This is a genomic window from Pseudomonas cerasi, from assembly GCF_900074915.1.
Taxonomy (GTDB): Bacteria; Pseudomonadota; Gammaproteobacteria; order Pseudomonadales; family Pseudomonadaceae; genus Aquipseudomonas; species Aquipseudomonas cerasi.
Window position 1 is genome coordinate 4,105,026 of sequence record NZ_LT222319.1, and the last position, 57,671, is coordinate 4,162,696.

Here is a 57,671-nt window from a genome sequence, read left to right on the forward strand (position 1 = left end):
ATCGAGGATCTGTTCTTCATCAGTGCACCAAAGCAAGGCGCTGCGCCGGCCTGTGCACCCATCGCGCTGGCGGAACTGGCCGAGGTCGAGTTGCTGTTGCCCAGCCCACGGCATTACCTGCGCAAGCTGATCGACGCAGCGTTCAATGAAGTGGGCATACAGCCGCGGGTGATCGGCGAGATTGAGTCGGTCACTGCCATGCGCGAAGCCATCAGCACCGGGGTCGGCGCGACGATCCTGCCGCGGGCACTGGCGTTGAATTTCGCGGGCACCGTCAAACCCAACCTGCAGCAAGTGATCAACCCGGAGATCCGCGCGACGCTGTCTTTGTGTATGTCTGATCACCTGCCTGTGACCGAACCAGCCAGTGCGGTGCAGCGGATTCTTGAACAACTGGTGGTCGAGCAGTTCGGCGAACCTAACACGCCCGCTGACCTGGACGCCAACGAGCAATGGCAGTGCGCACATTTGCTCGCGAGCACTGCCATTGAAGAGGCAGCCTGGCCGTGTAGCGAGGGGGCTTGCGCCCGATTCGATGGGTCAGTGTCATCGATGTAGCTGATAGACCTTTTCGGGGGCAAGCCCCGTCGCTACCGGGTGGACGACAACGCGACCATCCGGCTCACCCCTTGGGCCACAAACGGATCGGCGTGGTAGTACAGCAACTGCGCGCCAGCGCTGACCAGATGCGCCACGTCTTCCTGCACCACCAGCGTCCCGGCACGCTTGCCGGCCGCGCGGATGCGCGCCAGGGTTTGGTCGACCAGGTCCAGCACCGGTTGCGCCCGGCGTTTGCCCGCCGCTACCGCCGGCGAATAGCCCATGGACTGCGACAGATCACCCGGGCCGATGAAGAACACATCGATCCCTTCCACGGCAAGTATCTCGTCGAGATTGGCGATGGCCTCCAACGACTCGATCATCACGATCACCAGCTTGTCATCGTAGTTGTCCGGGCAGGCATAGCGCACCGTGGCGACCACCTCACGGGCGATCGCCGCGGAGTGCACCAGCGGCACCATCACCCCGTCGGCGCCGCAGTTGAGGCAGCGGGTGATCACCGAGCGCTCCTGATTCTGCGGCCGGACGATGGTGTAGCCGCCGCCCAGGCGTGCGCCCTTGGCCATCAACTGCAACTGCTGGAAGTCGGCGGCGCCGTGCTCGCAATCGATGAAGATCGAATCGGCGCCACTGGCGGTAAGCTTCTCGGCCAGGGTCGAACTGACGTGATTGGGGTTGACCATCAAGACGCTGCGGCCCTCGGCCAGGCGTTGTTTCAGCGTACTCATGGGCGGCGCTCCCCGGTTGATTGCAGCGGCGCACCGGCAGTGCCCGCCGGCGCTCCTTGCCAACGACTGATCTCGATATCCGGGCCCTGATCGCGCTGCAGTGTGGGGCTGATGATCAACTCTTCGACCGTGGTGCGCGCCGGCAGGCAGCAGCACAGCACGATAGCCTGGGCGACGTCTTCGGCGGCGACCATGCGCTCGCGTTCCTGGGCGCTGGGTGGCCGTACGCGGGTATCCATGATCGGTGTGCTGACTTCACCCGGCAGGATAGTGGTGGCGCGGATGTTGTCGTTGCGAAAGGTCGCGTGCAAATAGCCCATCAGGTTGCGCACCCCTGCCTTGGCCGCGCCATAAGGCGCGCCGCCCAGCAGGTTGGGCCGTACCGCCGCCAGCGACGACACGGTGATCAGGGTCCCGCCGCCGGCCGCGAGCATGCCCGGCAGCACGGCTTGGACCAGGGTATAGACCGCCGTCAGGTTGACCGCGAAGGTGCTGTCCCACGCCTGCGGATCGATCCAGCGAATGTTGCGCACGGCGCTGGTGCTGCCGGCGTTGTTGATGAGGATGTCGACACGGCCCAGAGTGGTCTCGACCCAGCTGACCAGGGTCAGCAGCGAGTCTCGGTCTTCAAGATCGGCGGTGTGGCCCCAGGCCTGACCGCCTTGGGCACGGATCTGCTCGACCACTTCATCGAGCACCGGCTGGCGGCGCCCGGTGATCACCACCCGCGCGCCTGCCGCGGCCAGGGCCAGGGCCGTGGCCTTGCCGATACCGCTGCCGCCACCGGTGACCAGCGCCAACTGGCCTTCAAGCATTGCGTTCATGTTCGCCTCCCAGGCTCAACCGCCATAACCATAAAGTTCGCGCGCCGCCTGCTCACTCACCAGGCCCTCGCACAGATCCCGCTCGACCAGCTCCGATGCACGCTCCAGCGGATTGCCCCAGCCACCGCCGCCTGGCAGTTCCACCAACAGGCGCTGGCCCGGTTGCAGCACCAGCTTGCCTTTCGGGAACACCGCCACACCGTCGACCTCGACCCGCCCCGAACTGCCCACGCCACCGCCGAGGATACCGAAGCACGGATGCTCGACCCGCTCGGTGCTCAGGTACACGTTCATCGGCACGCTGGACAGATTGCGCAGCACCCCGCGCTGGCCCAGGCCACCACGAAATTTGCCGGCGCCGCCCGAGTCGGTGATCAGCTGTTTGCATTCGGTGAGGATCGGCACGGCGATCTCGTACATCTCCACCGGCGTGACCTTGCAGTTGGACGGAAAGCTCAGGGTGTCGAGGCCATCCAGGCTCGAACGGCCACCCTGCCCGCCGTGGAAGTTCTGGATGCTGCCGTAGGCGCTGCCATCTTCGCGCTGGCCCTGGCAGTTGATACCCCAGATCGGCGCGCCGCCGCTGTCGGCAATGGCGCGATCCGGCACCACGTTCTGCAGCGCGCGGAAGATCAAACTAGGGATGGTGTGACCGATCAGGTGGCGAGCGCTGCCGGCCGAGCACGGCCGCGGATTGAGCACGCTGCCCAGCGGCGCCGAGTCGGTGATCGGCAGCATGCAGCCTTCGTTGTTCGGCGTTTGCGGGTCGAGCAGGCACTTGAGCGCATACATGCTGTGGGCGATGCGGTAGTTGGCCATGACGTTGATACCGCGGGCGACTTGATCCGAGGTGCCGGTGTAGTCGACATGGATGCTGTCGTCGCGCACCTCTACCGCCACCTTCAGCTCGATCGGCGTTTCGAAGCCATCGAGGGTCAATTCGGCGCTGTAGCGGCCGTTGGGCCAGGCAGCGATGGCCTTGCGCATGTGGGCTTCGGAGCGGCTGTGGATGGCGCGGCCGAGGCCGTCGAGGTCATCAAGGTCATGTTCGTCCATGAAACGCCCCAGCTCGCGGGACATGACTTCGTTGGCCGCATACATGCTCTGCACGTCGCCGCGCACTTCGCGCGGCAGGCGCACGCTGGCTTCGAGCACGGCGAACACGTCCTCGTTGGGCACCCCTGCCTTGAACATCTTGTGCAACGGCAGGCGGATGCCCTCTTCGAACATGTCGGTGGAGTCCGGCGATTGCGGGCGGCCACCGATGTCCGGCAAGTGCGCGATGCTGCCGGCATAGGCGACGATGCGGCCCTTGCGGAACACCGGGGTGACCATCACCAGGTCAGGCAGGTGACCCGTACCGATCATGGGGTCGTTGGTGGCGATGACGTCGCCTTCCTGCAAGGTGTGTGCGGGGAAGGCCGGCAAGAAGTGCTGCTGCACGGCCATGGGCAACGAGGTGATGAACACCGGGATCGACCAGGTGCATTGCGCCAGCGCCTTGCCCTGGGCGTCCATCAGCACGGTCACGTAGTCGTGGTTTTCCCGCACGATGGGGGAAAAGGCGGTGCGACCCAGGGCGCTGTCGGCCTGGTCGGCGATGAACACCAGGCGGTCCCACATGACCTGCAGCGTGATAGGGTCTTCGAGATCGATCGATTGACGGTTCATGGTCGGTTCCTCAGGCAAGTTGCATGATCAGGTTGAACTGGGCATCGAGCGCGGCGCTGGCGCCGGGGCCCATGACCACGGTGGATTCACGCTGTTCGATGATGGCCGGGCCTTCGACCCGCTCGCCCGGCTGCAGGGCGTAATGGTCGTAGACCGGGGTGTCGACGTAACCGGCGAAGTCCGGGAAGTACACCGGGCGATGGCCCTTGAGCGCGGTGGCCTTGACCTCGCTGGCGCTGCGCATGCCGGCCAGCTTGACGGTGCTGCGCGGGCCGCTGGCACGGATGCGCCAGGTGATGATTTCGGCCGGCGAACCACTCACGGTGCGCCCGTAGAGCTGGCTGTAGATGCCGTAAAAGCGCTCCAGGAGTTGGGGAATGAAGGCTTCGTCGGCTGGGTCCAGCTCCGGCAGGGCCACGGAAATTTCATGCCCCTGGCCGACATGGCGCATGTCCACGGTGTAGCGATAGCTGATCGCTTCGCGCTTCACGCCGCTGGCCAGCACCACTTCACGGCCGCGCTCGGCCAGGCTTTCGAGCAGGTCGCGGACCATGGCCACGTCCCAGCTGTCGAGTGCCAGCGGCATGCTGGCGCTCAAGTCCGCCGCCACCGGCGCTCCCAACAGGCCCACCGCAGACGTCACACCGGCGCCCATCGGGCAGATCAGCTTGGCGATGCCGAGCTTGCGGGCCACGCCATAGGCATGCACCGGGCCGGCGCCGCCGAAGGCGATCAGCGGCAACGAGCGTGGATCGACGCCGCTGTCGGTGGCCTGCATCGCTGCGGCCTTGCTCATGCTCTCGTTGACCATGTCGTGGATGCCCCAGGCGCAGCGCTCCAGGCTGATGCCCAGGCGTTCGGCCAGGCCGGCCATGGCCACACGCGCGGCTTCACGGTCGAGGGCGAAGTCACCGCCGAGAAAGGATTTTTCGTCCAGGTAACCCAGCAGCAGGTCGGCGTCAGTCACGGTCGGTTCGGTACCGCCACGGCCATAACAGGCAGGACCAGGCGCGGCACCGGCGCTGCGAGGCCCGACGGCCAGCAGACCCAGCGGGCTGCGGCTGGCGATGCTGCCGCCGCCGGCACCGATCTCGATCATGTGGATGGACTGGATCTTCAGTGGGAAGCCACTGCCTTTACGGAAGCGCTCGAAGCGCGCCACTTCGAGCTCGTTGGCAATCAGCGGCTCGCCGCCCGGCAATAGGCACAGCTTGGCGGTGGTGCCGCCCATGTCGAACGACAGCACGCTAGTCTCGCCCACTGCCCGGGCGTAATCCGAGGCTGCCACCGCACCGGCGGCCGGGCCCGATTCGATCAACCGTACCGGCACCTGTGCCGCCGTGACGCTCGATACCACGCCGCCGCTGGAGGTCATCCACAGCAACTGGCCCTCGACACCCAGCTTGGCCAGTTCGCGCTCCAGATGCTCGACATGGCGCTGCATCAAGGGCCGGGTATAAGCGTTGGCGACGGTAGTGGAAGCACGATCGTACTCGCGCACTTCCGGGCACACGGCGCTGGACAGCGACACCGACAGGCCCGGCACGGCCTTGTTGAGCAGCGCGCCGATGCGTTGTTCATGCTGCGGGTATTTGTAGGCGTGCAGCAGGCACACCGCGACGGATTCGATGCCGTCCAGGCGCAGTTGCTCGGCCAGCTTGAGCACCTGGGCTTCGTCCAGTTCGAGAATCACCGTGCCGTCGGCCGCGATACGCTCGCGCACCCCTTTGCAATCCTGGCGCGGTACCAGCGGCTCGGGGTACTGGATATTCAGGTCGTAGAGGTCATAACGGCCTTCGGTACGAATACGCAGCAGGTCCTCGAAGCCGTCGGTGGCCAGCAACGCGGTATCGACGCCTTTGCGTTCGAGCACGGCGTTGGTCACCACGGTGGTGGCGCCGAGGATCTGCAAGCCTTCATCGGCGCCGCGGCGCACCTTGGCCAGCAACTCGTTGATGCCTTGCAGCACGGCGCGGGCAGGATCATCCGGGGTGCTGAGCACTTTGTGCAGGTGGATGCTGCCGTCTGCGGTGGTCATGGCGAAATCGGTGAAGGTTCCGCCGGTGTCGAATGCCAACTTCATGCTGGAGTTTCCTCATGGTTCGCGCCCATCGGGGCGTGTGTGTAGTTGCGTGGACGGCTGTTCACAGCGAAGCGGCCGTCAGGCGGGTGTCGGGGTGGGTGACCGGCAGGCCGGTCATGAACAATTCGCCCAACTGGGCATGGCTGAGGTCCCGGACGGGGCTGTCCCAGATCACTTTGCCCAGGCGCAGTACCACCGCGCGCTCGGCGAACTCCATGGCCTTGCGGGTGTTCTGCTCGATCAGCAGGATGGTGCGGCCGCCTTCGTGCAGGCGTTTGAGCTCTTCGAACACCAGGGTGATGGCCTGGGGCGACAGGCCTACCGAGGGCTCGTCGACCAGCAGAATCCTGGGCCGGCGCAGCACCGCCATGGCCATCTCCAGCAGTTGCTGTTCGCCGCCGGATAGGTTGCCGGCGTGTTGATGGCGGCGTTGGTAGAGCACCGGGAACAGATCGAACACGTATTGGCGATCCGTTTTGCTGTCGGCGTCGCGAAACACCGCGCCGGCCAGGTCGAGGTTCTCGTCGACGGTCATCAACGGGAAGTTGCAGCGCCCCTGGGGCACATAGGCGATGCCCTGGGCGAGAAAGCCCTTGGGTTTTTGCCCGGTCATTTCCCGCTCGCGCCAGCGAATCGAACCGCCACGGTAGGTGGTCATGCCGAACAGGCTCTTGAGCAGCGTGGACTTGCCTGCACCGTTGGGGCCCAGCAGGGTCACGAACTCGCCCTGGCGCACCGTCAGGTCGACGCCGTGGAGAATTTCCAGCAGCCCGTAGCCGGCGTGCAGGTCGTTGATGTGCAACACATCAGCGCTGGATAGGGTCATGGGTATTGCCTCCGGTAAACCTGAATTCGCATCTCGACCCGCTGCATCTCAAACTCCTGCATCTCAATCTCCCGCATCTCAACCTCCTAGATAGGCGTCGACCACCGCACTGTTGCGCACGATGGCGGCCGGCGTGTCCTCGGCCAGCTTGGTGCCCTGGTGCAGGACGATCACCCGATGAGAGAGGTCCATCAGCACGTCGGTGTTGTGCTCGATCACTACGAAGGTCACCCCCAGACGGCGGTTGGCGTCGCGAATGCTGTCGATGACTTTCTCGATGAGGATCGGGTTGATCCCCGCCAGCGGTTCATCGAGCAGCACCAGCTGTGGCTCGGGCATCAGCATCGAGGCGAACTGCAGCAGTTTTTGCTGGCCCCCGGAGAGGCTGCCGGCCGGCAGGTGGCGCACTCGGGTCAGGCCGGAAATCTCGATCAGTTCGTTGGCGCGTTCGCGCAGATGACGCATGCGTCGCGCCGCGCCGGGGCCGATGCCGAAGGTGCTGAGCAGGCTCGGGAAGCAGTTCATCTGCCCGGCCAGGATCAGGTTGTCCTCGGCGGTCTGGGTACCCAGCACGACGGTCTTCTGGAAACTGCGCACCAACTTGCCCTGGCGCACGATGCGGTGCATGGGCCAGCGGCTGATGTCGGTGCCGTTGAGCAGCACCTCGCCGCTGTCGATGCGTTGCAGGCCGGTGCAGCAGTCGAACAAGGTCGACTTGCCCGAACCGTTGGGGCCGATCAGGCCTACCACTTCGCCGGCTTGCACGTCGAAGTCGACGCCACTGAGGGCCGGCAGACTGCCGTAGCTCTTGCGCACATCGCGCACACGCAGAATGGGCCGGGTATCAACGTTCATGAGTCAGTGCCTCCTTGCCGGCGCCCTTGAGGGCCGCGAGTTTCTCCATGCCCTGCTCCACCAGCCGTGCCAGGCCCTGCGGGAAGCAGAACACCAAGGCCAGGAGAATGGCGCCGTAGATAATCATGCGCAGCTCGGGGGTGATGCGCAGCGCCTCGGACAAGGCGACGAATACGAAGCTGCCCAGCAGCACCCCGCTGACCCGTCCGACACCGCCGCCCAGCACGATGATGAGGATGGTGTTGGAGTAGTACATCTGGAACATCAGCGGGCTGACCACGGTCATGTACTGCGCATACAGGGCGCCGCCCATGCCGGCGAACATCGCGCTCAACATGAACACGATCAGCTTGTAGCGCCAGGTCGGCACACCGAAGGCTTCAGCCAGGGTTTCGTTGTCGCGGATGGCGATCATGCAGCGCCCGGCGGGCGATCTGATCAGTGCGACGAAGCCCAGGGTGGCGAGGATCACCACGGCCAGCACCAGGTAGTAGTAACCGGGGATGCTGGAGATATGGGTGGCTGCTGCGCCCCAGCCGAACGAAGGCCGCGGCACCCCGGAGAGGCCCATGTCGCCCTTGGTCAGGCTGATCCAGTTCTTCGCCACCGTCTGGGCGATGACCACCAGGCCCAAGGTGCACATCACGAACGACACGGTGCGCAAGCGCAGTGCCGGGATGCCCAGGGGCAATGCGATCAGCGCCGTCAGTGCGCCAGCGGCGACGATGTTGAACCAGAACGGCGAGCCCAGGTGTATCGCCAGCAAGCCGGCGACATAGGCGCCGATGCCGAAGAACGCGCCCTGAGCCAGGGACAGCATGCCGGTGTAGCCCAGAATCAGATTGAGGCCGTGGGCCGGCAACAGGAAGATCATGGCGATGATCAGTGCGTGCAGGTAGTAGTTCTGCAAGTACAGGGGCGCCATCACCAGCGCGGCCAGGATCAGCACCAGGCCGCTGCGGCGTAGTGCCGGCAAGTGGCGGCCCTGGGGCTGAGGCGTATCGAGCGTAATAGCCATGCGTACTATCCCTTGAAGGTTGAAATCGCGCAGGCAGAACCTGCGGGCCGAGCAACAGCCGGTTCGTCGGGGGCAGTCATTACGAAAGGTGCGATGCGGCGGCTTTACGTGGATGCCGAGGTCATCGAAGGCAGCGGGTCAATAACGCGCGTGGGCGCTGAACAGTCCGGAGGGGCGATACATCAGAATCATGATCAGTGCGGCGAAGCCCACCGCGTCGCGGTACTGCAGGCCCCAGTAGGCCGCCACGAAGCTCTCGACGATGCCCAGCAGCCAGCCGGCGAACAGCGTGCCGCGCACATTGCCCATGCCGCCCATGACGATCACCGCGAAGGTCTTGAGAGTCACCGCTTCACCCATGCCGCCATACAGGCTGACGTTGATGGGGCCGGTCAGCACACCCGACAGCGCGGCCAGCACGGTGCCGAGGATGAAGGTGTTGCGCACCACCTTCTCGACGTCGATACCAATGACTTGGCAGCACTCGATGTTCTGCGACACGGCACGCATGGATTTGCCCATGTGAGTACGGCGCACCATCCATTCCAGCAAGCCGAACACCACCAGGGTCACGCCGATCAGCGCCATGCGTTGCGTGGCCAGGCTCATGCCGGCGAATTCGATCGGGTCGAGCCAGCCGCCCGGAAACACCTTGTAGCCGCCGCCGAAGGCGAAGATCACGCTGTTCTGCAGAATCAACGACAGCCCTAACGTGGCCAGCACCCCTGATTGAAACGGTGCGCCGATCAGCCGTTGCATGATGAAACGCCCCAGGAACGCAGCGATCGCCGCAGCCACCAGCACACCGAGAATGATCGAGGTGGCGTAGCCGGTACCCAGTTGGCTGATGGCGTACCAGGCAGCGAAAGTGCCGATCATGTAGTACTCGCCGTGGGCGAAGTTGATCGCGCGCAGCACCCCGAAGATCATGGTCATGCCTGCTGCAATCAGGGCATAGATGGAGCCGGTGATCAGGCCGTTGAGCACTTGTTCGATGAAATATTGCACCGCATATCCTCCCTGTAGAACGGCCTAGTGCGCCGCGTATTCGATCTTGGGTGCCATGGTGGCCTTGATCACCGGCCTGTCGTTTTCGATCTCCACTAGGGCCATGGGCAACACCGCCTGATGATGGTCATCGAAGACCACTTCGCCCATGGCGCTGGGGTCGCGAATCAGCGCCAGCGCATCGCGGACCTTGGCCGGATCGTCGCTGTGCGCTTCACGAATCGCCTCGGCCAGCAGGCGCAGGGTTTCCCAGTGAAAAAACGCATGCACGTTGGGCATCTCGCCGCCGTAGGCCTGCTGGTAATCCTTGACGAACTGCAGGCTGAGCGGAGCGATGACGCCGACCTTCAAGGGCGCCTCTGCGGCACTGAGGGCGGTGCTCAACACGGTCATTGCCACGCCGATGATCAAAACTGATCGGCTTCGTCGCTGAGCGAACTGCCTTGCAGATTGCTGCGCCATGGTGCCTCCGGGTCTGATGAGTGGGGGTGTTTTCGACAGTACCCGCAACCCTTGCGCCCGACCAAGACGGAATGACGCTTGCGGTATAAAGATTCGTGATGGGGCCTTTGCCGCCCTGTACGCCAGCGGCCGGGGCATAAGACAAATCTGGGGGGGCAGATGCAGCCCGTCTTGGTCAGCGTCGGCGCCAAGTTCTAACGTCTCCTGCCCAAGGCCGCCGCACATTAGATGCGCACTCGCAGAACAACAGGCCACGCGACGAACAAGGACTGCCAAGCACACTTAAATGGCTTGAGGGCATCAACGATGACGTTCGAAAAACGCTGGGCAGCGGTGGCTGCATGCAGTTTAGGGGCCATGGTTCACCACAGCGCCCAGGCAGAGGGCTTCATGGAAGACAGCACGGCGAACCTGCTGATGCGCAACTTTTATGTCAACTCAGACAACCGCAGCGGCACCGCCAAACCGTCCCGCCAGGAAGAATGGGGACAAGGTTTCATACTCGATGTCCGATCCGGTTTTACCTCGGGCACGATCGGTTTCGGCATCGATGCGCTGGGGATGCTCGGCATTCGCCTGGACTCGGGCAAGGGCACCCATTACAACGCCACCGGCAGCGCTTACAACGGCGTGGTGTTCCCCACCGACGATGGCCGCGCAGTCAACCAGTTCGCCAGCCTCGGCCTGACCGCCAAGGCGAGGGTGGCCCAATCAGTGATCCGCTACGGGACCCTGGCCCCGCAGTTGCCGATCCTGATTTCTTCCGATCGCCTGGTGTTGCAGACCTTCACCGGTGGGCAGATCGAGTCCAAGGACATAGACAATCTGACGCTGACCCTGGGCCAGCTCGAACACGCCAAGGGCCGGGGCTCGAGCAACGAGCAGTCGTTGTCGATGTCTGGCGCCAATGCCCGCTACACCGGTAACACCACCAACAAGTTCTACTACGGTGGCGGCATCTACAAGCCGACACCGGACTGGACCCTGCAGTACTACTACGGCAACCTGCAGGACTTCTATCGTCAGCATTTTGCTGCTGTGAAACACAGCTTCGACCTTGGTCCCGGCCGCCTGACCGCTGACCTGCGCTACTTTCGCAGCTTCGCCGATGGCAAGGACAACAACGATCCGGGTTACTACACCCTTGGCTATTACGGTATCGGCATCAACAAGGGCAGCGTCGACAACACCCTGGCCAGCGGCCTGCTCACCTACGCCATCGGCCCGCACAGCCTGAGCGCCGGTTACCAGGAGTCCAGCGGCAAGAGCGACACGGTGTGGGTCAACAACGGTGATGGTTCGAGCACCTATTTCATGACCGAATCGCAGATCGCCAAATTCCAGCACTCCGGCGAGCGCACCTATCAGCTGCGCTACGGCTACGACTTCACCGTATGGGGCATACCGGGGCTGTCGTTCTATGGCATGTACCAGAACGGCAGCCACATCCGCTCCGACGGCGGCCAGCGCAACGAGTGGGAGCGCGATCTGCAGCTCAACTATGCGGTGCAGTCGGGCACGTTCAAGGGGCTGAATTTCTCGTACCGGTTCGGGGTGTTACGCTCGACCTATACCGGGACGCGGGACATGGATGAGAACCGGATCATTATCAATTATCCGTTGTCGATTCTTTGATCCGGGTGCCGGCGCGATTGCCTTAATCGCGCCAGACGCTCGCCACTGCAAACCTCGAAGCGGCCGCGGAAACTTTTCTTGCAGATATGTGAACCTGCCGCTGGCCAATTCCTGATAAGGCCAATTGAGCAAATCCTCCAGTTTGATGTCTACGCCCAGTCCTGGCACGTCCGGCACCGAAGACTAACCGTTCTCGACCCCCAGCGGTTGCACCGCAAAAGCATCGCTCAACGCTGAAGTTGACGAAATACCCAGTCATCACAAAATTCGACACCGCCAGCGACACGTGGGCCGTTGCCGCCAGGCCGACCACGGTGGTGTTGTGGTTGTGCGGGCTGAAACCCACCGCGTACGGGTCGGCCATGGCCGCCAGTTTCATCGAGGCAAAGATGCCGCCGCAGCCACAGACGCCCGGGTTGATGATGGCGGCGGCGCCCGCTTCCAACAGGCAATCACGAGTTGAAGATCAAGGTCGAAGAAACCGATTAGATCAACGATTACCTGAGCAACCTGATTACCTCGACCGATATCGCCACGGTGTTCGTCGATCGCACGTGGCGCATCAAATGGTTCACCCCGCGCGCCACCGAGATCTTCAGCATGCTGGCCGTAGATACCGGCCGCCCATTGATGGATATCACTCACCGCCTGCTCTATGAGGGAATGATCAAGGACGCCCTAACGGTGTTCGAAACCTAGAAGGTCATCGAGCGAGAAATCGCAAGCAGCGACGACCGCTGGTACATCGCCAGGTCATCGCCCTATCGCTCCCATACCGACCAGATCGACCAGATCGACCAGATCGACCAGATCGACCAGATCGACGGCATTGTGCTGACCTTCATCGACATCAGCAAACGCCGTGAGGCCGAAGAAGAAATGCGAACGGGAGAGGAGCGCATGCGCCTGGTGACCGAAAGCACCCACGACTACGCGATTATCGTGCTCAACGATGAAGGCCACCTCACCGACTGGAATCGCGGTGCCGAAAACGCTTTCGGGTACAGCAAGGATGAGGCTGAAGGACGTCATTTTCGATTTATATTCTTGCTCGAAGATCAAGCGAACGGCACGCCCGGGAAGGAACTCGATGCCGCCCACCGCCGAGGCCGCAGTGACGATGAGCGTTGGCACATGCGCAACGACGGCAGCCGGTTTTATTGCAGCGGTGAGGTGACTGCGCTGGCCGGAAATGGCTTTCGTGGTTTCGTCAAGATCGCCCGCGACATGACCGAGCACGTGAAGCCGCAGGACGAGCAGTTGAAGAACCTGACCGCTACGCAAAACTCCAGCCTGGTCAAGGATCCGTTATTCGTAGTGATGTCCCATGAGCTTAAGCACCCGCTCAACCTGGTCCAGCTCAATGCCCAGCTCGCGCGCCGCCTGCCGATCGCCTACTGTTGATGAAGGCCGTCACCGCCATCGGTGACGCCGTCGCTAGCCAGACACGCATCATCGATGATTTGATAGTCGTCGCCCCCGTCAAGACCGGCAAGCTGCGCCGCTGGTGATGATTGAGCAAAGCGTTCCACTCCACGAACAGCGCCTCAGCGCGCTCCATGAGCTGCCAGCAACTTGGACGTGGCACCGATCGCCGAGAGCTGCGGCTACTGTCCCAAGTGCTGGGCCTCTCGACCTTGGTGCTCGCCCAGAATCAGGGCAAAAAAACGGGTTGCACTGAAGCGGTCGAGTTCTATCAGCCACCGGCACATCAACCCGTGGTGCATGACCTGGGCTCGGATATCTCTGCAAATGCTCTCGGCCCCAGAGGGTATATAAGTGGCACTGTGCGCAATACCCAAGGTCAGCCCGTGCCCTACGCCACGCTGGAAGTCGGCTTCGCTGGCAACGACGGTATTGCCGCAGACCGGCACGCCCTGCTGCAGAGCGACGAGCGCGGCCACTACCATTTTTCTATGCGGCTGCCGGATGGCCCTCGCCTGCCATCCGACGGGCCACTGGGCTCGCCGCCCTGGATCGGCAAAGGCAGTGCCCTGCCCATCTACGGTTCAGCATCAGCGCCGTTGGGTACCAACGCCTGACCACCCAGATTTTTCGCGAAGGCGATCCCGATATCATGCCGATCCGCTATTCGGCGTACGCCGCTCGCTGATTACCCGATGGCCACGCCACCCCGTTAGAACGACACCAGCAGGTACACACAGCAGCGAACACTTCCATACCTTGACCTTCGACTTCGTCCTGACCAAAGCCCTTGGCGTCAGATCTCACAGCAGGGCATTACCTATCATTCAGGAGATCACCCCATGTCCGCGTCCCCATTTGTCTATAACGGTCAGCCGTCGCGCGTCATCTTCGGTCAAGATTCGCTGCAGCAGCTGGAAGCGAAGACCGAGCGGCTCGGTGCAAAGCGCGCATTGGTGCTCTGCACTCCCAAGCAACAAGCTCAGGCAGAATACATCGTCCAATTGCTGGGAGATCGGGCGGCCGACATTTTCGACAAAGCTATCATGCATGTACAGATCGAAACCGCCCGCGAGGCGCGTGAAGTAGCGCGTAAACTGGGCGCGGACTGCGCCGTAGCAATCGGCGGCGGCTCGACCACCGTCCTGGGCAAGGCCATCGCGATAGATTCCGGGTTGCCGATTTTGGCCATCCCGACGACCTACGCAGGTTCTGAGATGACGCCCGTATTCGGACTGACCGAAAACGGCCTGAAACGCACCTGCAAAGATCCAAGGGTGCTGCCCAAGACCGTGATCTAGGATCCGCAACTGACTCTCAGCTGCGGCTTGATATATCGATCACCAGCGGCTGAATGCCATCGCCCACGCCGCTGAAGGCTTGTAAGCGCAGGATGGTAATCCGGGGATGTCGTTGATGGCCGAAGAAGGCATTCGTGTGCTCGCCGCCGACTTGAAAAAATTCCATGCTCAACCGAAGGATATCGGTGCCCGCAGTGATTGCCTGTATGGCGCCTGGTTGTGTGGTACGGTGCTGGGCAACGTCGGCATGGCGTTGCATTACAAGCTTTGCCACAGGTTGGGCGGCAGTTTTAACCTGTCCCACGCTGCTAGGCACACTATCGTGCTGCCCCATGCTATTGCCTACAATCAATCGGCGGCCCCGGCCCTGTCGCGAATCTGCCGCGCGGTGGGCGTCGAAGGCACCAGCCCTGGATCGTGCGACGGACATCGCCCTCGCCACCCCCTACTGGAACCCGCGCCCGCTCGAAGCCGGGGCCAGCCGTCAATTGCTGCAGGAAGCCTACGACGGCATCCGTCCGCAAGGGGCGAATCCCCTGGGGCGAGCGAATGAAGCTCGCTGTCGGAGATCGCCAGCATCACCGCGGCATGTTGAGAGGTGTCACGACCTGCACAGGCGACGAGGGGATAGGCGCAGCCTTCCAAAGCCGGTGAAACTCGAGGATATGCATGAATACGTGGCGCGCATCGACCAACAGATCGTGCTCGATGATCGCCATGATCTTTTCATCGGACAGCAACTGACGGTTCTCTTCGTCAAGATCGTGACCGATGAACACCTCAAGTGCTCGGCCTTGCGCGGCGAACGCATCGACAATAGCCCGGTTGCCACCGCCCACGCTGTACACGGCTCGCAATTGCGGGTACCGATGCAATGCTTCGATGACCCGTTTGAACGTGCGCTCGTAGACGCCATACCCTCCGTTGATCTCCTGCACGCGTAGATGGCCGGCGTGGCCGCGCAGCCAATTGCGAAACCCCATTTCCCGCTCTTCCTCGCCGCGAAACAGCTCGCTGCCCATCACCACGGCGACGTCCTGCGGGCTCGCATCCAACCAGTTCGAGAGCAGATAAGCGGCGGTCTGTCCGGCGGCACGGTTATCCATGCCGACATAGCCAACCCGTTCGCTGTGCGGCAGGTCAGTGACCAGGGTCACCACCGGAATACCCGCAGCGCTCAGCTCATTCACCGCCAGGTTGACCAACGGCTCGTCGGCCGCCTTGAGCACAACGCCGTGACTGCCCTTGGCACGGCAGCGCAGCAGTTGGTCATGCATGGCTTGTGGTTCGATCTCTTCAAAAAAAAGAACCGCGGCGCGATACGGAACGGCGCAACGCTCCCAAGCTGCGAAGTGATGGCAGCTTGCACGGCGGCGCTGAAGCGCAGCGGCGTGTGCATGATCACATCGATATGGAAGGTACGCCCAGCCACGAGCCCGGTCTTTAGCTGGGCTTCGAGCTCGATGAGCGCCTGCTCGATGCGCCTGTGGGTTTGATAATGCACGCTGCCACGCTCATGCAATACGCGGTCGACCGTAGCTCGACTGACCCCCGCCTGGGCGCAGATCTGCTTGATGGAAAAACGTTTGGCGCATTCTAGCACGGTATGAGGCCTGAGGCATTTATGAGGTTTTTTCGGCCATTACCGAGGTAAACGCAATGCTAGTCTGAGTTCCAGCAGGCGTCGAGCACTAGCATTGACAACAACAAAAACTTCGGAGATACACATGTCCCACACTGACCTCACTCAATCGTTCGCGGGCCAATACTTTGTCGTGACCGGCAGCACTCAGGGCCTTGGCGCAGCCGTTGCGCACACGCTAGCGCGTCGTGGCGCTGCAGGCATGATCATCTGCGGTCGACGCCCGGAACAGGGCCAGGAGCAAGTACGGCAACTGGCCGAGCTCGACTGCCAGGCGTTTTTCGTCCAGGCCGACCTTGAGCAAGTCGATGACTGCCGCAAAATCGTCGAAGCCGCCCGCACCCACTTCGGAACACTGCACGGGCTGGTCAACTGCGCAGGAATGTCCGACCGCGGGACCATCCTAGACACCAGCCCCGACCTGTTCGATCGGCTTTTCGCCGTCAACGTCCGCGCCCCGTTCTTCCTGATGCAGGAGGCGATCAAGCTGATGGTCAAGAAAGGTGTGGCCGGCGGTATCGTCAACATTCAAAGCATCGTCGCCCACGGCGGTCCGACCTATCTCACGGCCTACTCGGCCTCCAAGGGGGCCCTGGCGATCTTGACCAAGAATGCTGGTTACAGCGCCCTGCACAATCGCATCCGTGTCAATGGCCTGAACATCGGCTGGATGGACACACCGCATGAGGATGAAATCCAGCGCCGCTACCATGGTGCCCAGGACGGCTGGATGGCCAAGGTCGAGAGCGCCCAGCCATTCGGCCGCCTGCTAAAGCCGGAGGAAGTCGCGCAGAGCGTGGCGTTTTTGCTTTCACGCGAGTCGGGAATGATGACCGGCACAGTGCTCGATCTAGAGCAAGGCGTAATCGGCTGTGGCGAGGAAACCGCCCCGCGCCCGCACAACCCATTGAGTTTGTAGGAGGCGCCGCCATGAACCCACTGCTCCCCGCGTTTGTAAACGCAGACGCCGTGCGCCTGGAGGATTTCGCCAGACTGTGCGATCAGCAAACCCGCGCCGAGGACTATCCACTGTGCGCCGAAGTGCGTAGCAATGTGCCGATCTACAACGCGCAGACATTGCGCGACACCGAACGGCGAATGGTGATGAATGAGTTGCACCGCTTGTTTCGCGACGGACCGGGAGTGGTGGTGGTACGCCAGGCCTATACCGACCTGGCCGTGGTCGACCGGCACAGCGAGGTGTTCGAGGCGATATTCGCCGAAGAAGCCGCCGCAGGTGCTGGCGCCGACCATTTTGCCAAGGCCGGGACTAACGGACGCATCTGGAATTCCTTGCAGAAGGCCGCCCTGCTCGCACCGGCCTCCTTCGCCGAGTACTACGCCAACCCTTTGCTCGGGCTGATCGCCGAGGCTTGGCTGGGCCCGGACTTCCAGGTCACTGCGCAGGTAAACGTGGTACCCCCCGGTGGCCAGGCGCAGCAGCCGCATCGGGATTACCACCTTGGCTTCCAGACAGCCGAAGTGGTGGCGCGCTATCCGCTCCCGCTGCACGCGCTGTCGCAATACCTGACGCTGCAAGGCGCCGTGGCCCACACCGACATGCCACTGGAATCGGGTCCGACTATGCTGCTGCCGTTCTCGCAGCAATAAGACCTGGGCTATCTCGCATGGCGCAACTCCGAGTTCATCGACTATTTCGCGCAACACTCGGTGCAACTGGCGCTGAACAAGGGTGACTTGCTGTTCTTCAACCCGGCGCTGTTCCATGCCGCCGGCACCAATCGCACCGCTGACCTGCACCGTATGGCCAACCTGTTGCAGATATCGTCGGCGTTCGGCAAGCCGATGGAAACGGTTGATCGCGAACGCATGATGCTTGCGCTCTATCCAGTGTTACAGCAACAGCTGGAGGACGACCTGCTAGATGCGCAAGAACTGGCTGCCGTGATCGCTTGTACTGCGGATGGCTATTCATTCCCCACTAATCTGGACACCGATCCCCCTCTCAAGGGCCTGGCACCACAGACCGGGCAGCAGTTGATGGTCAGGGCGCTTGCTGAACGCTGGAATCGCGCCGCCTTCGCAGATGGCGTCGAGAAAATGCGCGACAAACGTCGCGGCTGAAGCTGCTTGAACCGTAGTCGAAAACAAAAACAAGACAGGAATCAACACCATGAAAAAACAACTGCTGTCTGTAGCGTTCTCTGCTCTATTCGCCCCGCTGGCCATGGCCGAAGTGCACATCGGGGTGAGCATCGCCCAGGTCGATAATGTGTTTCTAGCGCAAATTCGCGATTACATGGCCGCACATGCCATGGAACTACCGGGGGTTACTTTGCAGTTCGAGGATGCACAACGTGGCGTCATCCGCCAGCTCAACCAGGTGCAAAGCTTTACCGCTCAAGGCATGGACGCGATCGTCGTCAACCCGGTGGACACTTCCGCCACTGCAAAAATGACCGACGATGCTCAGCATGCCAAGGTACCCCTGGTCTACGTGAACCGGCGGCCCACTCAAGCGCAATTGCCGCAGGGCGTGGGCTACGTAGGTTCGGACGAAATCAAATCCGGCGAAATACAGATGCGCTATCTGGCGTAGAAAATGGACGGTAAAGGCAACCTGGCGATCATGCTCGGCTTGCTCTCCAACGATGCCACCCATAGCCGAACCCAAGGGGTCAAGAACGTGCTCAAGGAGATTCCCGACATTCATATCGTCGAGGAGCAAACTACTGACTAGCAGCGCAGCAAGGCCATGGTTCTGATGAACATCTGGATTGTGTCCGGCAAGAAGATCGACGCGGTGGCCGCCAATGCCGACGAAATGGCGATAGGTGCCGCGATGGCGACTACCCAGGCTGGCCTGCAACCAGGCAAGGACATCCTGGTGGGTGGCAGCGACGGCGGCCCGGCTGGGCTTGAAGCGGTCAAGCGCGATCACTTGGCCGTGACGGTCTATCAAGACAGCAGGGCCAGGCGCAAGGCTCGATCGATCTTGCAGAGCTTGCTGGCGACGGCGAAACTTAATGGGCTTGCCTCATCAGCATGGCTGCGCGATACGTTGGAAAAGCTCCCAACATGGCCCAACAGCAGAATTGATGAGTTGTTGCCGTTGCGATGAGCGGCTGTTTGCAAGGAGGCTGGGCCGGACGCTTACAGTGCTCCAGACACCCTTACTCCAAATGCGCTTCAAGCTCTCCAGCCACGAGCCTTTACGGACATCGTTCGCCCAGAGTCGCTCCGGTTCAGTTATCGACCTTGCGCGGTGCAGACCAGGTCTCCAACAGGGCTGTCATTTCCTGCCCGGTCACCGGCGGACTAAGGAGATAACCTTGAACGAATGGACAGGCCATCTCCCGCAAGTGCTGGAGCTGTGCCACGGTTTCAACGCCTTCTGCCGTGATACCTATCTTCAGCGCTCTGCCCAGTGAAAGGATACTTTTCACAATGGCATCCGAGCGCTCGAACGACATCATTCGGGAAACAAACGAGCGGTCGATCTTGATGGCGTCTATGGGATAGCGATCAATGTATCCCAGCGAGCTGTAGCCGGTTCCAAAGTCGTCCAACGCGACGCGAATACCGAGGGTACGAAGCGACTCCAGGACTTTGGCGATTTCATCGGGTTCGTCGATAAACACGGACTCCGTGATCTCAATCTGAAGCTCCCGCGCGTCCACGCCAGTGCGTTGAAGGATGTCCGCTACCCAGGCCACATAGCCTGGGCGATTCAATTCGGTGCCGGATACGTTCACATTCAAATGCAGCGCCAGCGCGCCGAATTGCGCCTTCCAACGCTGTAGCTCCGAGCAGGCCTGATACATCACCCAGGCCCCTAACTCCTGGATCACCCCGATTTCCTCCGCGACGCCTATGAACGTATCCGGCGGAATATGGCCAAGCTGCGGATGCAACCACCTCACCAGCGCTTCTACCCCGCGAATCTCTCCCGAAGTCACGTCGTAGATAGGTTGATAGGCCACCCAGAATTGCTCATGCGCAATGGCCTGCCTGAGCGCGTTCTGGAGTAACAGCGTATCGACTGCGGCCTTGCGCATGGAGGCGTCGAAGATCGCCCAGCGTCCCCGCCCCTCTTTCTTGGCTGCGTACATCGCCACGTCCGCGTCCCTCAAAAGATCTTCCGGCGAGGAATGGCTGCTATTGGCGGAGACAATACCCAAGCTGCAGGACGTAAAAATGTTTTGCCCGTGGATCACCACCGGTGAGGCCATTTTTGTCACTATCCGCTGCGCCAGTTCGACGGCGACGCCCGATTGATTGTGACCCATCAACAAAATAGCAAACTCATCCCCGCCCACTCGGGCAAATACATGCACGTCCTCAATCAAAGCTTCGAGTCTGCGCGCCACCTCCGACAGGAGAATATCCCCCGCGCGATGCCCCAAGCTATCGTTGACGAACTTGAAGCGATCCAGATCCAGAAATAATACGGTGGCCGGCGGGGCCTGACCGTGATCGGCCTCATTGAACATGCCCAATAGCCGGTTCATGAGGTAGGCGCGGTTGTGCAGAGACGTCAATCCATCATGAAACGCCGCATAGGATAACTCTCGCTCGATACGCTCCCTTTCCAGCAGGCGCGTCTCCAACGCGACCTTCGCCTCTCGGTCGGCTTGGGTCTGCAGGAGGAGAAGTTCGGCGTCCTTGCGTTCACTGATGTCCCTTTGTACCGAGACCCAATGGGTGAACCAACCACGCTCATTGGCCACTGGCACGATGCTCAGTTGCACCCAGAACCGTGTGCCGTCACTGCGGGCGTTCACCAGTTCGACCTCGACAGGCTCCCACTTCTCCAGCGCGGCGCGGATCAGGTCGAGGGTGTCACGATTGGTTTCCTCACAATGGAGGATCCTGGGGGTCATGCCCAGGACTTGGTCAAGACTGAATCCGGTGGTCGCAAGAAACGCCGGATTGCAGTAGACAATTTTGGGCCCCGGGGCGTCGATGGGCTCTGCTTGAGTGATAAGAATCGCGTCCTTGGCATTGACCACCACGGACTTGAGCAGTCTTAGACGTTCTATCGAGGGCTTGTCGCTGCCACTGGCGCCGCCGATGATGGTCTGCAAAATTTGACTGGCCAAGGCGGCATGGGTTTGCAAGGCGTACGTCTGCGCAGCACTCAAACGTTGCTGCGCAACAGCACCCCAGACGAACAAAACGCCAATCAACTCACGCGTCGGGCTGCGCAGGGCCACCGCGACGATGAAATCCTTGTGCGCGTTGTACAAATGGTGCAGCGGTGCCGGCAGACTTGTACCCATCACCTCGTCAACTATGACCAGATCGCGATCGGATAATGAAAATTTCAGCCAGGTTTCAGTCGATGACTCAAAAGGCAGCGCAGGACCGACGGCCGATTGGGCGACGACCTTCCAGCTTCCAGACGGTCCCGCTGCGATAAATCCGCCAGAACAATCGGCAGAATGGGCAGCCGCCTGAGCAACCTTTTCCAAGGCCTTGCGCTGGGAATCGTTTGGATCACTGACCATTATTATTGCCCACCTGATGAAAGCCTGGCCCGGCAAAGGCCGGGGCATACCCTTGAAGATATCACTTTGATATCACCTTCGACCGCCCAATGCCGGGATAGCTCCGGTCGTTGATCGGATAGACCAACGGTACCCCATTAGGGGTAGGCAGCGCCAAAAAACGCGACCTTATCGGCGAGACGCTCTGCCAACTGCGCCAGTTCCGTACTTGCGCTTGCCACTTGCCGGGAGTGCACACTGCCCCGAAAGTTGATGGCATAGCGCTGCACCTTTGCCGCATTTTGGCTGACGTCGCTCAAGGTAGAATCGATAAATGCGACGCGCTGGCTACCGATGGCGGTGATAACGACCAGCAACGCCAGGATGGCCGTGAAGCTCAAACCAATGCGGGTGGCTAACGAAAGCGGGGTTTTCATAGGAGGCTCGAGTAATCCCATAGAGGATTAAGTGGTAGGACTGATGCCATTGAGCCATCAGTCTGGATAGGCGGAGGGTACGCCAGTGAGGCGGTATCCCAAATTGGAAAAGCCCTAACCGCAAGATAGCGAATTGCTATCATGCAAGAGCTGTAACTTTCGACCACCGGTAGGCGCAGGCGTTGCGGTCATAGGCGGCGCCGGGCGGCGAGTGACCGCGCCTGCGCTACTGCGCCTGAACGCTTTCCATACCCTTGGCCCGCAAGAGCTCCACAGCCTTCTGCCCACTCAGCGCCCTGATCACCTCACGTGAATCCTCGACATCGACGCTCTGGCTACCCACTGCCGAGGTATAGAGGGTGTAGCGCTGAATCTCAGCCGGCAGCGGGCCCACGTACTGAATCCCTGACACCGCCAGCAGCTCGCTGATCTGGTGGATTGCGACGCTCGCCCGTCCGTCGATTAGGGTAGTGCCGACCAATCCGCCATTGACCAATACGGATTTTTTGGCGACCGCCTCAGCGCCCCCTAACCGGTCAAACAGCTGGCTCAGGTATACGCCTGACGAGCCGCCGGACCTGGGGTCGATGTAGGCGATCATCGCTTGTGAACCCAGCATGGACTTAAACTGCTCCACGGTGGCTATCCCAGGCTTGGGCGCGTTCAATGGCACCGCCACACCGATGCCGACCTTCGCCACGTTTTTAGCCCAATCCTGCGCCATGGCCCCCGACGCCTGATACTGGCGGACCAGGGAATCGGTGAGGATCGCAACATCGAAATGCTCGCCGGCATCGATTCTCTTAGCCAATTCTCCGGCCGTTCCGTTGGAGATAGTCAGGGTGATATGCCGGGACGCTTCAAGCTCAGGCGCCAGCGCCATCAGTACAGGTTTGAAGGCCCCCGTCGTCAGCACTTTGAGTTCGCCAGCCAGGGCGTCGGCACTGACCAGCAACGAGAGGACGGCACAAAAAATCGTCGGCTTCATGATCCGTTTCGCTTAAGGGGAAGGTAGACACAAATTAGCCCAGCAGTTCCTGGATCAGAAAGCGGTAGCCGCAACAGCCCGAGTATCTCTTTGAACTAACTCACCCTCGCCAGGATCGGTTTCTATGCTCAGTCAGCACTAACCAGCCTGTCCGGCGGGGCCGCGGAACGATAGAGGAATCATCATGACGGGCCATAAACTCCCCGATTACCGCTACCTACCCGGCCCGCTGCACGCGACGCTGCTGGCGGGGACAGTCCCGCTGTTTCTCTGCGCCTTGCTCAGCGATATCACTTATTACACGACCCACCAGAGCCAATGGAGCAACTTCGCCGCCTGATTTTTGGCCGGTGGTGAAGTGTTCAGTGGCCTGGCGCTGATTTTCGCCTAGGTCAACCTGATACGGGCGACCCAAAAAAGTGGCAGCCCACCGCCTACTTTCTGTTGTCGTTGGTGGCCTGGGTGGCGGGTTTGCTGGGCTCATTCGAACATGGCAAGGACGCCTGGGCGGTCATGCCGGGTGGACTGGTGCTCTCGGCCGTCGCCGCTGTGGTGGCTATTGTCGCCACTTGGATTCCGGGGGTCGCGACTGGAGGACCGCTGCCGCCGAAGACTCGGCTTTCGCGGAACCTGCCGGAGCACCCAGCCGGCCGGGACGGGCAGAGGTTCGAGACGGCCGGTGCGTTATTGTAGGTCAGATAAATGACGCGGTAACCTTGTTGGGCGACCGTTCGAAGCATGAGATCGGGAGCCGTTTCGGAGCGACCGTCCGTTCCCGGGATAAAGATGACCAACGGCTCGCGGGACATTCCGCCGCCATTTGCGTAGACAAGGTTCGGGTCGTCAAACTGCTGTACTTGTGGGTTAGCGGTCGACGGATGGACGGACGTGTTCGCGGGCGGCAAGGGGGGCAGCCGTCAAGAGAAGGCCCTAGGCTACTGGGATTCTGTGTGCCAGCGTCATGGGATGAATCAACGAAAACTCCTTTAGAACGAACATCACCAAGACGGGTGGAGCAGCTCTAATTCGATGTCAAGATGATCTGGACCTGACCATTGTTATAGCTGGTTAGATACAAAGTCAAATCATCGGCCGCTACTGAGAGCGATCGAGAAACGAACAACGCGCGGACCGTCTGGACCAGCACAGGATGAATCGATATGACCGCGAGGATCGTCATGTTGCCAATCGCCGCAGGTAAAGCGAAGCGGCTCGAGTTCGCGACGGCGAGAAGCGTCCCGCTGCGGAAAAGTTGGAGGCCGACCGGCGCTACGCCGACCGTATCGGCATAGCCCAGCAGGGCATGATCCGGATTGTTCTCCAGCATGCCAGTGCTGACGGCAAGTACCCGGTTATCTCCTCGAGCGTCTACCCAGATCACCTGACTGTCTGCGGTCTCGGCGACGCGGTCGGGCGAGCAACCCGCTGCAACCGTCCCGATAATCGCGGAGGCCGTCGGCGTGATTTCAGCCTCCGCCTATTGCCCTGCACGCACCCACCATGGCGAGCACGTCATTGGGTGCTCCCGAAAACGTCATGCCGGTGCTGGACAATCTCTCGACCGGCTTCTGACGCGGTTGCGCGAGGCGGGCACCGAACATCGGCGATGTCGACCTGATCTTACTCACCCACATCCACTCGGACCATGTGGGCTGGAACACCACCTTCGTTGACAGGTGCTGGGGACCGACCTTCCCCAACGCGGAGGTTGTCGCCTCCGACCCTGAATATGCCTACGGTCTTACGCTGACAGATGAAGATGCAGCGGGAATCAACGCAGCGCGCGACCGCGCCGGATTGGGTGAACCGGTCCGCGTGCCTGTGTCCGGCACGTTCGCCGACTGCATATTACCCCTGGTCGGTAAAAGCCCGGTTCGGCGCGTGAGGGTCGACGGAGCCGAGGTGTTTCCGGGTATCCGCTTTTTGCCTACACCTGGCCACAGCATCGACCACGCGACCATCGAGCTGGTCAATGGCGGCGAAAAGGCCCTGTTTAGCGGCGACGTGCTCAACCACCCTGTCCAGGTGTACTACCCCGATCTCGTCTCAACGTTCTGTGAGTTTCCAGACACCTTCCGCCGGTCACTTGGCTGGTTTCTAGATCATGCTGCGTCGACCAACAGCATGGTGTTTTCCAGCGATTCCCCGAAATCATTGATGGGACAGATCTCGCGCATTGCTGACGGCTACGCGTGGAGCTTTGGCGCCCCTATTCGCAGCTTACCCGCTCTGGCAGGGCCGCTGGACATGCCTGCCGATGAAGGCTACTATCGTCTAGTAGTAGATGGTGGGTGCGGGCTCTCACCATACGTCAGCGGCGTCCCACTACCTATCGAGAAACCACGTAAGCCGTGAATCGTATCCTTGCCATCGCGGCCATTTTTACGGCGGGCGTCGCTACGGCGCAGCCTGGTTTTCACGGCCCCGCTCGCTACGTGTCGATGGGCAGTTCCTACGCCGCAGGTCCGGGCGTCGGCACGCCCGACCCGGCAGGCGCGTCATGCGGGCGATCCTCCTCGAACTTCGCGGATATTTTTGCACGTAGGCGCCATCTTCTGCTCGTGGACGTCTCGTGCTCGGGCGCTACGACCGATAATCTGCTTTACCGCGGCCAGCACGGGCTACGCGCGCAGATTGAGATGCTAACGCCCGATACGCGCCTCGTCACGGTACTGATTGGCGGCAACGATGTTGATTACGTCCGGAACATGCTTGGCCTATCATGCCGCGCTACGGGCGGCACGAACTGCCACGTCGTGGACGATGCCGAGGTGAAGCGCCACTTCCAGATGCTGCCCGACGCGCTCGACCGGGTCGTCGTCGAGATTCGCCACCGGGCGCCGGACGCGCGCATCGTTCTGGTCGACTACCTACCCGCTGTTCCCACCGACGCTTCGAGCGAATGCCCGTCACTTCCGCTCTCGCCTCGCGACGCGGCAAGGATGCGGGCCGTCGCGACGCGGCTAGCCCGGGTGATCGGAAGCGCAGCCCAACGCAACGGCGTCGGTATTGTGCGCTCGTCCACAATCGGCGCAGGCCACGCGCTTTGCAGCGCCCAGCCGTTCATTGCTGGTTACCATCTCCCGGGTGGGCTGCACCCGTCGCCTATCATCCCAATCAGATCGGCATGGACGCGGTTGCCGCCGCCCTTGACGAGACCGTTGGATCCTCGACAGATTTCCTTCGTGCTTCGGCGCCGTACCGTCAGGACGCCGACCGCTAAGGCGGCCAGTCCAGTGTGTGGCGCGGGTGGCTGCGATTAACCGCACCGCACACCGGCCGGACCGATGCATAATTAGGAGCGTGCGCCTTAGGAAATGTGTTGCGCCCTATTTGGATGTCAATATTGACGCCCCCTAATAGATATCATAGTTAAGTTTTGTTTCACCTAGAATTTGTCTGAAAAGTCAGCCCGCAAGCATCTCTCGATGCAGGCCAGTGTGACCATGGCTTCAAAGCTGCTGGCCAGTTTGTCGTAACGCGTACAGATCCAACGTTTTTCCTTGAGCCAACTGAACAGTCGCTCAATAACGTTGCGTTTTTTGTACTGAGGCCCGTCAAACAAACGAGGTAGGCCAGGTCGAGGCTTGCGATGCATTTTGCGCAGAGGAATCACCGACTGCATGCCGTAGCGGCCGCAGTACTGACGTAGCACCTGGCTGTCATAGCCCTTGTCGGCCAGCACATAACGGCAACGCTTGCGCGGGCGACCCTTGCCACCAGGAAGGCTGATCTGATCCAGCAACGGCATGAAGTAGCGCGAGTCAGCCTGCTCGCCGGGCGACAGCATGATGGACAGCTGGAAGCCATGACTGTCGCAGGCGAGGTGTATTTTGGTGGTCAGTCCGCCCCCCCGCTTCGGCCGAGACAATGGTGTTGCAGTTCCTGCGGGCCCCTTTTTTTCCAGCACCGCTGGCAGCCCGGGTGGCCCGGATTGACGTGGAGTCGACCATCCAGGTATCCAGATTGATGAACCCGTCTTCTCGCAAACGAAGATCGCCTTGACCGCCCCATGCGTTCAGGAGGGGAAACAATGGCTTCAATGATCGCCCAATGCTCAGATGAAATTTCATAACGGCCTGTCATGACGGCTCTCCTGGCAACCAGAGGGCATCATTCTAACGAAAGCGACTTTTCAGAAAAACCCTAGGAGGCAGCCTTCGTCATGATCACCGCACCGCCGCATCAATCAGGCCTTACGCGAGATGGCCGGGCGGACCCCGTTCGACAGCCGTGGTCGTGTGGGGAAGCCGATGACGGCACCCATTCGCGCCATGAACAGCCCAGCTGGGTGAAGCCGTATCGCTAAACTATCTTCAAACGTGACGGAGCGCGCGCCATTCGAGCGTACGGGTGACGTCGGATGCGCTGATCGCCATGGTCATGTTGACTTCGTCTTGGTCGCGGCAATCTTTATAACGCTGGCACGGACGGCTGCCGTACACTCGGCCGACCCAACCGACTGCCCTTAGGATGCGATCTCATGCCCGCCTGCTACCGCCTTGTGCTCTTTACCACGCTCGCGGCGATGACGCCAATAGCGTCTGCGGCCGCCGACAGCTTCTTGCAGACATCTCACCACAACATCGTTGATGCTAACGGGCACACTGTCCATCTTAAAGGCTTCAATCTGGGCGGTTGGCTCGTGATGGAACCGTTTTTCTCCCCCATCGCCGCGGATCGGGATGCCGCGCGTGCGCCGATCTACACCGACGAGTACTCGGCGCGTCGCGCGTTGGCTACGCGCTTTGGTGAGAGTCGTGAACGCGAACTGTTCAATGCCTATCAAGACGCTTGGGTGACGCAGGCGGATTTGCATCGCATCGCCGATGCTGGCTTCAACGTGGTGCGGGTGCCGTTGTGGTGGGGCCAGTTCTTCACGCTGCCCAAAGACAGCTCAGGCAATCCTTCCCCGGCGGATTTTGATACCGCGGCGTTGGATCGTTTGGAGAGATTCGTTGCAAATGCTAGGTCGGCTGGACTCTACGTGGTTTTGGACCTGCATGGTGCCGTCGGCAGTCAAAGCCCCGCCGCTAACACGGGGCAACGGTCCATCAACCGGTACTGGACCGATGCACGCGCGCAAGAGATGACCGCTTGGCTATGGAATGCCGTCGCCAAGCGATTCAAAAGCAATCCTGGGGTCGCGGGCTACGATCTGCTCAATGAACCCGATGCCAGGGCCAGCAAAACTGAGCCATGGACCAAACAAGACGTTGCCGCAGTGTTGCAGGCCTATCGGTCGCTCTACAACACCGTACGGGCTGCAGATTCCGACCACATCGTCTTCATAGAAGGAACGTTCAAGACGTGGAACTGGTCAGCTCTACCCAACCCGAGCGATGAAGGATGGCAGAACGTCGTCTACGAATTCCATCACTACCCGATTGACGCAAACGGCCAGCGCATCATCTCGATCAACGCGATCAATGCGAAGACGGACGCTGCCATAGCTGACTATCAAGCGCATGCCAACTACGACGTGCCAGGCTTCGTAGGTGAATTCAACCCTCAGCAGACCGACCCAGAACCTTGGCGGCATGCCATCGAGCAGTACAACCAAGCGGGTTTGAGTTGGGCGGTGTGGACTTACAAGTCAATCAACGGCTCGGTGGGGCGCGATTATTGGGGATGGTACGCCGTCGATACGTGGAGAATGCGGCCGAAGCTGGACGAAGATAGCTTCGAGCAGATCCAGCACAAGTGGACCGCGTGGACGACCGAGGCGCATTTTGCCCCGAACAGCGGGCTCGGCATCAACCCCGGTACATCGACACGGATGGTGAAAAAGCGAACACCGTAACACGGGTGTGGGCGACTTTTTTGCAAGCGGGCCAGCGTAACGATCCGTTGCCGATGGTAGCTTATGGCCATGAATCGCTTTTCTGCAAACACGTGGGAACAACTGACTAAGGGCAATCCGCGCAAAAGTTTGACCGATTGCAGCGCCGTACCCTTACAGCGCGGCTTGACGCGAGACGGCATGATGAGTTTGCCAGGATTTGATGGACACCCGTCGTGAGTCCTAAGGCTCGTCCAGAGGTGTCCATCAAATCCGGCAAGCTCAATCCACCTGATAACGAGATGAGCATTGCCACGCCCTGTTTCGGCGACCCGGCCTAGGACGTTTGCACGTTTGTTGAACGCCCACGCTGCGGTGCCGGATGTTGCCGAAAGCGGCGCTCTGAGCTCCCGCCAGACGCCATCAGCACCGATTGGAACGGTCGACACGGCACAAGAAATCATAGGTAAGAGCGCTGCTTTTTCGCTCGGCATGGCGGCGCGCGCCCCCTTAGCCGGGCTGGGTAAAGACGCTTCGCCGGTCATTGAAGGTAATGCCACATTGCGAAGCAACTATTTGGACAGATCCGAGGGATTCTTGCTGGCGGCACCGGCTTCCTAAACCAGCGCAGCGTTCTGCTGGGTTATGTCGTCCACCGGAAGCGACATTCAAAAGAACCGTATCGGTAGTCGCTGCGGCACGACGGGCGATTGTTAACTGTTACTTGAAGACTTCATCCCATCTCTCGATTCTGCCTAGCCATCCACCGACGCATTATTCGGCCCTAGCTGGCATCAAATTCACGGACGCAGTATGCTTTTGCAAGGGCGAAATGCGTTATTTCTGCGCCTCTTTTTACGCCGCGCGAATGGTTTACGCGAGAAATCGCTCATACGTTACTACCGCGATTCCGAGGCGTTTCTCAGGGACATGCCGCAAATAGCAGGTCGCTCTTAGTGGAAAAAACGGTCACTTTCTTTAGTGCGGGTTGGATGGAACTATGCAGATCAGGCCAGTCCGAAAGTCAGATGCGACGGCGTTGGCATTGCTTCTGAATGAAATTATCTCACGTGGTGGCACGACTGCTTTCGAGACACACTTCACACCCGTCCAACTGGCCGACACGTTGCTGATTGGGCCCAACGTCTTCTGTTGTTTCGTCGCACAGGGCGAAGACGGCATTTTGCAAGGCTTCCAGACCATTATGAGGACTCCGTTTTTGCCAGCTGATGTTGGCGATGTATCTACGTTTGCTCGGGTCGATAGCACGCAGCGAGGCGTGGGAACACTCCTTTTCGAGAGAACTTCTCATGAAGTTAGGAAGCAGGGACTAGTATCGATAAATGCAACCATCCGAGCTGACAATGCGGGTGGGCTTGCTTTCTACACTCGCCTCGGTTTCGTGGATCACAGCCTTATTCCCTCCGTCCCCTTGAACGACGGAACTCCTGTGAACCGAATCAGCAAACGCTACCGGCTGCGCTGACTCGACGTTCGCAAATTCGGCCGACAGCAAAGTTGTCGGCCGGGCGGCCTCCGTCAGCGCTACGGTGAATCGCCCGCGCTTGTCCAGCGGCGCGCCCGAACCAATAACGCGAATATTTCGCTGTTAGTTCAGATTAGGGAAACCCTGAAAAAGCCTCGTTGAGTTGGCAAAATACCGTCATGCCAACCGCTGAGCTTTTCCGATGAATCAAATGACCTTCGCCGACGCCGAGTACGCCGGTAAACGCCAGCAGACTCGCAAGGAGTTGTTCCTGATCGAGATGGATCAGGTGGTTCCGTGGGCTGGCCTGATTGCATTGATCGACCCCATTATCCAAAAAGCGAAGGCGGTTGCCCGTCCTACCCGTTGATGTCGATGCTGCGGATTCACTTGATGCAAAACTGGTTTGGCTACAGCGACCCGGCGATGGAAGAGGCTTTGTACGAGACCACGATTCTTCGCCATTTTTCGGGTTTGAATCTGCAGTGCATTCGGGACGAAACCATCCTCAACTTCCGGCGCCTGCTGGAAAAAAATGAACTGGCCGGCGGAATTCTGGCCGTGATCAATGGTTATTTGGGCGACCGTGGCCTTTCGTTGCGCCAAGGCACCATCGTGGATGCCACGCTGATCAGGTCACCCTGTTCTCTGGCAAGTCGCGGCGCGACGAAGCACTTACAAGAAATACGGCAAGCGCAGCCTTCTTTACAGGGTCATCCGCAAGATCGAGAAGGTCAAGGCGCAGACGCGAGCGAATGTCGAACATCCATTCCGGGTGATCGAGCGGCAGTTTGGTAACAACAAGGTGCGCTTCCGTGTCTTGGCAAAAAATACAGCACAGATAGTGACATTGGTTGCGCTATCGAATCTTTGGATGGCCCGCAGACATTTACTGAGAAGCGCAGGAGAGGTGCGCCTGTGATACACAAAATGCCTGCTACGGGAGGCTGACTTTGTGAGTATTTCAAGCTTACTTCGCCCCTGCCGCTATCCTCTTCAAGGAAACGACGTTCCTAACTCCCTTTGACCTCCTAATGAGTAATCCCTATGTCTTGGCTGAGAAGTCTGAAGCTGAAATTCAAGCTACTAACTGCATTTGGTCTATGCGCGTTGATCACCGTTGTTGTGGCAGTACTGGGTCAGTCCGGCATCGCCAAGCTGTATGGCCAACTGCAAGATACTGTGACCAACAACCTGGTATCGATCCAGAAAACCGACGCAATAAACGCAAACGCCATTGCCACCAACCGTGACTTTTTCAAGGCCATTGTGCTCACAGCTGAGAACGCCAGCGCTGACGATATCAACGCCGTTATCCAGTCCTACCGCGATAATCAGTCCGAGGTTCAGGCTGCATTCAAAACTTACCGTGCCACCCCGCTAGAGGCAGACGAACGGGCTGCGGGCGACGATTTCGAACGTGACTGGCCGGCCTACATTGCTGCTGTGGATTTGGGTTTCGCTGCGCTAAAAAGTGGCGATATCGAACAGGCTCGAAGGCTCGCTATAAACAGCGTTACACCGGCTTACCTCAAAGTCATTGCTGAGATCAAGATCATGATCGAGTCCAACACTCGCCAGGCTCTCGATGTCGCGAAAGCAGGCGAAAGCACTAACAACCAAGTGACTTGGGTGCTGATCGTGGGCTGCCTGATCGCCATGCTGTGTGCCGGCGTGCTTGGAATGATCGTCACTCGCATGATTACCCGTCCGATTTACCTATCGGTCGAAGGTGCAGACCGCGTAGCTAAAGGCGATCTGACCAAGGCCATCGAGGTTCGGGGCACCGATGAAACTGGTCAGTTGTTGCAGTCTCTGTCCGTTATGCAAATCAACCTCAAAGGCACCGTGCAGCAAATTGCCGACGCCTCGAACCAACTGGCTTCCGCAGCTGAAGAATTGACTGCGGTTACAGAGGACAGCACGCGCGGACTAGTGCGACAAAACGACGAAATCCAACAAGCTGCCACTGCGGTCAACGAGATGACGGCTGCAGTGGAAGAAGTGGCGCGCAACGCAGCCAGCACCTCTCAGATCTCCAGCCAGACTGCTGAAGACGCATTGAAAGGGCAGAAGCAGGTACAGCAGGCTGTGACGGCTATCAATACTGTGACAGAGGAGATCACAGATTCCACACAACGTGTCGAGGCATTGGCCGGACAGATCCACGACATCACTAAGGTATTGGACGTCATCCGTGGTATCGCTGAGCAGACCAATCTGCTTGCTCTTAATGCTGCGATTGAGGCCGCACGTGCTGGTGAGCAAGGTCGTGGTTTTGCTGTAGTGGCCGACGAAGTACGTGCTTTGGCACACCGTACCCAGACATCCACTGGCGAGATCGAGGCTATGATTAGCAGGGTTCGTGGCGGTGCTGACGATGCGGTGCAGGCGATGGGGAAAAGTCAAAACCTCGTGCGCGGCACTAAATTACTTGCTACTGAAGCCGGCCTGGCACTAGAGCGGATCAGTAAAGGCGTCAGCCAGATCAATGAGCAAAACCTGGTGATAGCAAGCGCAGCGGAGGAGCAGGCTCAAGTAGCACGAGAGGTGGATCGCAACCTAGTTAACATTCAGGATCTATCGACGCAAACGGCGGCGGGTGCTAACCAAACCAGCGCTTCTAGTCACGAGCTATCGCAGTTAGCAATTTCGTTTAATACACTGGTAGGGCAATTCCGATTGTAGGTCAGCACAATACAAGTTTGTATTGTGTCCGCTAAAAATGATCTGACTCAGAAATGTTGAACGACTTCTACCTTTTCGTAGCCCTAGCCCTGTACTTGACAGGGCTGAGCCGCCAAGTGTCAGCCTTATCCGAGGGTGGTGGTAATAATGGATGTAATCCGTTAGCTCAGCCTCAAGCTCGTGGATATCGGAGAATTTTTGCAGGTAAAAAGCTCTGCTTTCACCGTCTCGAAAAGCTTTCAACTACTGCGTTGTCATAGCAATTTCCTTTCCGTGACATGCTTGGCAGCACGCAGTGGTCGCTCAACATACGCCGGTAGACTGGCATGCGTTATTGCCATCCTGGATCGTAATGCAATATTGGTGTTTCGCCTGGTTCTATCCTTTCAAGCGCCCGGCCGAGCACTTTTCCGACCATATCAAAAAGGGGCCTGCGCGCGGTCTGAACAGCAACAACCTCACCGTTGAATAGATCGAGAACTGGCGAGAGGTATAGCTTTTTTCCACCCACATTAAACTCGGTTACGTCAATGACCCACTTCTCATTGGCTGAGTGGCGATAACGTCTCGTGCCAGTATATTCGGCGCAACCATGCCGTCTTCGCTCCGGTAGGATCGGTATTTTTTGAGCCTCACCAAGCTTTTCAGCTCAAGCTCACCCATAATCCGTTGCACCTTATTAGGGCTAACCTGATAACGGCCTGCCTCACCGCTATCGCAACGCGCCCATACTCGTATCCGCCTCGATGCGCGTCGAAAAAGGTGCGAATTTCGGATTTCGGCGAGGCGTACTTGTCAGCGACACGTTGAGTATTTAGTTGGAAGTAAAAGGGCTTTCTAGCAAGGCCCGCGAATTTCGGCAGCTTCTTCAGTGCGTACTGGTGCGTTAGCTCATTCACGATTTCGGCTTGCTTTGCCGCACTAATCGCTGCTTCGAGTGAACCAAGGCTTCAAGCTTTTTTAAGTAATTATTCTCCATGCGCAGTTGCTCAAGCTTAGTTATGAGATCGTCATGGCTGCGTTGTCGACTGGTGCGTCAGCGTCAGACGTAGGTGGGCGGCTCGGCATCTTGGTCTTTCGAACGACGGCTCGCGCGTGCACAACGCAGCCACTCCTCCCTCATCATACCGACGTTCCCAATCACCAATAATGCGGATCTCCGGATATTGAATAGCGCCGCAACGGGGATGCGGCGAAAATCTTGGACTACCAGACGGAAAATCTTCATCCGCTCCATACTTAAGCCGCGCTTGGCCAGCTTTTGCATCAGGCGGCGCAGGTCATCCAGATTGCGGGCCAAGCAATTCATGCTGTGCACCACAATGGTGTCACCCTCACGGACGAAGCTGAGTATGGCCTCCAATTGCGGACGCTGGGTGTGCTTGCCAGATGCCTTGTGGATGAGCAGTTTGTTCACCTCAGCATGCGCCAGCCGGCGGGTTCTGGTCATAGCTGCTGACCCGGACATAACCGATAAGTTGTCCCTGCAAGGCGCCTCCCTAGGCCCTGATCTGACCACGAGCTCTTGTTACATCTACGTACTATGATTGAAACAATATTTCTTTAGCATGCCTCCCCTCTGCTTAGCGGCCAAGTGATATCGCTGGCCTGTGTCTAATTTTCGGTAAGGGGGAAGGGATGTTTATCACATCAAAATTAAGCATGCGTAAACCAATTTCTGCGGCTTCGTTACAATTGCATTCACGCTTAATGAATACGCGCTCCTATTCGTCTTTTCGCACCAAACGCGTAACTAGCTTTATTTCCCCACCCGCGCCCTGGAGCATGTTGACATTGGCTATTCTTTACACGATTACACCAGGCTCGGCGAAAGGCGAAACAGCTCGTGATTTTACGACCAGCCTTGTTAACCAGTACAACGCTCTACGACAACAAAACCCGAATCTTCAACAGCAAAATCTCGACATGGTCAAAAGGATTATGGCTGACGCGTCTGCTGACCGGCGCGATTTAGCTGTCAACGACAACACAAATTACGCGATGGGCTCGATGATGGATCGGGCGCGTGGCGCCTTGAGTTTGGGGGGGGCTGGGTCCTATCAATGGAGAAAACGCCAACCCGTTCATGAACCAAGGCGATGCTTCGCCTGGGAAGTTACATGAATACGGTAAAAGTATTTCAAACTCGATCCGGCCATGTGCGTCCGCATTGGCTGGACACGTCACGCCGTTGTTCGACTGTTCGAGCAGCAGCTCTTATCCCAGTGGGCATACGGCCAAGAGTACCGGCGCTTCGCTGTTGACGGCATATTTGTTCCCCGAGCGGTACCAAGCGTTCATCGTCCGCGGCCAGGAATATGCGCAAAGCCGCGTCATCGCGGGTCAACACTATACGCTCGATGTGATGGCGTCACGAGCCATGGCATATAAAGCGGTGGCCGACCTGCTTGCCGCGCAAGTGCCGGACCCTAACAGTTGGCTTAACACGAATGCGGAGGCGTCGAATGTTCGCCAAGCCGCTATCAATGGATGCAATGGAAAATCGACAATGGAGTGCGCCCACTCGTCAAATGGGCCTGGGCTCTATGATAACTATGCCCAGCAGAAAGCCTTCTACAACTTTACCAAATACTATTATTGGTCGCCGATTGGGCCGACAGATAAACCCATGGTGGCGCCTGAAAACTCCGACTATTTGATCACCACCCGGTTTCCCTACCTCAATAAAAATCAACTGCTGGACATCATTCGTACTACAGCCGACTCGTCGGGCCAAGTACTGGACGACCCCTGGAGCCGGATCAACTTGTTTGCAGCCGCTGACGGTTATGGCGCTTTCGACAAGGATGTCACGGTGACGATGGACGCGAGCCGCGTACAAAACCAAACGGTACCCGGAGCGGGATACTTCGCCAACGATACGTGGCGCAACGATATTTCCGGCCCTGGCAAACTCACGAAAGACGGCACGGGAAGCTTAACACTGACCGGTCGTAATACGTTCGGAGGCCTTGACCTGAAAGCTGGCACACTCGCACTCACCGGTGGAAACACTCTGGGCGGCCCAGTGGTTGCTGAAGGTGGCGTGCTGGCAGTCCTCGGGAGTGAGCTGGCATCGGCCACCGACGTCACAGTTGGCCGTGCCGCTACCCTTCAACTTGAGGGCGCCAGGCTATCCGCCGGCCGGCACCTGGATATCCAGGGCAACACTCAATTGGTTGGTTCAGCGCAAATCGATGTCAACGCGCAGGGCACGGGTACGATTTCAGGCCAAATCAACGGAGCGGGCGGCCTGATCAAGACCGGCGCTGGCCGGCTGGACCTGACTGGTAACAACACCTACACCGGCAATACCCACGTCAATTCCGGCACCCTTGGCCTAGGTAACTCGAACAGTGTCGGCACTGGCACCCTGGAACTGGCCAACGGCACTACCCTAGCCTACGCAGAGGGTATTCGTCTGCTCAACCCCTTGCTGCTTGATGGCCTCGTCACTTTGCGGGTGGATAACGGCCAGGCCGTACAGGCTGGAGACATCGGCGGGAATGGCACGTTCACGCTCGCCGGCAGCGGCCGCCTCGGCATTGAGGGCGATCTGTCCCACTTCAGCGGCCTGACCCGCATCAGTCAGGGTACCGTCACCGCAAGCGCCGCGCTGGGAGGCACGGTCAGCGTCGACCAGGGCGGCACCTTCATCGCTAATGGCCCCACCACCGCCACCGTGACCGTGGGCGAGCGCGGTACACTCAAGGGCTCGGGCAGCGTCGGCACCACCCAGATCGCCCAAGGCGGCACCGTGGCACCGGGCAACTCGCCAGGCACCTTGCGCGTGCTGGGCAACATCGGCTTTGCGCCAGGCGCTACTTACGCTTTCGAAACCAACCCGGCGAGCGGCGCCTGGGACCTGATTTCAGTATCGGGCCAGGCGCAACTGCAAGGGGGCACCGTGGCCCACGTCGGACTTGCCGGCCAATATGCCCCTTTCACCCCCTATACCATCCTAACTGCCGCTGGCGGCGTGTTCGGACACTTCGACGGAGCCAGTTCTGTTTATACCTTTCTCACTCCCCACCTGGGCTACGACGCCAATAACGTCACATTGACCTTGGTGCGCAACGATGTGCGCTTCGCCTCCGTGGCCCACACGGGCAATCAGGCCGCTGTGGCCGGCGCGCTCGATCGCACCTTCGTCAACCCGCTGACTAGTACGCAAAGCGCGCTGTACAGCAACCTGGTGACTTACGACTCCACCCAAGCCCGCACAGCCTTGAGCACTCTGGCTGGCGTCTTCCACGCCTCCTTGCAGACAGCCCAGATCGAAAACAGCCAACCGGTGCGCGACGCCGCGCTGGGCGCACTGCGCGACCCGGCTGAGCTTGCTAAGCCTGGCGTGCGCGGTTGGGTGCGCCCTTACCATGGCAATGGAACCTTCGGCGGCAGCGACCAAGCCTCCGGTATCGGCGCGAACACCACCGGCCTGCTGGCCGGGGCCGACATCGGCGTGGGAACGGATACGCGCCTAGGCGCTTACCTGGGTACCAGCCACGACAGCTTCAGCGCTTCCAGCACCACGGGCTCGGCCAATGCCGATACCGTACACGCGGGCCTTTACGCGGGGCACCAAGCGGGAGCATTGGTAATACGCGCCGGCGTCGGCTACAGCTGGGCAGACCTAGACACCCGGCGCACCATCGCCCTTCCGGGCCTCAGCGAGGGCGAACGTGCCAGCTATCACGTTGGTACCCTACAGGCCTTCGGCGAAGTGGGTTCTCAATTGAAGGCGGGGCATTACTCGGCAGAGCCTTTCGCTGGTCTGACTTGGGTTAATTTAAACACTCAGAGCTTCGATGAAAAAGGCGGCGAGGCCGCGCTGAGCGGGGACCGTCGTCGCCAAGATGCGAGCTTCTCGACTTTGGGCCTGCGTAACCGCCTGGCTGCCCCGTTCGACCAGACGTGGCTGCACCCTGAGCTGGATTTTGGGTGGCAACATACGTTGAGCGGTCGCCAGTCGCACCGAGGTCTGGCGATAGGTACCAGTGAAGCCTCGTACACTATCAAGGGAGTGGATCTGCCCCAGGATGTAGGGCTCGTCAGGGCTATGCTAGGCGCCGATTTAACCCGAGACACTCGTCTGTCACTGAGTTATAGCGGCCAATTCGGCGACCAGGACCGCCATCAAAATCAGGCCGATCTGCAACTACAGGTGTCTTTTTGAAGAGCAACTGTTGGCACTATTGAAAATGCCTATGTAGTATTTTCGCATAACGATGGAACAAAACGTTGATACCTATGACTTCTTGATAACAACAACGGAGAACCGGCATGGAACACAGTTCAGTCAGTTTTATTGATGCAAGCGCAGGCCGCCTGGCCGTGCATGAGTGGACATATGGCCAACCAAAATTTCTAGCGCTGCTGGTACATGGATATGGTGAGCATCTCGGACGTTACGATTACGTTGCGCAGCGCCTGACCGCTCGCGGTGCTCGGGTGTTTGGGCCTGACCACCAAGGGCATGGGCAGTCGGACGGTGAACGTGCACTGATCACCGACTACGCCGCAGTTATCGATGATCTGCATCTAGTGACTCAGGCGATGATGCGTCGATACCCAGATTTGCCATTGATTGTGATCGGTCACTCAATGGGCGGGCTCATTGCCACACACTATGCTCAACTGCATGGTGACATGCTCGCCGCGCTAGTGTTGTCGGGCCCGCTGCTAGGCAAGAAGACCACTATTACCAGTCTTTTAGACTTGCCTGAGATACCTAACACACCATTGGATGTCCGTACCTTGTCCCGGGACCCTGACGTTGGCAGGCTGTACACTGACGATCAGTTGATCTGGCATGGACCGTTCAAGCGCAGCACGCTGCTAGCCATGCGGGAGGTGCTACATATAATACACAGTGGGCCCACGCTTGGCGATTTGCCCACCCTATGGTTGCACGGCGGTGCAGATGACTTGGTTAAGCTGGAGGAGTCTCGAATCACCTTGGATGTGATTCGTGGCCAACACTTCGACTCGCACATCTATCCGGGTGCACGTCACGAGATTTTCAACGAGATTAACCGGGATGCGATTTTCGACCAAGTGCTGGCTTTTATCGAGACAGCGCTGAGTTTGCCCAGCCACCGATTAAACTGAGCTTATTGTACCATGGATAGGAATGCTGTTCGTAGCTAGCGTACCTGCGGTTTAAGGCTGGTTGTCGTATCCTCGTTTTTTTAAAGAATTTTGGCAGTGGCAAGAGTATCGTCATGGATCTCGAGCAGTCAGCTCCTTCAGCTGTGCTACTGCTTGCGCGCGAGCTTCTTCGGCTTTATCGCTCTCGCGATCAACCAGTATCTGCTGAGTCATTTCAGTAGCAAGAAGCAGGACGCCGGTTTCGAACATGGTGAACCAGCCGCGACTCCGCATCGGCACCGATATGCGCCTTCATGCCGAAGAAGTATTGGTTACCTTTCTTCGTCTGAAGCATCTCGGGGTCAAGCTTTCCTTCCTCGTTCTTGGTCGAGCTGGGGGCATGAATGATGGTGGCATCGACGATGGTGCCCTGGCGCAGGGACAGGCCATTCTCTTGCAGATAACCGTTGATGACCGCGAGAATTGCAGGGGCCAGTTGATGCTTTTCCAGCAGGTGCCGGAAGTTCATGATCGTGGTGTCTTCAGGTATCGGGGCGCTCAAGGTCAGGCATGCAAACTGGCGCATGGTTGTGATTTCGTAGAGCGCTTCTTCCATGACCGGGTCGCTCAGGGAGAACCAGTTTTGCAGCAGATGAATGCGCAACATGGTTTCCAGGGGACAGGGTTTCTGCCACCGTCGGCTTTGGGGTAGAACGGCTCGATCAAACCCAGAAGACCTGTCCAGGGCACGACCTGATCCATCTCGGCGAGGAAACGCTCGCGTCGTGTCTGCTTGCGCTTGCCGGCATATTCGAAATCGGAAAAGCTCATCTGGCTCATGGGCGGCTCGGATTAGGTGGTCAGGCGATTTTCGCATACCTGGGACTTGCTCGGAGAATCCTTAGGCTCTAAGAGGCTGATTTTAGAAGAAAATTTAACATAACCGTGAAACCCGGACGTATGTGGCAGCTACTCCATCGACCGAAGAGCCAAGGGCTTGAGTCACCTCTACCTTGAAATTTATAGAGCTCAGCCTCTACAAAAAAAGCTAACATCCAGAAAACTCACCACCAAACCCTGCACTGAAGCTACTTATCATTTAAAGCCTCTCATCATCAGCTGGACCTAACTAGAGCCAATCATCTAGTATGAGGCATCTCGATAGCGACCGATGCAAGTCATGCAGAGCGCTAAGCCTTCATCGGTCTATAGAGCCAACCAACCGCGCAACTGGAAATCAGTTATTGACCTTACAGAGCATGCGAAGTACGCCCCTCTCCGAAGGCGTTTGCTCGCTTGGTAGGCGTCGAGTCTTAACTAGTAGGAGAGAGATATGCCCATTGCCGACATACTCAGCCCCAATGCAAAAAATGGTGGCGGTGCTCCCTCGCCTGAAATAGGCGTATCAATGGGCACTCCGCAGGGAGACTCGGACCTATCGGGCCTAATCGACGCACTCCTGGATGGCTATCGTCTATTTGATTTTGGCGCGCGGAATCACCGGGAACGTGACGTGGTTGCGGCGATACAGCAAACAGGGCTGAACCGTGAAGATGTGAAGGTGATCAAGAAACTTCCATTGACCCATTATCGGCCAAAAGATGCGCTTAACCTAATCACCTGTGAGCTGGAAGCCAGTGGCCTCGAATTCTTTGATCAATATTTGCTGGAGTGGCCGTCGCCAGATTCAAACTCCACTGCACAGGCATGGGATGCCCTGGTACGCGCCAAAGAGAAGAACCTAGTGAAATCTATTGGGGTGTGTAATTTTGCTCCCGCAAACGTGAAACGCTTGATCACGCAGTCAAATACCCCCCCCTGCATTAATCAAATCGAGATGCACCCTCACTTCCCGCAGCCCGACCAATTGGCATGGCATACCAGCGTGGGTATCACTACTCAAGCACGTATGCCTTTTGGTAGAGCCAACCACCTGCTTTGCTGCACCGTCGTTGAAGACATTGCGCGACAGTCAAACAAATCGGCAGGGCAAGTCATATTGCGATGGCACTATCAACGGGGTGTGCTTGCATTTACCAGATATGCACCTAAGCGCCTTCCACATGTGACCGAGCTGAGACTCGATGATTTTGAGTTAGGTGAGGATGACATGCTACGAATTAGTCAGCTGGCACTTCGAAACGGGCGCGTGTATGAGGGACATTTTGACTAAGGTGGAGGGCGTTATCCAATCACCCAGCGCCGTGGGCCTATTGGACGATATCACCAAGTCACACCAACCCCAGCTGTATACCTGGCACTGTCCAGGTCATTTCCATCAGGCATGCCCGCCACAACCTCATGCTCATATTTTAAATTCAAGGATGCCCATTCGGTGACCTTGTATCGCAAACCTAGCTCGGAGTCGTACGCATAATCCGCTACGTCACTGAGCGGCCTCGCCAACTCACCTGACGCGAAAACCTCAAACTTTCTTCCGACCAGAAACCGGTTGTAATCCCAACGCAAGGAAGTCGAATAAAATGAGTTACCGCCACCATCTGCATACCCATACTGCGTACGATTCAGTAGCCCAACAACGCTAAACTTGCCTAATTGATCGTCCCAGAATTGGTAGCCGGGGCCCGTGCCGATTTGTCGTCGCGTCCGTAGGTCTTCAACCTGATCCTTTTTGTAGCTCAAACCGCCTTCCCAAAACCATTTCTCGGTGAGGAACCGGTCTAGGGTGTACTCGGCATTCCAGTTATCCGTATTCTTAACGTTATCGTCGACCTCGCGCACATATTGGGCATCCGCACTATGCCGCCATAGGCCGCTGACAAGGCTAGTTTTTGCGGCAATATTAATATTATCCGTGTCTGTTTCAGCTCTTTTAATATCAAGCGCCAGATCTACATTCCCCGTCCAAGTCGCGGCCGTCAAGATGGGTTTTGGCTTCATTATCCTGTCAATGTTACTCAAGCTGACAAGGCTGGATTTACCGCCTTCAGCGAGACGCACGGCGCCCTGTGAACCCGCCTGTATAGGTTCAACCACACCGTCTGACTGACCACTTTGCCTGACCAAGAGCGCCTGCTTGCTTTCCAGGGTCTCAACCTGATCTTTACTGCTTGTTACATCACCACCGTAAGTGGTGTGTTGGCGCTGATTGAAAACTGACCCACCCTGCCGATTGAAAATTGACCCAGGACGGATTGCTGATTTTTGCCCCAGCAATTGTGGATAAGCTTAGCAGCAGTGTTCCGATTGAAGACGCATCAAGCCCCACCGCATGCAGCAGGGCATTTATGGTGCGGATCAAAATGGCTCATCGTCCTCGATATCATTTCCGTCCTTTCGCTTTCGTTCGCGTGTTTTGATCTTTGTCTGGGCAGCCAATGTGCTGTGTTGTAGGCGGTAGGACTCGTTGCCCGTTTCGACGATGTGGCAGTGGTGTGTCAGCCGATCCAGCAACGCGGTGGTCATCTTGGCGTCGCCAAACACACTCGACCATTCCGAGAAGCTCAGGTTGGTGGTGATGACCACGCTGGTGTGTTCGTACAGTTTGGACAGCAGGTGAAATAACAGGGCGCCACCGCTTTGGCTGAAGGGCAAATATCCGAGTTCATCCAGTATCACCAGGTCTGTGCGCAGCAGTGCCTGGGCGATTCGCCCTGCCTTGCCATCGTACTTCTCACGCTCCAGCAGATTCACCAGATCCACCGTGGAAAAGAAGCGCACGCGTTTGTTGTAGGCCGTGATTCCGGATACAGCCAAGGCACTGGCCAGGTGTGTTTTCCCGGTGCCAGGGCCGCCGATGAACACGACATTCTGCGCGGTTTCAGTGAACGCCAAGCTGGATAGATCGCTGACCAGCCGGGCATCAGCGCTGGAAGCGCTGAAGTCAAAGCCAGCTAAGTCACGGTGCATGGGGAGTTTTGCCATGTTCATCTGATGATTCACCGAGCGCACCGCGCGATCCGCATGTTCCTGCTGAAGCAGATGTTCCAGCAGCCATTTCGATGAAGCCGTCGACGCTGTTCCTTGAGAGACCAGTTCTTCCCAAGCACTGGCCATGCCGTGCAGGCGCAGTTCTTTGAGTTCAGTCATTAGGTCACGCATTGCGATTCTCCTCATCGGTCGTACGGAGCCGGTCGTAGCGTGCTGTATTGGCAACCGGCGCCACTTTGAGTTGCAGGCTGGTTTCTACACAGGGAGGTGGTGCGGTGGAGGTCAGGCGGGCAACGACATTGAGGATGTGATCGGCGCTCAGACTTCCCGATTCAAGTACCAGCTCCACCGCCACCAGCACTGGTTCGAGACCGGCGATGGGCACAGCAGCCAGTACCTGCATCATGATTCGATCACCGTTGGTGTGACGCCTCAGTCCGCGTTTAAGAAGCTGTAACGGTTTTGGCAGATCAGCAAATGGAGCGCCATTGCGCAGTGCACCAGGCTTGCGTTCGATGAGTGGGATGTAGTGCTGCCAGTCAAAACCGATCTGATCTCGATCAAAGAGGCGCTCGTGACTGGCGATCACCGTTTCGTCGGCAATGACCACGATTCGCGAAGGGTACAAACGGCTGCTGACCCATTGATCCACACGCTCGCAAGGCACCGAATAACGATTGCGCGCCACGCTGATCAGGCAGGTGCTAGAGACACGGACGGTGCGTTCCACGTAGCCATCAAAGGCCGTCGGCATCGGCATCATTTCAGCCTGCTCCAGCTCCAGGGCTTCTGCCACCGTCAAACCGTTGTACTGCGGATGTACAAGTTCAGCCCAGAGCGTACGACAGCGTTGGCCGAGCCAGACGTTCAGCTCCTCGAAGGTATGGAACATGCAATTTTGAGCATCGAGCCAGATTCGCCTCCGGCTGTCTTGCACGTTCTTTTCGACGATGCCTTTCTCCCAGCCAGAGGCCACGTTGCAGAAGTCCGGATCGAACAGATAGTGCGCGCACATCACGGAAAACCGGGCATTGACCGTGCGGCCTTTGCCTTTGTTAACCTTGTCGACAGCCGTTTTCATGTTGTCGTAGATGCCGCGACGTGGCACGCCACCCAACGCTCCAAACGAACGTGTATGGGCATCAAACAGCATCTCGTGGCCTTGACTGGGGTACGCAACCAACCAGAACGCGCGACTTGCGCACAGCTTCATATGGGAGACCTGGATACGTCGAAACAGGCCACCGATCAGCAGGCCTTCTTCGCTCCAGTCAAACTGAAAGGCCTCACCGAGGGCAAAAGTCAGCGGTACAAAAGCGCGTACAGACTTGCCTTGCTCGCACCGCCAAGAGCGGACAAACGCCGTGAGCTGGCTGTAACCGCCGTCATAACCCTCGGCCTTGATCTGCTCAAAAAGTGCCTTGGCGCTCCTACGGTTGTGTTTTGGCCGGAACGAATCAGCCTTGAGCGCCTGCTCTAAGGTCTCGTGAAAAGGGTTGAGCTTATTGAAGGATGCGCACCGTTGGTACGCTGGTTGATTGGCTTCGGGCGCTCTGACCCATTTTCGGATGGTGTTTCTCGACAGCCCGGTACGCTTGGCTATCTGATGCAGCGAGAGCTTGTCGCGGAAGTACATCCGCCGGATTTTTCCCAACATTTCCATGCTGATCACCCTGTGTTCTCCTGCTCAAAAAGTGAGCAGAAGCAGTTGAACACCTGGGTCAGTTTTCAGTCGGCAGAACAGCCTCTACTGGGTCAGTTTTCGGTCAGCGGCAACACGCCCAACTCTTTTGGCTTGTAGCGACGCTACAATTGACTCCATGATAGGTGAGCAAACTGCATTACCCATTAATTTTACTTTATCCCTTCTTGTTACATCGGGGAATTTATAAGCACCTGGAAACCCCATTGCTTTACGTAGTTCGCACGGCTGCAACATACGCATCATATGTCCATTTTCGCCAGGAGAAACTTAAGCAAATCTATCTACAGTCGTAACTGTACGCAGAGGAGCATCTACTCTCTGCCATCCGCCACTACCATCCGTACCATAATATACGATTATAAATGGCTTATGCTCACCCAATTCAGAAATAGCCCTATCAGCTCTAGCTAAGGTATCCTTCGCTCTTTTTAAGCTTCTAAGGGGAGTCATTTTATATTTTCCAGTCTTATCCAATATATCCCAAACAACTTTGCGAGTTACAACCAACGGAGAAACCTCATCGGGTTCATCGAACAAGTCTGCAATAACAAAAAGCCTACGGCGTTTTTGAGGGACACCAAATAAAGAAGCATCAATAACCTGCTCTCTTATATTATATTTTAACTCTTTCAATTCACCCAATAGCTCTTTGTATCTGCCCCATGGTTTCATATGAATTACATTTTCCAAAGTAATCCAGCGCGGCTTCATGGCCTCAGCATACCGAGTAACCTGAAAAGCAGTGTCTTTACTTTCATCGGAACGCGGCTTACTTCCACGGGCACAGGTGTGGTGCGTGCACTCAGGTGATGAGATGAGGAGATCTACCTGCCCTATCTTAGCAATTATTTCACTTGGCTCTAATAAGCGCAGATCTTTCTGAAAAACATGCGCATCAGGGAAATTTAACTGGAAAGACTGAACTGCAGGTGACCACATGTCGACACCGCCAACGATTCGAGCCCCTCCATCACGTGCTCCTAGGCTGCTGCCTCCTGCACCACAGAACATGTCAAAAACGCGTATTGGATCCATTTTAAAACCTTAAATTAATTCTCTAGCCAGGTTAGCAGGTTCCAGGCACCATTCAAGCATGATGGCACAAGGACACTGCCATGCCCCCCAACCGGTTGTTCTCTGTGGAAGAGCTTTCCGCATGCGATCTGATAATTGACGCGCACTATGCAGGAAGCCGCAATGGAAATTCCAGTGATGATCCACTCACCAAGCTTTTGAGCGTCAGCAATCAGGGTGGCTTCCGAATTCGGGGAAAACGCAATGATCCACGAATCATAGTTTTGCTTTCCAGCATGGAGGATCTGGACTGGCCCGACGAAATCGACCTCTCCACTGGGACGTTTATCTACTACGGGGACAACAAAAAAACTGGACGAAAGCTGGACGAAACTAATCGCTACGGGAACAATCTTCTGGAATTGATCTTCAAGAGGCATCACTCGGGAGAACGTTATCTAGTCCCTCCAATCCTGATTTTCACCAAGGCGGGGGCTTATAGAGACGTGATTTTCCGCGGCTTAGCGGTGCCAGGTCAAATAGGCAGTACTCAAAACGACGATTTGGTCGCGGTTTGGCACGCCAGCCAGGGCCAACGTTTTCAAAACTATAAAGCTACGTTCACTATTTTAGACATACCTCAGGTATCCAGGAGATGGCTTACAGACATCATTACAAAAGGGATTGCTACTGAGAGCAAGCATGCCCCTGATGAATGGCTAAAATGGGTGAAAACAGCACACTACACACCACTGATAGCAAAACGTTCGCAACCTATTCGCTCCAGAGCAGAGCAGCTCCCTGCCACGAAAGAAGAGTCGAAAATGCTCTCCACTATCCACGAGTATTTCAAAGCAGATCCTTACGCCTTTGAAGCTTGTGCAGCACATTTGGTCAGGATATGTCTCCCAGACACTGTCGAGCTCGACCTTACACGGCGCTATCGCGATGGAGGCAGAGATGGAATAGGCAAGCTTCGGATAGGACGAGCGGCATCGGCAGTTCTTGTTGATTTTGCCATTGAGGCTAAATGCTACGCCACCTCGAATTCGGTAGGCGTACGCGAGGTCTCAAGGCTGATATCGCGTCTTCGACATAGACAATTTGGAGTCCTCATCACCACCTCTTGGCTCCACGACCAAGCTTACAAAGAGATTGTTGAAGATGGACACCCCGTGATGATTATCTCTGGAAAGGACGTAGTCGATTTGATCAAGCAAGCGGGCATGAAGGACAGCAGCTCCATAACGCACTGGCTGAAGCTGAGCTTCCCACTAGGTTGACCATCAATGTGTGCAGACGTATTTACGCCCGAACAGCGCTCCAAAGTCATGGCAAAAATTAAAGGCAAAAACACCAAGCCTGAGATGATCGTGCGCTCGACGTGCCATCGGATGGGCCTCCGTTTTCGCTTACACAGGGTTGATCTTCCCGGAAAACCTGATTTGGTTTTCATAAAGCGCAAGCTGTGCCTTTTCGTTCATGGATGTTTTTGGCACCAACATTCAGGCTGCAAGTATGCTTACCTGCCAAAGTCTCGCCCTGAGTTTTGGATACCTAAACTGCAGAAAAATGTTATTCGCGACGAAAATGCTAAAGCCTCCCTTGAAGCACTGGGTTGGAATGTCGCAGTAATCTGGGAATGCCAGACAAAAAAAATCGATGAAATTGAGTCAGTCATCAAAGAGATAATTGAGCAGCGGTCCGAAAAGGCTCCCAAAATTCTGTAGGACTTGTCCTTTACACCTTTGACATGTTGACCCTTCCAATCACAGCCCTTAACCTCCTCAACCTGAGCCTAAGAAACTCAAAATCCAGAGCGGTCCTCCGCACCCGACAGCCATGCGGCTTTTTTGCGCCAGCGGTTTCCCTACGCCTGCAGGAAAGGTCACGTTTTATGCCGGGAGTGGGCGAATACAAGACCCGAAAGGGGAATATGTCCGGCCCGTCTCTGGTGGGTTTCTTAGCTCCCGGCACCTAAATCCCTGTCCTAAGAAAGCATCCAGAGGTTCATCATGACCAGTTCGCGCTATAAATCCGTCTCTCGTCCGCATTCCGTTTCGGAGGTGGCAGATGACTAAGCCCCACACCCCAACCCCCTTCCACCGCCACAACCGCCAACTCCTCGCCCTCCTTCTCGAAAACCAGCCCTGGTTCAGTGCCCGCGATCTGGGTCGCATGATCGGCTGGCCGTTGAACGAGCGGACGCTGCGCAAGCTGGACGCTGACCAGCACCGGATGATCACACTCGACTTGCATGGCGAAGCGCAGTCAGAGCTGATGGTCAGTGAGTCAGGGGCGTACGCGATGATGGTGCATCACTACCATGCGGAGAATCGTGGGTTGCGACAGTGGCTTACCAACGAGGTGGTGCCTGCGTTGCGGGATGGGCAGGTGCCGTTTGATGACTGCACGCCGCACCTGAGCATGCTGCAGTGGCCGGGGTTGTCGGTGAGTATGTTGCACTGGCACAGCGAGCCGTGGATACGCTTGCGGGATATGCCGATGCTGTTGGCGCATCCGCAGATGCAGGTTGAAGCGCGGCCACGTAGTTTAGGCAGGCCTTGGTGGCGGGCGGTGCTGCCTGCGTCTCCGCTGGGTTGAATGCGTGGTGATGGCCGTGCCATGTGGGTGACGGCCATTGTGTCTCGTGGGATCAGTCTTTCAGGCGGCGTCGGTAGTCGTTGATCATTTCTTTGGTGACGTCATCCTTGTAGCAGATGGGTGCGTAGCCGCCTTTGCGGCTGTAAGCGCTGCGTTTGCCACATTGGCTGCCATTACGGGCAGAGTTGTAGGGGCACGGGCAGTTGCCGGGGTAGCTGTCGATGGATTCCTGGATGATGGCTTTGACGATTGAGGCGTCTGTGATCTGGGTTTCTCTGGCGCTTGCGGAGAAGGCACAGAGGAATGCGAGTATGGCGACGAAGCCTGTCCCTGTCTTTTTCATGGCTATTCCTTAGCGAGTGCAGACGAGTGTCTGTTGCAAGGTTTTACCATGATGCTATTAGGCCATCAAATTTTGTTTATTGAGGTGATCTGGTGGAGGCATGGATAGGCCAAGCCTGAAACTTGGTTCGCAGAGGATGTACCGCATGCACAGGTTTTGCTGCCGGTTCCCGGCAGATCGCGAGCAATGCGGATCGCCGCCCCGGTTGCTCCCACGCCCTGCGGACAGAAGCTTGGACTTATGAGTGATCCAGCATTCGCGTGATGGTTGGATATGACGCGGAGTGTCACGAAATGCGTGCCAACGCGGAGCATTGGCACGATAGGTATTACCGAGTGCCTGCGGAGCTACTGCACCCCGCAGGCATCCCACATCAGAACTGCCAATCCAGCGACAGCCCCACACCGTGGGTTTTATCCCGCGCACCTAGCAAGCCGTTGTAGTCCAGGTTGATGCGTGCATCTTTGCCCAACGCCAGGCTGGCGCGGGCACCGACTACGGCGGCGTCGCGGTCCATTGAGACGCTTTGCACGTTGAAGATGTCGCCGGCGCTGGCGAAGGCCAGGTGTTGTTCCGACGAGGTGTCGCTCAGGTTGTGCTGCCAGCCGAGGGTGGCGGAGACGTCGAGTTTTTGTGTGTCGTTGAGGTTGAAGCGGTTTCCGGCGCGCATGCCCAGGGTCGAGAGCACGGTGTCGCGGGTGTCATCGCTGCCTTTGAGGGCTGTGGCGCCGCCTTTTTCGGTGAAGCTGTCGCTGTCGAAGTGGACGTAGGCCAGGTTGGCGAAAGGCTCCAGTGCCAGCGGTTGCAGGTTCAGGCGGTAGGCGGCTTCGGTGAAGACCTGGCTCGACTGGGCGTCACGCTTGACCTTCTGACGGTCGGAAAACGCGCCGAATTGCAGGTCGCGTTTCACGTCGATGCGGTGCCAGCTGTGCGATGCGCCTGCGGTGAGGCGCAGTGCGCCCTGTTCGTGGCCGATGTAAGCGCCCAGGTGGTAGCTGTCTGCCGAGGCCCGCGAGTGAGTGTCGTCGCCCAGGCTCAGCGAGGTGTCGCTGTAACCTGCCATCGCGCCCAAACGGGTGTGCTCGCTGATCAGGCCGTCGACGCCTGCCAGCAGGCCGCCCAGCGATGAGGTCGAGCTGGCGCTGTCACTGCTGCCGCTGTTTTTGCCCCACGCGCCTAGCGCTTTGACCCATACCGAGTTGTCTTCGCTGCCCGCTGCTGGCTGGTCGTACAGCCCTTCGACGCGCAGGCGATCACCCACGGCGTCGCGCAGTTGGCGGCTGTCGTTGATCAATTGCGTGGCGATGGCCGGGTGCACTTCGCCGGACAGTTGGGTGAATGCGCGGCGTGCGCTGGCGGCGTCCTGGCTGAGGATGATGCTCTCGTAGACGGAGTTGCCCGCACTCAGTTGCTCAATGGCCTGGGCCACGCTGCGCTGATTGGACGTTTGCGCCGCGCTGGCGAAGCTGTCGCCATTGCGCTCCAGGGCCAGTGTCACGCCTGTACCGGTATAGGCCAGGTTGCCGTCCAGGAATGCGTAGTTATCCGTCACCGAACCAAACTGACCCTGAATGCCGCCAGCCGCCTGCAGCACGTTGAACTGCTGCCCCAGAACGCTGCGGGTCTGGTTGCTGCTGAGCAATGCTACGTTGTCGTTTTCCAGAGACAGGGCCATGTTGGCACCGCTCACGGTCGCGGTGCCGCCGACCACAATGCGGTCGCTGGCAGTGGGCGAGAATTCAACCGCGTAGGTCGAGCCCGGTGCCAGGTTGAGGTTGCCCGCCACCTGCAGGGTGCCGGATAGAGTTGCCCGGTGCAATTGTGCCGCCACGGTTGGCGGTCAGCGACGCGACGCTACCGTTGCCACCCAGAATGCCGCCATTGTTGACGGTGACGGCAGAGGCCAGCGAGCCGTTGATGGCCAGGCGTCCTTGATTGACCAGCGTTGGGCAGCTGTAGCTGTTGGCCCCGCTCAACACCAGGGTGCCGATGCCTTGTTTGGTCAGGCCGCCGTGGCCGGAAATGTTGTTGCTCCACACATCCAGCCCGCATTGCGGCCCGGTGCAGGTGCGTTGGGTCGGTTTGCCGGCGTCGACAATCGCGCCGACGCCGGGCAGGTCGGCCACGAACTGGCTGTCGCCGTAGGCGCCGTCGATACGGAATTCGGCAGGAATATCTGCCTCGGTGACGAACATGCTCGGGCCGTTGATAGCCTTGCCGAGGTTGATCATGCCCCAGCCGTACAGCGCGTCGACGCCCGGTGCGCCAAGGTCGGTGGCGGTGGTTTTCAGGACGTCGGCGACCTGCGCGCCGGTCATGTACGGGAAGCGCTCCATCAGCACAGCCATACTGCCTGCGACGTGAGGTGCGGCCATCGAGGTGCCGTTCTTGTTGGCCCAACCGACGGTGAGGTCTGCCAGGCTGGTGCCGTTAAGGACCGAGCTGTAGATGCGCGTGCCCGGTGCCGAAACGCAGAAGCTGGCGGTGTAGCCGCAGCGCGACGAGAAGGTGCTCAGCGTGTAGGGCGTGGTGGCGGCCGCTGCGGCATCCGGGTTTTGTTGCAGGGCGGCGACGGTCAGCCAGTTTGGGGCGATCTCCGGTACAAAATAGCCGAGTCCGGCCATTGCGTCGGGGTTGTTGAGGTTGTAGTCGTTGCCTGCGGCGAAGATGGTCACCACGCCGCTGCGTGCCGCGTCGATGGCCCCCTGATACGCGCCACCCGGACGCGTGCCGAGGATCTGGCGGATCTGGTCGAACTGCACTTGTACGTCCTGCACGGTGAAGTGCGGGAACGCCGGATCGCGACCGCCCTTGCTGAAACGGTCGGTAATGCCGATGCCCCAGCTGTTGTTGATGACCCGCGCGCCGCTGTTGACCAGCGCGTTCCAGCCGGCCTGATACACCGCGCCGTCGTTGCCCAGCACGATGCCGTCTTCCGGGCCCGGGTCGCCGTTGTCGGCGCTGATGATTTGCGCGTTGTAAGCCACGCCGTGCATCGGACCGCCATCGCGATTGCCACCGGCGATGCCGCCGACGTGGGTGCCGTGGTTACCGAGTTTGCCGCCGGAGTCCAGGCTCGGTGCGCCGTCGTAGCGGAAAGCGTCGCCCGCCTTCACCGGGATATACGGGTCGGTGTATTCGCGGATGCCGCTGGTGACCAGATTGACCACCTTGTTGGGGCTGTCGAATTCCGGATGCGGGGCATAGACCGGCTGGTCGAAGATGCCCAGTTTGATGTCCTTGCCCGAGTAGCCTGCAGCGTAGGCCTGATCAGCATTGATCGCGCCCAGGCCCCAGTCGGCATTGAATTCGGCACTGCGCCAGCTGGCCGCATTGCCCGCCTGCCCTGCTTCCACATACGGTGCGGCATGCGCCACGCCCAGTGTCGCCAGGTAGCAGGCGAGCGCGCCGCAGGAGGCGCGATTGATCGCCCGAATGGCGTGGCCCAGGGGTTTGACAGAGGTGTGTCGGGTGTTGAATGCATCTTTCATCAAGCTACCGTCCTTAGTTAACGCGCACGAATCTCCGCGCGCATGCATTTGCATGCGCGTCGTTCTTTTGGTTTTAGGGTTGCGTACTGCTTAGAACTGCCAGTTCAGACTCAGGCCCACACCGTGACTTTTCTCACGACTGGCCAGTTGGCCGCTGTAATCGAGGCTGATCCTCGCTTCCTTGCTCAACGCCAGACTGGCATGAGCACCCACCAGCGCGGCGTCACGCACCAGCGGCGAGCTTTCGATAGCGAAGCTGCTGCCACCGGAGGCAAAGGCCAGATGCTGTTCGGAATCGGTGTTGCTCAGGTTTTGCTGCCAGCCGAGGCTGCCGGACAGGTCGACCTTCTGACGGTCGCTGATCGCGATGCTCTTCAGGGCACGCAGGCCCAGGGTACTGAGTACCGCATCACGGTTGTCGCTACCGGCAGACATCGCGGCAGCGTCGCCCTTCTCGGTGAAGCCATCGGTGTTCAGGTGGACATAGGCCAGATTGGCGAACGGCTCAAGCGTCGCGGGTTGCAGATGAATGCGATACGCCGCCTCGGTGAACACTTGGGTGCTCTGTGCATCGTGTTTGGTTTTCTCCTTGCCCGCTGCGCCGCCGACCTGCACGTCGCGTTGCGCATCGATGCGATGCCAGCTGTGTGCGGCGCCGAGGGTCAGGCGCAGTGCGCCGATTTCATGGCCGAGGTAGGCGCCCAGATGGTAGCTGTCCACCGAAGCCCGGGAATGCGTGCCGGAGCCCATGTTCAACGAGCTGTCGCTGTAGCCTGCGACGGCGCCAAGACGGGTGTCATCGGCAAGGTTGCCATCGACACCGGCGAGCAGCCCGCCAATCGAGGAGGTGTAACCGGCGGTGCCGTCGCGCGAGTCGGTCTTGCCCCATGCGCCCAGGGCTTTGAGCCAGACGTTATCTTGTGCGGCAGTGTTGCCATCGGTGCCAAATACGCTGGCGCCCAGGCGCTCACCCACCGCATCGCGGACCTGGCGGCTGTCGTTGATCAGCAGGCTGCCGATGGCCGGGTAAATTTCGCCGGACAATTGCTGGAAGCTGTCGCGTGCGGAGGCGGCGCTCTGGGTAAGCAGCAGGTTTTCGTACACCGCGTTACCGGCGCCGAGTTGTTCGGCGGCAGTCGCCACGGCAGCCTGATTAGGGGTTTGCGCCACGCTGTTGAAAGCGGCGGTTTGCTCGACGTTCAGTGCCACGCCGGTGGCTGAGTAGTCGAGTCGGCCACCGAGGAAGGCGTAGTTGGAAGAGACGCTGCCAAACTGGCCGTTGATACCGTTGGCGGCTTGCAGCACGTTGTACTGGCGACCTACCACGCTTTGGATCGGTGCAGAACTCAAGGCCACTGGCGTTGTATTCTCCAGAGCCAGCGTCATGTTCGCGCCTGACACGGTAGCGCTGCCAGTGGCGACGATGCGGTCACTGGCGGTCGGTGAAAGCTCCACGGCGTAGGTCGAACCCGGCTCGAGGGTCACATCACCATTGACCTGCAATGTACCGATGGAATTGCCCGGCGCGACGATACCGCCGTTGCGCGCTGTCAGCCCGCCGATCTGGCCATTGCCGCCCAGTGTGCCGCCGGCATTGACCTGCACGGCTGACACCAGCGACCCATTGACCGACAGCACGCCGCCATTGACCAGCGTGTCACCGCGATAGGTGTTGGCGCCGTCGAGAATCAGGCGGCCTGCGCCGGATTTGATCAGGCTGCCCTGATACTGGCGTTGCGCAGCAGCAGCGGCGCGAGCGGTGCCGGTGGCGTAATCGGTCTGATCCTGCTGGCTGGCGGTGCCGGCAACGCCGTTCTGCCAGCCTCTGCTGATCAGGGTTTGCTGCCAGGTGGCCTGCTCGGCGCTGTCCTCGGCCTGACGCTGGATCAGCGCCTGATCGGAAATATCGTTGCTCCACACATCAGTCAAACCTGCGCCCAGATTGGCATCGAAGGTGCCGAGCAATTGGCCGGGGCCGCGCATCGCCCGTTCCAGATTCGCCACACCCCAGCCGACGCTATTGGTCGGTGCCTGGGTGATCGAACCGTCGAGCTGGGTGGCGGTGGTCAGCAGCACTTGCAGCGCCTGCTCGTTGTTCATGTACGGGAAGCGCTCCATCACCAGCGCCAGCGCGCCAGTGGCATGCGGCGCGGACATGGAAGTGCCGGATTTAATGCCGTAGCCACCGCCCGGCACGGTGCTGTTGACCAGCCGACCGGGCATGGTGATGCACCAGTATTTGGACAGGCCGCACTGGTTGTAGCGTTGACCGTTGCTGCTGTCGAGGCCCGACACGGCCAGCCAGTGGCCTTCGAGGTCCGGCTCGAAATACGGCAGCGACGCCCGCACGCTGGCATTGGCGTAACCGCTGTTGCCGGCGCTGAACACGTTGATCACACCCTTGCGCGAGACATTCGCCGCTTCGTCCAGCCAGGTGCCGCGGTTGTAGTGCTGTGCGTAGGCAGCGCGCACACCGGCTTCGGTGGCGTAGGTCACGTCGGCCGGCTGGCTGCCCCAGCTGTTGTTGATGGCGCGCACGCCGGCATCCGCCAAGGCGCCGTACACCGCCTTGAAATACTGCGGGTCGGGGTTGGGGCCGAACAGGAAGCTGTCATTCTGGTTGGTGTTGCCGACGTAAATCTGAGCGTTATACGCCACGCCGTGCATGCCGACGCCATCGCGCGCCGCGCCCATGGTGCCGGTGACGTGCGTGCCGTGGGTGTCGTTGTTCGGGTTGATGGCACCGGTGATGCTGAACGGCGAGCCGTCAACGTAAGTACCGGTAGCGGTGACTGCGTGGTAGCGGGATGGCGTGGCTTCCGGATGGGACGGGTCGAAACCCGAGTCCAGCGCACCGATCTTGACACCGGCCCCGGTGATGCCAGCGGCGTAAGCCTGATCAGCCTGGATACGGCCCAGCCCCCAATCGCTCTGGAATTCTGCCGACCGCCAACTGGCAGCGTCACCCGGCTTGCCCTGTTCGACATAGTCAGCATAAGCCGAGCAGCCAAACGTAAAAGACAGCGCACAAAGCGCGCCTGTTGCTACAGGCTTGAACGAATAACGGACAACACCCACGCACTTCGACTTTTGCATCCCTGCACACCTGATACTGGTTGGCTCTTGATTGAGCGATTCCAGAACATAGTCCGCAGTTTGAAACTTGGCAACCTATTTATTTCAAATCTGTTACAAACACTAAAACATAAGGAAAACGCATCGCAGGGCATATATATCGCTGATAGGCGCTTGAATCTATTGAGTTTGTTTTAATTTTTATTATACGGATGAATGATTGAGTAGTGGCCATTTAATTGCACGCGACTTGTTTTTCCTCGGGTTATATCCACTGTTTCCAGTAACAGTGTGCCAAATGTGTTACTTGTCTGAGGCTGCCAAAACTTGTCCGGCAATAACTACAGTCCATTCAGATGTTCCAGAAAAGGGATGACGCAGCGCGTCATGAACGGCATGCCCACGCGGAGCGATGGGCACGATAGGTGGTGGGTTGCCTCAGGCCCCGCGAGTACTCGAAGCGATGGGCGCGATAAGCGGTGGGTTCACTATCGTCCCACGTTCCGCGTGGGCATGCCGTTCAGGACGCTCTGCGTCCTGTCCGCGGGAGTTGAATGGCGTTTAACGACTGAACCGTTCCGCCAGGCTGTGCAGGTAATGCGCCATTTCTTCCAGCTCGCTGCTGATCTGCGAGCCTTGCTGCGCCTGGCTGGCACTTTCATCGCAGAGTTGCGCGATGCGGGTGATTTGCTGACTGATGGTTTCCGCAACGTGGCTCTGTTCTTCAGACGCCGACGCCATCTGCTGGCTCATGCCGGTAATGCGGGTCACCGACTGGCTAATGCCATCCAGCGCCTTCTGCACGGCTTCAACACTGGCGACACTCTCCTGAGAGATCTGCTCGCCCTTGCTGGCGGTCTGTACCGCTCGATCGGCGCCATCGCGCAGCGAGGTGATGATTTGCTGGATCTGCTCGGTCGACGACTGCGTGCGAGACGCCAGTGAGCGCACCTCATCAGCCACCACTGCAAAACCACGTCCCTGTTCACCGGCACGCGCCGCTTCGATGGCCGCGTTGAGCGCCAGTAAATTGGTTTGCTGAGCGATCGAGGTGATCACATCGACCACACTGCCGATCGATTGGGTCGCGTCAGCCAGTTCCCCCACAGCGTTGCCAATGTCGGTCACCGAGGTGGCCATGTGTCGAATCGCCAACAGGCTTTCATCGGCCAGACCACGCCCCTGCTGTGCCAGCTTGTCGGCTTCTTCGGCAGCATGGGCAGTGTTCTGCACGTTGTGGGTGACTTCCTGAATGGTCGCCGCCATCTGATTGATGGCCGTGGCTGACTGATCGGCCTCACTGCGCTGCTGATCCAGCGACTCGGCCTGGCGCAGGGACAATTGCGCTGACCGCCCGGCATGCTGGCGCACGCTTTCCCCGGTATCCGCCAGACGCGTCAGGGCCGTTTGCAGGCGCGCCTCTTCGCTGAGCATGGCCAGGTCGAGCTGCGCCTGCGGGCCGCGATTGTCGCTGTAGGTCAACGCAATCAGTGCACTGGTGAAGGCCTTGGGGTGTTCTTCAAGGGTTTTGCGGATGCTGCTGCGCTGGCGCACTTCAAGAAAAACGCCCAGCACAACCATCACAATCGGGATCATGATGATCGACGGCAAATCGTCGAGCAGGTAGACACCCACAGCCAGCGCAAGCGCGCAGAGGATCATCGGTAACTGACGAATCAGGTGATAGGTCGCTGAGCTGGTGGCGGAAACTGCCGACTTGCCCGCCCGCAACCGCGCATACAGCGCTTCGGCGCGCCGCACCTGATCGCGGGTCGGCAGCGAGCGCACCGACTCGTACCCGACGATCCGGCCGTTTTCGTACACCGCCGTCACATAAGCGCTGACCCAGTAGTAATCGCCCTGCTTGGAGCGGTTCTTGACCACGCCCATCCACGGCTTGCCCTGCTTGATGGTTTCCCACATATGCGCGAATACCGAGGCTGGCATGTCCGGGTGGCGCACGAGGTTATGCGGCTGCCCGACCAGCTCTTCGCGAGTGAAGCCGCTCAGCGTGACGAAGGCGTCGTTGCAATAAGTAATGTGGCTGTTGAGGTCGGTGGTGGAAATGAGGCGTTCAGAGGCAGGGAAAGTCCGTTCAGTCTGCGTGATAGGCATGTTGACGCGCATTGAGAATCGCTCCGTGATGATGCTGATACTCCGGGCAGCTGTTGAAGGTGTAGCACTGCCTTTCAAAGTGACAACCGATCGTCATGATGCACTGTTATCGCCCACACGACTCAGGGATTTAACAGCTAGCGGGAATACGCTGTTCAAGGAACGTCAGGCATGATGGCGGAATCAAGTGTTTGCGCCACGACGAGGATGCCTGCACCATGCTGCCCTGATCGCGACCCGACCCAAGGCACCCCAATGGCACGCAACGCAGCCTCTGCGCTGAACGCACTGATCAAGACACTGCGCGGGTTATTGAGCCGGGTTGCAGGAGGCACGCCGCAGCGACAGCACCCGGAGCCCGCTGCGCCTGAAGCGCTCCCGCCTGAACCGCAAGTGCCTGTCAAAACCCGCCGTGCCAAACCCGGCAAACAGCCCCGCACACCTGCGCCGCCAACACCCAAGGCAAAGCCGGC

41 protein-coding genes and 14 pseudogenes (2 of these 55 cut by a window edge) are annotated in these 57,671 nt (G+C 58.8%); 25 read left to right on the forward strand and 30 right to left on the reverse strand.

What is annotated here, in order from left to right:
• Window positions 1-558, forward strand: the 3' portion of a protein-coding gene (locus PCPL58_RS20615; protein ID WP_065350318.1) for a LysR substrate-binding domain-containing protein. It extends 492 nt beyond the left edge of the window; only the last 558 of its 1,050 coding nucleotides appear in the window; its start codon lies beyond the left edge, outside the window; its stop codon occupies window positions 556-558.
• A 32-nt stretch (window positions 559-590) separates the two neighbouring features.
• On the opposite strand, the gene PCPL58_RS20620 is transcribed toward PCPL58_RS20615, so the two are convergent.
• From PCPL58_RS20620 to PCPL58_RS29885, 9 genes are all read right to left on the reverse strand, one after another.
• Window positions 591-1,289, reverse strand: a complete 699-nt coding sequence (locus PCPL58_RS20620; protein WP_065350319.1) for an HpcH/HpaI aldolase family protein — start codon at window positions 1,287-1,289, stop codon at window positions 591-593.
• Window positions 1,286-2,113: an SDR family oxidoreductase gene (locus PCPL58_RS20625; RefSeq protein WP_065350320.1), complete on the reverse strand. Its 828-nt coding sequence runs from the start codon at window positions 2,111-2,113 to the stop codon at window positions 1,286-1,288. The genes PCPL58_RS20620 and PCPL58_RS20625 overlap by 4 nt, the downstream gene beginning before the upstream one ends.
• 15 nt (window positions 2,114-2,128) lie before the next feature.
• Entirely contained in the window at window positions 2,129-3,784 is a 1,656-nt protein-coding gene (locus PCPL58_RS20630) for a hydantoinase B/oxoprolinase family protein (protein ID WP_065350321.1), read from the reverse strand.
• A gap of 10 nt (window positions 3,785-3,794) precedes the next feature.
• The gene (locus tag PCPL58_RS20635) at window positions 3,795-5,867 is read right to left on the reverse strand and encodes a hydantoinase/oxoprolinase family protein (protein WP_065350322.1); all 2,073 of its coding nucleotides are present in this window, start codon (window positions 5,865-5,867) and stop codon (window positions 3,795-3,797) included.
• A 61-nt stretch (window positions 5,868-5,928) separates the two neighbouring features.
• Entirely contained in the window at window positions 5,929-6,693 is a 765-nt protein-coding gene (locus PCPL58_RS20640) for a branched-chain amino acid ABC transporter ATP-binding protein (protein WP_065350323.1), read from the reverse strand.
• Between the two features lie 78 nt (window positions 6,694-6,771).
• A complete protein-coding gene (locus PCPL58_RS20645; protein ID WP_065350324.1) occupies window positions 6,772-7,548 on the reverse strand; it encodes an ABC transporter ATP-binding protein in 777 nt (258 codons plus the stop codon).
• On the reverse strand, window positions 7,538-8,566 hold the full coding sequence (locus PCPL58_RS20650; protein ID WP_065350325.1) for a branched-chain amino acid ABC transporter permease: 1,029 nt from the start codon (window positions 8,564-8,566) through the stop codon (window positions 7,538-7,540). Before PCPL58_RS20650 ends, PCPL58_RS20645 begins: the two co-directional genes overlap by 11 nt.
• 138 nt (window positions 8,567-8,704) lie before the next feature.
• Entirely contained in the window at window positions 8,705-9,574 is an 870-nt protein-coding gene (locus PCPL58_RS20655; protein ID WP_065350326.1) for a branched-chain amino acid ABC transporter permease, read from the reverse strand.
• A gap of 24 nt (window positions 9,575-9,598) precedes the next feature.
• On the reverse strand, window positions 9,599-10,036 hold the full coding sequence (locus tag PCPL58_RS29885) for an ABC transporter substrate-binding protein (RefSeq protein ID WP_197676928.1): 438 nt from the start codon (window positions 10,034-10,036) through the stop codon (window positions 9,599-9,601).
• Window positions 10,037-10,342: 306 nt separating this feature from the next.
• Between PCPL58_RS29885 and PCPL58_RS20665 the strand changes: the two genes are divergently transcribed.
• The gene (locus PCPL58_RS20665) at window positions 10,343-11,671 is read left to right on the forward strand and encodes an OprD family porin (RefSeq protein ID WP_065350328.1); all 1,329 of its coding nucleotides are present in this window, start codon (window positions 10,343-10,345) and stop codon (window positions 11,669-11,671) included.
• 22 nt (window positions 11,672-11,693) lie between these two features.
• On the opposite strand, the gene PCPL58_RS20670 is transcribed toward PCPL58_RS20665, so the two are convergent.
• A complete protein-coding gene (locus PCPL58_RS20670) occupies window positions 11,694-12,116 on the reverse strand; it encodes an enolase C-terminal domain-like protein (RefSeq protein WP_065350329.1) in 423 nt (140 codons plus the stop codon).
• Here PCPL58_RS20670 and PCPL58_RS29890 point away from each other — a divergent pair.
• The 4 genes and pseudogenes from PCPL58_RS29890 to PCPL58_RS20690 form a co-directional block, all read left to right on the forward strand.
• Window positions 12,110-13,173: pseudogene (locus tag PCPL58_RS29890) on the forward strand (PAS domain-containing protein); the annotation flags it as partial. The gene PCPL58_RS20670 and the pseudogene PCPL58_RS29890 sit on opposite strands and share 7 nt — an antisense overlap.
• Before the next feature lie 57 nt (window positions 13,174-13,230).
• Entirely contained in the window at window positions 13,231-13,713 is a 483-nt protein-coding gene (locus tag PCPL58_RS32155) for a peptidase associated/transthyretin-like domain-containing protein (protein ID WP_065350332.1), read from the forward strand.
• On the forward strand, window positions 13,686-13,784 hold the full coding sequence (locus PCPL58_RS32770) for a hypothetical protein (protein ID WP_414860621.1): 99 nt from the start codon (window positions 13,686-13,688) through the stop codon (window positions 13,782-13,784). Before PCPL58_RS32155 ends, PCPL58_RS32770 begins: the two co-directional genes overlap by 28 nt.
• 154 nt (window positions 13,785-13,938) lie before the next feature.
• Window positions 13,939-14,921: pseudogene (locus tag PCPL58_RS20690) on the forward strand (maleylacetate reductase); the annotation flags it as partial.
• Between the two features lie 54 nt (window positions 14,922-14,975).
• Here PCPL58_RS20690 and PCPL58_RS20695 read toward each other — a convergent pair.
• Window positions 14,976-16,000, reverse strand: a pseudogene (locus tag PCPL58_RS20695) (LacI family DNA-binding transcriptional regulator).
• 124 nt (window positions 16,001-16,124) lie between these two features.
• On the opposite strand from PCPL58_RS20695, the gene PCPL58_RS20700 reads away from it, so the two are divergent.
• From PCPL58_RS20700 to PCPL58_RS29895, 4 genes and pseudogenes are all read left to right on the forward strand, one after another.
• Window positions 16,125-16,958 (forward strand): SDR family oxidoreductase, encoded by an 834-nt coding sequence (locus PCPL58_RS20700; protein ID WP_065350333.1) that lies wholly within the window; start codon window positions 16,125-16,127, stop codon window positions 16,956-16,958.
• 11 nt (window positions 16,959-16,969) lie between these two features.
• Window positions 16,970-18,124: pseudogene (locus PCPL58_RS20705) on the forward strand (phytanoyl-CoA dioxygenase family protein).
• 49 nt (window positions 18,125-18,173) lie between these two features.
• Window positions 18,174-19,000, forward strand: a pseudogene (locus PCPL58_RS20710) (substrate-binding domain-containing protein); the annotation flags it as partial.
• Window positions 18,996-19,121, forward strand: a pseudogene (locus tag PCPL58_RS29895) (transposase domain-containing protein); the annotation flags it as partial. The pseudogenes PCPL58_RS20710 and PCPL58_RS29895, both read left to right, overlap by 5 nt.
• Before the next feature lie 124 nt (window positions 19,122-19,245).
• On the opposite strand, the gene PCPL58_RS20715 reads toward PCPL58_RS29895, so the two are convergent.
• The 3 genes and pseudogenes from PCPL58_RS20715 to PCPL58_RS20725 form a co-directional block, all read right to left on the reverse strand.
• Window positions 19,246-21,510 (reverse strand): putative bifunctional diguanylate cyclase/phosphodiesterase, encoded by a 2,265-nt coding sequence (locus PCPL58_RS20715; RefSeq protein ID WP_065351091.1) that lies wholly within the window; start codon window positions 21,508-21,510, stop codon window positions 19,246-19,248.
• A gap of 173 nt (window positions 21,511-21,683) precedes the next feature.
• Window positions 21,684-21,926: pseudogene (locus PCPL58_RS20720) on the reverse strand (methyl-accepting chemotaxis protein); the annotation flags it as partial.
• A 226-nt stretch (window positions 21,927-22,152) separates the two neighbouring features.
• Window positions 22,153-22,914, reverse strand: a complete 762-nt coding sequence (locus PCPL58_RS20725) for a substrate-binding domain-containing protein (protein WP_065350335.1) — start codon at window positions 22,912-22,914, stop codon at window positions 22,153-22,155.
• 184 nt (window positions 22,915-23,098) lie between these two features.
• Between PCPL58_RS20725 and PCPL58_RS29900 the strand changes: the two are divergent.
• Window positions 23,099-23,511, forward strand: a pseudogene (locus PCPL58_RS29900) (DUF2231 domain-containing protein); the annotation flags it as partial.
• Between the two features lie 424 nt (window positions 23,512-23,935).
• Here the strand turns inward: PCPL58_RS29900 and PCPL58_RS20735 are convergent.
• Window positions 23,936-24,241 (reverse strand): hypothetical protein, encoded by a 306-nt coding sequence (locus tag PCPL58_RS20735; RefSeq protein ID WP_065350337.1) that lies wholly within the window; start codon window positions 24,239-24,241, stop codon window positions 23,936-23,938.
• 272 nt (window positions 24,242-24,513) lie between these two features.
• On the opposite strand from PCPL58_RS20735, the gene PCPL58_RS20740 reads away from it, so the two are divergent.
• Window positions 24,514-25,269: an MBL fold metallo-hydrolase gene (locus PCPL58_RS20740; RefSeq protein WP_083188450.1), complete on the forward strand. Its 756-nt coding sequence runs from the start codon at window positions 24,514-24,516 to the stop codon at window positions 25,267-25,269.
• Window positions 25,266-26,177 carry an SGNH/GDSL hydrolase family protein gene (locus tag PCPL58_RS20745; RefSeq protein ID WP_065350339.1) on the forward strand — a complete coding sequence of 304 codons (912 nt, stop codon included), beginning with the start codon at window positions 25,266-25,268 and terminating at the stop codon, window positions 26,175-26,177. Before PCPL58_RS20740 ends, PCPL58_RS20745 begins: the two co-directional genes overlap by 4 nt.
• Before the next feature lie 125 nt (window positions 26,178-26,302).
• Here the strand turns inward: PCPL58_RS20745 and PCPL58_RS29905 are convergent.
• A pseudogene (locus tag PCPL58_RS29905) lies at window positions 26,303-26,909 on the reverse strand (IS5 family transposase); the annotation flags it as partial.
• 488 nt (window positions 26,910-27,397) lie between these two features.
• On the opposite strand from PCPL58_RS29905, the gene PCPL58_RS20755 reads away from it, so the two are divergent.
• The 4 genes and pseudogenes from PCPL58_RS20755 (at window position 27,398) to PCPL58_RS20770 (ending at window position 32,870) form a co-directional block, all read left to right on the forward strand.
• Window positions 27,398-28,717, forward strand: coding sequence for a glycoside hydrolase family 5 protein (locus PCPL58_RS20755; protein WP_065350340.1), 1,320 nt, complete (start codon window positions 27,398-27,400; stop codon window positions 28,715-28,717).
• 1,183 nt (window positions 28,718-29,900) lie between these two features.
• The gene (locus PCPL58_RS32775) at window positions 29,901-30,182 is read left to right on the forward strand and encodes a GNAT family N-acetyltransferase (RefSeq protein ID WP_414860622.1); all 282 of its coding nucleotides are present in this window, start codon (window positions 29,901-29,903) and stop codon (window positions 30,180-30,182) included.
• 202 nt (window positions 30,183-30,384) lie between these two features.
• Window positions 30,385-31,104, forward strand: a pseudogene (locus tag PCPL58_RS20765) (transposase).
• 125 nt (window positions 31,105-31,229) lie between these two features.
• Window positions 31,230-32,870 carry a methyl-accepting chemotaxis protein gene (locus PCPL58_RS20770; protein ID WP_065350342.1) on the forward strand — a complete coding sequence of 547 codons (1,641 nt, stop codon included), beginning with the start codon at window positions 31,230-31,232 and terminating at the stop codon, window positions 32,868-32,870.
• On the opposite strand, the gene PCPL58_RS32780 is transcribed toward PCPL58_RS20770, so the two are convergent.
• From PCPL58_RS32780 to PCPL58_RS32160, 3 genes and pseudogenes are all read right to left on the reverse strand, one after another.
• A complete protein-coding gene (locus tag PCPL58_RS32780; RefSeq protein ID WP_083188451.1) occupies window positions 32,826-33,113 on the reverse strand; it encodes an IS3 family transposase in 288 nt (95 codons plus the stop codon). The two genes, PCPL58_RS20770 and PCPL58_RS32780, sit on opposite strands and share 45 nt — an antisense overlap.
• 88 nt (window positions 33,114-33,201) lie before the next feature.
• Window positions 33,202-33,492 carry a DDE-type integrase/transposase/recombinase gene (locus tag PCPL58_RS32785; RefSeq protein WP_083188452.1) on the reverse strand — a complete coding sequence of 97 codons (291 nt, stop codon included), beginning with the start codon at window positions 33,490-33,492 and terminating at the stop codon, window positions 33,202-33,204.
• A 600-nt stretch (window positions 33,493-34,092) separates the two neighbouring features.
• A pseudogene (locus PCPL58_RS32160) lies at window positions 34,093-34,360 on the reverse strand (recombinase family protein); the annotation flags it as partial.
• 148 nt (window positions 34,361-34,508) lie between these two features.
• On the opposite strand from PCPL58_RS32160, the gene PCPL58_RS31025 reads away from it, so the two are divergent.
• The 3 genes from PCPL58_RS31025 (at window position 34,509) to PCPL58_RS20795 (ending at window position 38,981) form a co-directional block, all read left to right on the forward strand.
• A complete protein-coding gene (locus PCPL58_RS31025) occupies window positions 34,509-34,994 on the forward strand; it encodes a hypothetical protein (protein WP_157893918.1) in 486 nt (161 codons plus the stop codon).
• Window positions 34,957-38,046 (forward strand): autotransporter domain-containing protein, encoded by a 3,090-nt coding sequence (locus tag PCPL58_RS20790; protein ID WP_083188454.1) that lies wholly within the window; start codon window positions 34,957-34,959, stop codon window positions 38,044-38,046. The genes PCPL58_RS31025 and PCPL58_RS20790 overlap by 38 nt, the downstream gene beginning before the upstream one ends.
• Before the next feature lie 107 nt (window positions 38,047-38,153).
• Window positions 38,154-38,981: an alpha/beta hydrolase gene (locus PCPL58_RS20795; protein WP_065350345.1), complete on the forward strand. Its 828-nt coding sequence runs from the start codon at window positions 38,154-38,156 to the stop codon at window positions 38,979-38,981.
• A gap of 244 nt (window positions 38,982-39,225) precedes the next feature.
• Here the strand turns inward: PCPL58_RS20795 and PCPL58_RS20800 are convergent.
• Window positions 39,226-39,800 (reverse strand): annotated as a pseudogene (locus PCPL58_RS20800) (IS5 family transposase); the annotation flags it as partial.
• 493 nt (window positions 39,801-40,293) lie between these two features.
• Between PCPL58_RS20800 and PCPL58_RS20805 the strand changes: the two are divergent.
• Window positions 40,294-41,133: an aldo/keto reductase gene (locus tag PCPL58_RS20805; protein WP_065350346.1), complete on the forward strand. Its 840-nt coding sequence runs from the start codon at window positions 40,294-40,296 to the stop codon at window positions 41,131-41,133.
• A 50-nt stretch (window positions 41,134-41,183) separates the two neighbouring features.
• Here the strand turns inward: PCPL58_RS20805 and PCPL58_RS20810 are convergent, their stop codons facing one another.
• From PCPL58_RS20810 to PCPL58_RS29925, 5 genes are all read right to left on the reverse strand, one after another.
• Entirely contained in the window at window positions 41,184-42,137 is a 954-nt protein-coding gene (locus PCPL58_RS20810; RefSeq protein ID WP_232002833.1) for a DUF481 domain-containing protein, read from the reverse strand.
• A gap of 81 nt (window positions 42,138-42,218) precedes the next feature.
• Window positions 42,219-43,022, reverse strand: a complete 804-nt coding sequence (gene istB / locus PCPL58_RS20815) for an IS21-like element ISPsy20 family helper ATPase IstB (protein WP_031598096.1) — start codon at window positions 43,020-43,022, stop codon at window positions 42,219-42,221.
• Entirely contained in the window at window positions 43,015-44,514 is a 1,500-nt protein-coding gene (gene istA / locus PCPL58_RS20820; RefSeq protein WP_104685638.1) for an IS21-like element ISPsy20 family transposase, read from the reverse strand. The genes istB and istA overlap by 8 nt, the downstream gene beginning before the upstream one ends.
• Window positions 44,515-44,598: 84 nt before the next feature.
• Entirely contained in the window at window positions 44,599-44,799 is a 201-nt protein-coding gene (locus tag PCPL58_RS32165; RefSeq protein WP_331716518.1) for a DNA cytosine methyltransferase, read from the reverse strand.
• Between the two features lie 24 nt (window positions 44,800-44,823).
• Window positions 44,824-45,591: a DNA cytosine methyltransferase gene (locus PCPL58_RS29925; protein ID WP_232002836.1), complete on the reverse strand. Its 768-nt coding sequence runs from the start codon at window positions 45,589-45,591 to the stop codon at window positions 44,824-44,826.
• 80 nt (window positions 45,592-45,671) lie between these two features.
• On the opposite strand from PCPL58_RS29925, the gene PCPL58_RS20825 reads away from it, so the two are divergent.
• From PCPL58_RS20825 to PCPL58_RS20835, 3 genes are all read left to right on the forward strand, one after another.
• Complete coding sequence (locus tag PCPL58_RS20825) at window positions 45,672-46,853, forward strand: restriction endonuclease (RefSeq protein ID WP_065350347.1); 1,182 nt, start codon at window positions 45,672-45,674, stop codon at window positions 46,851-46,853.
• Window positions 46,854-46,859: 6 nt separating this feature from the next.
• Complete coding sequence (locus PCPL58_RS20830; RefSeq protein ID WP_065350348.1) at window positions 46,860-47,300, forward strand: very short patch repair endonuclease; 441 nt, start codon at window positions 46,860-46,862, stop codon at window positions 47,298-47,300.
• Window positions 47,301-47,643: 343 nt separating this feature from the next.
• Window positions 47,644-48,174: a BRO-N domain-containing protein gene (locus PCPL58_RS20835; protein ID WP_065350349.1), complete on the forward strand. Its 531-nt coding sequence runs from the start codon at window positions 47,644-47,646 to the stop codon at window positions 48,172-48,174.
• Window positions 48,175-48,226: 52 nt separating this feature from the next.
• Here PCPL58_RS20835 and PCPL58_RS20840 read toward each other — a convergent pair whose 3' ends face one another.
• The 5 genes and pseudogenes from PCPL58_RS20840 to PCPL58_RS32790 form a co-directional block, all read right to left on the reverse strand.
• Window positions 48,227-48,517 carry a hypothetical protein gene (locus tag PCPL58_RS20840; RefSeq protein ID WP_065350350.1) on the reverse strand — a complete coding sequence of 97 codons (291 nt, stop codon included), beginning with the start codon at window positions 48,515-48,517 and terminating at the stop codon, window positions 48,227-48,229.
• A 373-nt stretch (window positions 48,518-48,890) separates the two neighbouring features.
• Window positions 48,891-52,008 (reverse strand): annotated as a pseudogene (locus tag PCPL58_RS20845) (autotransporter domain-containing protein).
• A 90-nt stretch (window positions 52,009-52,098) separates the two neighbouring features.
• Window positions 52,099-55,104 (reverse strand): autotransporter serine peptidase EprS, encoded by a 3,006-nt coding sequence (gene eprS, locus PCPL58_RS20850; protein WP_065350351.1) that lies wholly within the window; start codon window positions 55,102-55,104, stop codon window positions 52,099-52,101.
• Between the two features lie 540 nt (window positions 55,105-55,644).
• The gene (locus PCPL58_RS20855) at window positions 55,645-56,679 is read right to left on the reverse strand and encodes a methyl-accepting chemotaxis protein (protein ID WP_404944150.1); all 1,035 of its coding nucleotides are present in this window, start codon (window positions 56,677-56,679) and stop codon (window positions 55,645-55,647) included.
• Between the two features lie 249 nt (window positions 56,680-56,928).
• Window positions 56,929-57,210: pseudogene (locus PCPL58_RS32790) on the reverse strand (PAS domain-containing protein); the annotation flags it as partial.
• Window positions 57,211-57,453: 243 nt separating this feature from the next.
• Between PCPL58_RS32790 and PCPL58_RS20860 the strand changes: the two are divergent.
• Window positions 57,454-57,671, forward strand: the 5' portion of a protein-coding gene (locus PCPL58_RS20860) for a topoisomerase DNA-binding C4 zinc finger domain-containing protein (protein WP_065350353.1). Its footprint extends 130 nt past the window's final position; the window shows 218 of its 348 coding nt (coding positions 1-218); it begins with the start codon at window positions 57,454-57,456; its stop codon lies off the right edge, out of view.

Excerpts from the sequence above, each read along its gene's own strand:
- PCPL58_RS20840 (WP_065350350.1), bottom strand. The coding sequence starts at position 48,517 with ATGAAAAAGACAGGGACAGGCTTCGTCGCCATACTCGCATTCCTCTGT.
- istA (WP_104685638.1), bottom strand. The coding sequence starts at position 44,514 with ATGGAAATGTTGGGAAAAATCCGGCGGATGTACTTCCGCGACAAGCTC.
- PCPL58_RS20825 (WP_065350347.1), top strand. The coding sequence starts at position 45,672 with ATGCCCCCCAACCGGTTGTTCTCTGTGGAAGAGCTTTCCGCATGCGAT.
- PCPL58_RS20620 (WP_065350319.1), bottom strand. The coding sequence starts at position 1,289 with ATGAGTACGCTGAAACAACGCCTGGCCGAGGGCCGCAGCGTCTTGATG.
- PCPL58_RS20795 (WP_065350345.1), top strand. The coding sequence starts at position 38,154 with ATGGAACACAGTTCAGTCAGTTTTATTGATGCAAGCGCAGGCCGCCTG.
- PCPL58_RS29885 (WP_197676928.1), bottom strand. The coding sequence starts at position 10,036 with ATGGCGCAGCAATCTGCAAGGCAGTTCGCTCAGCGACGAAGCCGATCA.
- istB (WP_031598096.1), bottom strand. The coding sequence starts at position 43,022 with ATGCGTGACCTAATGACTGAACTCAAAGAACTGCGCCTGCACGGCATG.
- PCPL58_RS20700 (WP_065350333.1), top strand. The coding sequence starts at position 16,125 with ATGTCCCACACTGACCTCACTCAATCGTTCGCGGGCCAATACTTTGTC.
- PCPL58_RS20635 (WP_065350322.1), bottom strand. The coding sequence starts at position 5,867 with ATGAAGTTGGCATTCGACACCGGCGGAACCTTCACCGATTTCGCCATG.
- PCPL58_RS20755 (WP_065350340.1), top strand. The coding sequence starts at position 27,398 with ATGCCCGCCTGCTACCGCCTTGTGCTCTTTACCACGCTCGCGGCGATG.
- PCPL58_RS32165 (WP_331716518.1), bottom strand. The coding sequence starts at position 44,799 with ATGATGCGTATGTTGCAGCCGTGCGAACTACGTAAAGCAATGGGGTTT.
- PCPL58_RS29925 (WP_232002836.1), bottom strand. The coding sequence starts at position 45,591 with ATGGATCCAATACGCGTTTTTGACATGTTCTGTGGTGCAGGAGGCAGC.
- PCPL58_RS20830 (WP_065350348.1), top strand. The coding sequence starts at position 46,860 with ATGTGTGCAGACGTATTTACGCCCGAACAGCGCTCCAAAGTCATGGCA.
- PCPL58_RS20805 (WP_065350346.1), top strand. The coding sequence starts at position 40,294 with ATGCCCATTGCCGACATACTCAGCCCCAATGCAAAAAATGGTGGCGGT.
- PCPL58_RS20735 (WP_065350337.1), bottom strand. The coding sequence starts at position 24,241 with ATGCTGGAGAACAATCCGGATCATGCCCTGCTGGGCTATGCCGATACG.
- PCPL58_RS20770 (WP_065350342.1), top strand. The coding sequence starts at position 31,230 with ATGTCTTGGCTGAGAAGTCTGAAGCTGAAATTCAAGCTACTAACTGCA.
- PCPL58_RS20855 (WP_404944150.1), bottom strand. The coding sequence starts at position 56,679 with ATGATCCCGATTGTGATGGTTGTGCTGGGCGTTTTTCTTGAAGTGCGC.
- PCPL58_RS20835 (WP_065350349.1), top strand. The coding sequence starts at position 47,644 with ATGACTAAGCCCCACACCCCAACCCCCTTCCACCGCCACAACCGCCAA.
- PCPL58_RS32155 (WP_065350332.1), top strand. The coding sequence starts at position 13,231 with ATGAGCTGCCAGCAACTTGGACGTGGCACCGATCGCCGAGAGCTGCGG.
- PCPL58_RS31025 (WP_157893918.1), top strand. The coding sequence starts at position 34,509 with ATGTTTATCACATCAAAATTAAGCATGCGTAAACCAATTTCTGCGGCT.
- PCPL58_RS20645 (WP_065350324.1), bottom strand. The coding sequence starts at position 7,548 with ATGAACGTTGATACCCGGCCCATTCTGCGTGTGCGCGATGTGCGCAAG.
- PCPL58_RS20790 (WP_083188454.1), top strand. The coding sequence starts at position 34,957 with ATGAACCAAGGCGATGCTTCGCCTGGGAAGTTACATGAATACGGTAAA.
- PCPL58_RS20630 (WP_065350321.1), bottom strand. The coding sequence starts at position 3,784 with ATGAACCGTCAATCGATCGATCTCGAAGACCCTATCACGCTGCAGGTC.
- PCPL58_RS20640 (WP_065350323.1), bottom strand. The coding sequence starts at position 6,693 with ATGACCCTATCCAGCGCTGATGTGTTGCACATCAACGACCTGCACGCC.
- eprS (WP_065350351.1), bottom strand. The coding sequence starts at position 55,104 with ATGCAAAAGTCGAAGTGCGTGGGTGTTGTCCGTTATTCGTTCAAGCCT.
- PCPL58_RS20650 (WP_065350325.1), bottom strand. The coding sequence starts at position 8,566 with ATGGCTATTACGCTCGATACGCCTCAGCCCCAGGGCCGCCACTTGCCG.
- PCPL58_RS20715 (WP_065351091.1), bottom strand. The coding sequence starts at position 21,510 with ATGGTCAGTGATCCAAACGATTCCCAGCGCAAGGCCTTGGAAAAGGTT.
- PCPL58_RS20725 (WP_065350335.1), bottom strand. The coding sequence starts at position 22,914 with ATGAAGCCGACGATTTTTTGTGCCGTCCTCTCGTTGCTGGTCAGTGCC.
- PCPL58_RS32775 (WP_414860622.1), top strand. The coding sequence starts at position 29,901 with ATGAGGACTCCGTTTTTGCCAGCTGATGTTGGCGATGTATCTACGTTT.
- PCPL58_RS20625 (WP_065350320.1), bottom strand. The coding sequence starts at position 2,113 with ATGAACGCAATGCTTGAAGGCCAGTTGGCGCTGGTCACCGGTGGCGGC.
- PCPL58_RS20665 (WP_065350328.1), top strand. The coding sequence starts at position 10,343 with ATGACGTTCGAAAAACGCTGGGCAGCGGTGGCTGCATGCAGTTTAGGG.